Genomic DNA, 57,671 nt, shown 5'->3' on the forward strand with positions numbered 1-57,671 from the left:
CGATGTAGATGGTTCATGAGGATGGCGAGCCGGGCAGAACGCGCTGGCGGCGGGAGTGTAAGTCGGACGACTACTGGGGTTCAGCGTCAAAGTCCYGCCGGGTCGCTTCGAAGTTCAACGTCAATGTCGGAAGCATCCAGCCCAAGCGCCAATGCAACCGCATCGGGAGCGCATCGCCAGACCTCCGCCCACGCTTCCTGCTGTTCAGTTAGTGAATGGGCCTCGCCCTCTTGCTTCCAGGCAGCCTCAGCCGCCTCAAAGGGCGTGCACCCGGCTTGCTCGAAGTGCGCTCGGGCGGCCGATTCAGAGACTCGGCCTCGACGGCCATACAGCTGCTGGTCCTTGAAAGTAATGAGCAGGTTCCACATCAAAAACCAATTGCCTCTTGGTCAGCTGACTGCAGGTCGCTTTCACTTTATCGCCGTTGGCGGCGAAAGGGGGCGTCCACCGACTCCTCATTTCGGGGGAGTTCACCGTTAACTAGACGCCATGTCGGTCCACCGGTCAGCGCTGCGGCTGCAGCGGCCGAAAGAAGAACCTCACAGCCTCTGATGGCGGGAGATTCGGCGAAGCCCGCTGCAGGTCTTCCGCCAATTTCGCCGCATCGTACGGGTGGAAGTTCGGTATGTACCGGAGGATGTGCTCGGTTGCTTTGGCGACCCATTCGGTCTCTAACATGGCTTCCCTCTCTCTTGATGGAAACCATTCTTCTCGCCACAGGCGTTCTGCAAAATCCCTCCTGAGGTGGCCGGCGAATGGGGGATGAAGGCTCCCCCGTGAGGGTGCACCCAAGCCGCCTGCTGTAGGCGTGAACCTGCAACTGAACGAGGCAAGCGCCGGTTCTCTCGTCACGCGCGTTTCCTCAACATGAGAGCTTCCAAAACTCATGGAGACAGGCATGGCAGACGACAAAGGAAACGCTGGGGGCCAGGACCGCACCCGCATCAACACCAGCCAGGACTACGAGGTCCAGGACTGGTCCAAGAAGTTCGGGGTGAGCGCCGAGCAGCTCAAGGCTGCCGTCAAGGCGGTGGGGTCCAACGCCAAGGACGTGGAAGCCCATCTGAAGGGCGGCAAGCGCTCCTGACCTCCCGAACAGCGCCGTTAGACATGGCCGACAAGCCCGCCGCCCGCGCAGGCGACCTGCCGCTTTCCCGCTACAACGCCAAGCGGGACTTCAAGGTCACCTCCGAGCCGGCGGGCGTCATCCCCAAGCGCACGTCCCGCAAGGCCAAGGCGCGCTGTTTCGTCATCCAGAAGCATTGGGCGAGCCGCCTGCACTACGACTTCCGGCTCGAGCTCGACGGGGTGATGCTGAGCTGGGCGGTGCCGAAGGGACCGTCGTTCGACCCGGCCCTTAAGCAGATGGCCATCCACGTCGAGGACCACCCGCTCAGTTACAACAGCTTCGAGGGCACCATTCCCAAAGGCCAGTACGGCGCCGGCACCGTGCTCCTGTGGGACCGCGGCACCTGGGAGCCGGTCGGCGACCCCCATGAAGGGATGAAGAACGGCAAGCTCATCTTCAAGCTGCACGGCGAAAAGCTGGCCGGTCTGTGGGAGCTGGTGCACATCCCCAAGCGGGGCGAGAAGAAGCAGGACCAGTGGCTGCTGCTGAAGAAGCGTGGTGACGCCTGGGCCCGTCCCACAGATGAGTACAACGTCATCACCGCCCTGCCCGACAGCGTCACCAAGATGCCTTTGGGACCGGTCGAGGAGCGGGAGCCGCGCGAGAGCCAGCGTGCTCCGGCATCTGCTCTGGCAGCCGACAACCGCCCCGACCTGTCGCGGGCCGTCAAGGCCGCGCTGCCCGCGAAGTTGGCGCCGCAGCTCGCCACGCTGGTCGCTTCCGCACCGACCGGCAACAACTGGCTGCTGGAGAACAAGTTCGACGGTTACCGCATGCTCGCCCGCATAGTCGACGGGAAAGTCCGGCTTATCACGCGCAACGCAAATGACTGGACCTCGAAGCTGAAGAGCCTGGCCGCCGATGTGGAGACCCTTGGCATCGACGCGGGCTGGCTCGATGGCGAAATCGTCGTCCTCAACGACGCCGGCGTGCCTGACTTCAACCGGCTGCAGAACGCCATCGACAACGCACGCAGCGACGACATCACCTACTTCCTCTTCGACTTGCCCTTCCTCGGTGACACCGACCTGAGGCAGGTGCCGCTCATCCATCGTCGTCAGGTCCTCAAAGAGCTGATGGCGGAACGTGCCACCGAACGCGTTCGCTTCAGCGAGGCCTTCGACGCCAGCCCTTCAGTGTTGCTCGAGGCGGCCTGCCAGGTTGGTCTGGAAGGCGTGATGCTGAAGCGCGCGGACGCCGCCTATGTCTCCGGTCGGACGGAGACTTGGCTGAAGCTCAAGTGCCTCCAGCGCCAGGAGTTTGTGGTCATCGGGTTCACCGACCGCACCAACTCGGCCAGAGAGGTGGGTAGTCTCCTGCTCGCCTACCACGAGGGCGGAACGCTGCGCTCGGCCGGCTCCGTTGGGACCGGCTGGGGCTCCACCACCGGGCGCGAACTGCATGAGCGCCTGGTCAAGCTGGAGGTCGACCAACCGGCCGTTGACCCGGGCACATTGAAACCCGGTCGGTGGTCCAAGCGCAAGGCGGGGTCGGAGCGCTGGGTCAAGCCCGAGATGGTCGTCGAGGTGGCATTCTCGGAGTGGACGCCGGAGGGCCACGTTCGACACCCCACGTTCCGTGGCGTGCGCCTGGACAAGTCGAGCAAGGGCATCACGCGCGAGCGTGCCGTCAGCGGCGCCGCAGATTCAGCGACCGCCGCCCAACCGCGCACGCTAAGCGTGAAGGTAACCAACCCCGACCGGGTCATTGAGCCGTCGACCGGTTTCAAGAAGGTCGACCTGGTGCGCTACTACGAGAGCATCTCCGACTGGATGCTGCCGCATCTCCAGGACCGGCCAGTGTCGCTGGTGCGTGCACCCCAGGGCATCAACGGTCAACACTTCTTCCAGAAGCACCCGGAGACGAAGATGCCGGGGTTGACCGAGCTGGACCCGGCGCTTTGGCCGGGCCACTCTGCCCTGCTCGCCATCAACAGCGCGGAGTCCTTGCTCGCCGCGGCCCAGATGAACACGGTCGAGTTCCACACCTGGAATTCGACCAGCCATCGCATCGACCAGCCCGACCGCGTCATCTTCGACCTGGACCCCGGCGAAGGGGTGAGCTGGAAGCACCTCCAAGAGGCGGCACTGCTGATGCGCACGCTGCTGACAGAGCTGGGTCAGGAGAGCTGGCTGAAGACATCCGGCGGCAAGGGCTTGCACGTGGTCGTGCCCCTGACGCCGAGGCTCGACTATGAGGTGGTGAAGGGGTTTTCGCAGACCGCGGTTCAGCACATGGCGAGGACCATCCCGGAGCGCTTCGTGGCCAAGTCGGGTGGAACGAACCGGGTGGGCAAGATATTCATCGACTACCTTCGCAACGGGCACGGGCAGACCACGGCTGCTGCGTTCTCGGCGCGGGCACGGCCGGGTCTCGGGGTTTCGATGCCAGTGGCCTGGGATGAGCTCATGAGCTTGAAAAGCGGGGCACAGTGGAACATCGCGACGGCGCGCGAGTACCYGTCCTTTCAAGCAAGCGACCCGTGGGGCGGCTATTGGAAGAAGCGGCAATCGCTCAGTCCGGCAATGAAGACACTCGGATACAAGCCGTCCGTCCAAACAAACAGGCTTACGAAGTAGCAGCCACGCGTTGCGAAGAGAAAGCCGTTCTCGGAAGCCGGTCGCCCAACCGGAAGGCCGGAGATGGTCGGCATCTCAACCTTTCTAATTCGTTCTAGGGATGTCCTTCCCGTCGAAGCCGCATAAATTTCAGCTTCCGGAAGGGTGACATGCTGAATGCTTTGGCCTATCTCCTCGTGCTCCTCTTCCTCTCCGACGCGGGCAGTTCAGGAACTCGGCAGGCGCTGCAACAGACGTGTGTTCGGCTCTGTCTCTTCAAATGGCAATTGATAGCCACACGAAGCGGCACTGGGAGGTTTCGATGGCAAATCGGGAAGCAGCAAAAGTCCAAGATGCGGAGTTAGCGAAGCCTCCTTTGTCGTGGGCAACGGCGCTTAACAACGAGCACAAGGCAATCGAGCGTGCACGCAAGAGCAGTAATGTCGTCACTAACCCACTAGACCCACTAGACCATGTTGGCCTGGCGCTCTCTGGTGGGGGTATCCGCTCGGCGACGTTCTGCCTGGGCGTCTTACAAGCATTGGCGTCATCTGAGCGCTTGAAAACGGTTGACTACCTATCAACTGTCTCGGGTGGTGGTTACGTTGGAGCTTGGCTCACCGCTTGGATTCGCAACAGCGGCACTGATGGTCTGGCGACGGTTGCGAGGAAGCTCTCTGGCGAAAGTCTAGTCAACGGCGAAGTTGAGGCCGCCGAAATCAGCTGGCTCCGAAAGTACAGCAACTACCTCGCTCCGCGGATTGGCCTTCTGTCCGCCGATTCCATGACGCTGGTCGTCACTTGGACTCGGAACGTGATGCTCAATTTGGTAGTGGTCATTTCGCTGTTGACTTGCCTTCTCCTGGTTCCTCGCCTTGCCGTATATCTCGTGGAGTTCGGGATAGCCAATCTGAGACACGAACTTTGGCTCGCGGCGGCGTTCCTTGGACTTTTCTACATTCCGCTTGCAATCTCGTTCAACATCACAGCCGAAGCCCGAAAGGAAGCGGAAGCGCCGGCGGCAGCCGGAGCACCGCAGGCTGGCGAAGCACCCGAGGAGGCCGAAAGACCGCTGCCGGTCGAAGCATCGCGAGAGGTCGAAGCGAACCGATTGAATGTCATTCCTCTACTTTTCGGCTTCTTGCGGCGCCTTGTCCTAGTACCGCGCTTTGTCCTCAGGCCGTGTTCCGTGCACCTGCATCGCTTCAGCTGCTTCCTGGGTCGCTGGTGGAGAACTACCGGGGGCGTGTTCGCTCTTGTGATTGTTCCTGGAATGCTCACCACGCTTTTCGCGAGCATCGGTCTCTTTAATTCCAAAGACCCAGTCAAGCTCGACCTGTGGACTTCCTTTCACTATGCCGGCTGCCTCGTTGTCGCGGCGGGTATTGCCTGGGCCGCCTTTCACCCGAAAGCAGTTTTCAAGAGGGACAACTGGAAAGAGCTGGGCCTCGCTGAGACCTTGATTTTTATGCTGGCCTACGCGGGCACGCTCGCAATCGGACTTGGCTTGGTGGACTACTTCACATCGGCAATTCGGCCCACCGACACGGGGAACAATTTCGAGAATGCGGCGAACCTGTTGACATTCGGCCCGCCTTCAATCTTGATTACTTTCGGAATTGCTGGCTCTATCTTTGTCGGTCTAGTTGGTACGGCCTATGAAGAGAGGACACGAGAATGGTGGGGGCGCATGAACGCTTGGTTCGTGACTGTCGGGCTAGCCTGGCTTGCGCTTTTCTCGTTGAGCTTCTACACGCCTCCAGTGCTACTTTGGGTTGAAGCCAACACCACCGCGTGGGCCGCGAGTTTGGCTGCCACCGGATGGCTGGGTAGCCTCGCCCTTGCACTCCTCGTTCCAAAGCCAAGCGAGAAGAAGTCGAGCAAGTTCAGACTTCGTGGAGCGGTCGTCGAAATCGCTGCAGCTCTGGCGGTGCTGGGCTTCGTTGTCGTTGTGGCTGAGTGCACATGGTTGTCGCTCATGGCAATCGCACGTCCCACGACGCTCAGCACTCCACCACCGGCGAATAAAAAGATTGACCTTCGTTTCAGCTCCGAAAAGCAGGGCTCGAAGCTCACTTACGAGATATCGGAGAAGTCGGCTGGCCCTCTGGAAGACTTTGTCAGGGTCAACATGAGAGACCAACAACGCGTCGCTGGAAGTTCAGTTCAGTTGCCCATATTGGGCTGGCAAGTTTGCGAGACGACTGTCTTCGCCGTTGTCTTCGTTCTTGTCTTTGTGGTGTTTGGGTTTCGAGTCGACGTCAACAAGTTCTCTTTGCACAACTTGTACAAGAATCGACTGATTCGCTGCTACTTGGGAGCAAGCCGCGGCGCAACTCGGAAGGCCCACCCGTTCACCGGCTTCGACGAAGACGACGACATCCCGTTGGATGGAAACCCGAGTGGAGGAAACGCCGAAGACGTCATTCATCGTCCACTGCACATCATCAATACTGCGCTGAACATAACTCACGGTGAAAACCTAGCTTGGCAAGAGCGAAAGGCGGCGTCGTTCACGATGACGCCTCTTCACTGCGGCTTTTCACTCGGTCCGAGCACGGGCGAAGAACCTCAAGCCGGGCAGCCAAACCATCCCAGCGCCTCAGGTTATCGCCCTTCTGCTTTTTGGGCTAAGAACGACTCACTGGGAACGAAGTTCTCGCTTGGAATGGCCATGGCCACCTCCGGTGCAGCGGTGAGCACGAACATGGGGATGAACAGCTCACCCACACTTGCGTTCCTTCTGACTGTCTTCAACGTCAGACTTGGCCGATGGTCACCCAACCCCCTTTCAAGGAAACACTGGATGTCTGCGAGCCCCGCTTTTGCTCCAGGCTGCCTTGCCCAAGAGCTGTTCGGCTACTCAAACCAAGAGCGCTCGTTCATTCATCTCTCCGACGGTGGTCACTTCGACAACACGGGCGTCTACGAACTTGTTCGGAGGAAATGTYGCACCATCATCGCTGTCGATGCTTCGGCTGACTTTGACAGAGGCCTATCAGACCTGGCGAATGCCATCAGAAAGTGTCGCGTTGACTTCGGCGCGGAAATCACTGTGCCGCTGGAGGGATTCCAGGCAGCAAAAGTCCAAGGTGAGACGCCGGGTTGTTATGCGTTCGGAACTATCAAGTACGCAGGAGTTGAGTCACCGGGTCGTTTAATCGTCATCAAGCCGACACTCGTTGCGCTTGCCAAACTCAGTGTGGACGTATTTTCATATTCGCTCACCAACGACAAGTTTCCTCATCAGAACACTGTCGACCAGTTCTTTGACGAAAGCCAGTTCGAGAGCTACCGAGCCCTCGGACAAAGTTTGGCGAAGCTGTGCTTTGAAGAGTTGAGAAAGGGCTCGTTTGAGCAAAAGCCACCGAAACCGCCACCTGCTTGGGCTGATTTTTAGGGGGTAGCGCCACGCTGGCCTCTCACCTCTCCCGGGCCTTCGTTGCGCGAGGCAACGGCGTCCCTCACACGTCGACATTCGTCCAAACTCATCAAGCCAATGTGGCAGTGAAGCCGGGGAAGTCCGGTCGCCGCAGAAAGCCAGTCGTAGGCAGCCTCTTTTGTCATCTCCCCGTCCCTCCACAACGGGTCGAACGCGGCATGGGCGGAGATGCGAGCTGACCTGAGTTCTTCGTTGGCGAGGCTTCCAAATGGCCGTTGTCCATCGCCGCCTTTGTGGCATCCGACCCAAGCATCGCAGGGCCAGCACACCCAGAAGTGGCGCTGCGCAAGGTCTTCGCGATTGGGGTACACGTCGTTCCCCAGATGAAGCTGTGCGGCGTTGCCGCAGTAGTTGCACAGCACCTGCCGGCGAGTTGCAATGGGGACCGGCTGCGGCGTCTCATGCCCGGACTTGACGCGCTCGCGTTCGAGGAACGCGAGCAGGGTTGTCATGCCAAAGCCGTCCTCTTCACATTCGAGCGCCTTCCACCTTGCAGTGCCCGGCCAAAAATCGGCCTTGTCGTCGAAGCGCAATCGCCGGCCGCCATCCAGCTTCACGATGCTGCCTTGGCTGAAGGCACTCATGGTGAGTTGGTTGCCGGAAGACTGCTTGAGTGCATTCATCGCTTGTCCACTCCGCACCTGTGCCATGGCGGCGGCTACGCGGCCAGCAGGTGCTCGTAGTAAGGCCGTTCACGGTCATCGAGGATGTCGTAAAGCGCCTTCAGGTTGTTTGGGTCGGGGTTCAACCAGGCATCGACGTTCTCGGGTCGGATGGGAATGATGCAGCGGTCATGCCCTGCTGCGGCCACCTCTTCCGGTGGTTCGTCCGTAATGGCAGCAAACGACAAGAGGTCGGGCTCCCCCTCTTTCGTCCATCGAGACCAAAGGCATGCAACGAGCATGTCCTGCGTCGGTCGCGGATTGAACTCAAGCACAACGTTCTCAGCTTCCTCGCCTGGGCGCAGCTCACGATGCTCCATCTTGTGCCTCTTCACGTTCTCGTAGAACGTGTTGACCACCATGACCCCGTGTGTGTAGCCGAACTGCCCCCTCCAGAACCTCTCGAGCTTGTCGCGACGCGCGTTGTAGGTACCCGGAAACTCGGTGTCGTAGAAGGCGGGCTTGCCAGCGGGCCGGCACTGATACCGCATCGGAAGGACGACCTTCTTGCCGTCCTGAACAACGAGGACCGGTGCGTAACCGAGAGGAAATATGCGTGAGTCGCGGTCTTCGACTTGCGTACGTTTGAGGTCCGCAATGTCAGCAAGCGCCTGAGAAATCTTCGACGGAGCAATCCGAAGGTCTTCACGCGCCTTCTTGGTTTCCTTCTCCTGCAGCTTTCGCTGCGCTTCCGCAAGTCTGGTCCGCTGCTTGAAGAGCTTCTGTTGGAGCTTCGTTTCTTGGCTCTCGTGAAAGGCGTCAATCAGCTGCTTGATTTTCGCTTCCTCCGGCGTCTGAGGCTCGGCAAAGGCCAGCTCCATCGCCTTCGGAATCTTCACCTCGCTCCCCACCTCGTTTCGGCGATAGAACAGCTCGAAGAACTCGCGGATGTTCATGGTCGCGCCGAACATGCGAACAAAGGCGCGATGGTCCGCTCGGATTTGGGCCGAATAGCACATCAGTCACTCCCTGGAAGTCGTCACCAGTCCATCAGAGTCTACGAAACCTGTTCGCCGCGCACGCACGCCTGCCACTCACCCTGGATGGGCGCTTCTAGACCCCAAAGTCGGTAGAAATTTGGGTTCCTGACATCGACATGGCTTGGGCATGATGATACTGTGTTTATAACCAGCATCAAGCCCACCATGCAGCTCGCCATTGATTGGCTGGAGGACGCTCCGGCGCCTCAGCCCTCCCCCGTTCTACCGGCACGTGTGTCCGGCGAATTGCCGCCCGCTGTCGAAGCTGCCGTTTGGCGCGGCGACTCGCTGGGCCACGCAGCGACCTCAGTGACCAGCTCGGGTTGGGACGCTCTGGATGCCGAGCTCCCAGGCGGGGGCTGGCCCCTGCGCTCGGTGACCGAGGTGCTGGCCGCACAACCGGCAGTGCTCGAGTGGCGCTTGCTGGGACCCGCGTTGCGCCGCGCTGTCGCGACCGGCGGCCAGGTGGTCGTCGTCGGCCCGCCGCGCGAGCCCTACCTGCCGGGTCTCCTTCACGAGGGCCTGGACGAGCGGCAACTCGTCTGGGTGCAGGCAGAAGCCCCTGCGGAGCGTCTGTGGGTGACGGAGCAGCTCATCCGCTCCAACGCAGCGGGAGCCGTCGTCTCCTGGCTGCCACAGGCACGTCAGGAACAGCTGCGCCGCCTGCAGGTGAGTGCCCAGGCGTGCGAGGGGCTGGTCTTCCTGTGCCGCCCCGAAGCCTCGCGCCATGAGGCGTCTGCGGCCCCTCTTCGGGTGCATGCCTCGGCGGGGCTTGACTGGGAGCTGCACGTGAACGTCTTCAAGCGCCGCGGCCCGGCGCTGGACCGCCCTCTTGTGCTGCCCTCCATTCCCGGCGGACTGGCTTCCGTCTTGACGCCGCGCTTGCGCATGCCAAGCCGACTCATTTCTTCCCGCGAGGCCGCCAATGTTGTGGGCAGCCCTTCTGTTACCGCTCGGCCCCGACAACACACCACCGTCCAGTGATGCCCTTCTTGGACTCGCAACCTGGGCGCTTCAGTTCACCCCACGTGTTGCCACCGTCTGCGAAGCCGTCGTCATGGAAGTGGAGTCCAGCACCCGGCTGTTCGGCGGCAAGCGGGCCCTTCGGGACCGGGTCGTTCAGGAATCCAAAGACCTTGATGTAGTCGGCGTCGCATGGTCGCCCACGAGCTTGGGTGCCGTGGCGTTGGCCCGGGCCGGCAAGGAGAACGGCATCCGGCGCCCCATTGCCGAGTTGCTCGATGAACTGCCGATGCAAACGCTGACGGCGGTCGAGCGCCATGAAACCACGCTGACGCAGCTGGGTTGCAAAACACTGGGCGACATCCGCAAGTTGCCACGCGGCGGCATTAGCCGGCGGTTTGACAAAGAGCTGCTCAATGCGCTCGACCAGGCCTACGGCCTCAGGCCCGAAGCGCACAGTTGGGTCACCTTGCCCGAGACCTTCAAGGTACGGCAGGAATTGATGGCGCGCGTCGAGTTGGCACCGGCCCTGTTGTTTGGCGCCCGCCGGTTGCTCGTGCAGATGTGTGGGTGGCTTGCAGCGCGCCATGCGGGGGCTACCGCATTTGCGCTTCGCTGGGCGCACGACACGATGCGCAGCAAGAGTGCGGGTGATGGCGGCGAGCTGGTGGTTCGAACGGCCGCGCCGATGCGCGACATCGAGCACTTCTGCCGCCTGCTGGCCGAACACCTGGCCAAGGTGGAGCTGCTGGCGCCGGCCGGCGACCTGGAACTCGAAGCACTCGACGTCCACGCACTGGAAGAACAGAGCGCGTCCTTGCTGCCCGACACCGTGAAGAGTGGCGAAACGCTCGCCCTGGTGCTCGAGCGGGTGGCCGCGCGTTTGGGGCCTGGGCGGGTTCTGCGCCCTGTGCTCGTCGAGGACCACCGACTGGAATGGATGCAGCACTGGCAACCCGCCCCATTGCCGCTGGCAAAGAAGCGCACGCGGCGCAGCCGCATGCCGCAGCCCAATTTTGTGTTGCCGCAACCGTTGCGCCTGGCCATGCGCGGCAACCGGCCGATGTACCAGGGGCCACTGCACATGCTGACCGGACCGCACCGTGTCGAGGGTGGCTGGTGGCACCGCGTCAGCGAGGACGGGACATCTTGCACGCGCAACGTCGTTCGCGACTACTGGGTCGCGCTAAGCGACCACTGCGGCGTCTTGTGGGTGTTCCAGGAGCGCCTCGCCAAAGATGAGACAGCCTGGTATCTGCACGGCTCGTTTGCGTGATGAAGCCACTTCAGACCGTCATCCCCGCATATGCAGAACTGCGCTGCGTATCGAACTTCAGCTTCCTGCGGGGTGCGAGCTGGCCGGAGGAGCTGGTCGAACGAGCCAAGCAACTCGGCTACACCGCACTGGCCATCACCGATGAGTGCTCCATGGCGGGCGTGGTCAGGGCGCACGTGGCTGCCAAGGAGCAGCAGCTCAAGCTCCTCATCGGCAGCCAGTTCGCCGTCCAGTGCGACTCGCCGTTCACGCTGACCGTGCTGGCCTGCAATCTGAACGGATACGGCAACCTGTGCGAGTTCATCACCAAGCTGCGACGCTCGTCGACGAAAGGCAGCTACCGGCTCACGCTCGACCACATCGACCCGGCCGAGCTGGAGGATTGCGTGGTGCTGGCGTCTCCGGACCGTGACGGCAACACCGAGCAGGTGACCACCATGGCCCGGTGGCTGCTGACGAACTTCATCGGCAGGTGTTGGCTGGCGGTCGAGCTGTACCGCGTGCTCGACGATGAGATGTGGTTGCACCGGCTGCGCGAGGTCAGCGAGCTCACCGCCATCCCGCTCGTGGCCTCGGGCGACGTGCTCATGCACGTGCGTTCGCGCAAACCGCTGCAAGACGTCATGACGGCCACGCGTGTTCGCAAGCCACTGACGGAATGCGGGCTCGAGCTCCAGACGAATTCGGAGCAACACCTGCGCACGCGGCTTCGCTTGTCGCAGCGGTTCCCTGCTGATTTGCTGGCGGAAACACTGCACGTCGCGGACCGGTGCAACTTCTCTCTCGATGAGCTGCGCTACGAGTACCCCGACGAGGTGGTCCCCGAGGGAGAGACGCCGACGACCTACCTGCGCCGACTCACCTACGAGGGCGCCGGTCGCCGGTGGCCCCAGGGCATGCCCGCCAAAATCCAGACGCAGATTGAACATGAGCTCGAGCTCATCCGCGACCTGCGCTACGAGCACTATTTCTTGACGGTGGCGGACATCGTTCGCTTCGCTCAGTCACAGCACATTCTTTGCCAAGGGCGTGGCAGCGCCGCCAACTCCGTGGTCTGCTACTGCATCGGCGTCACTGAGGTGGACCCGGCTCGGATGTCGGTCCTGTTCGAGCGCTTCATCAGCCGCGAGCGCAACGAACCGCCGGACATCGACATCGACTTCGAACACCAGCGGCGCGAGGAGGTCATCCAGTACCTCTATCGGAAGTACGGCCGCCATCGGGCGGCGCTGACCGCCGTCGTCATCTCGTATCGAGCCAAGTCCGCCTTCAAGGACGTCGGCAAGGCGCTGGGGTTCGAACCGGAGCAGCTCGAGGCGCTCTCCGCCAACCTGATGTGGTGGGACGGTTCCGATGAGATGACCGAGCGAGTTGAAGAGGTCGGCCTCGACGTGAACGACCTGGCGGTGCAGCAGTTGATGGCACTCACCGGCCAGCTCATCGGCATGCCGCGGCACATGTCACAGCACCCCGGTGGTTTTGTGCTCACGCGCGGACCGCTGACCCGCATCGTTCCGGTCGAGAACGCAGCGATGGAAGACCGCACCATCTGCGAGTGGGACAAGGACGACCTGGACGCACTCGGACTGCTGAAGGTCGATGTGCTGGCGCTGGGCATGCTGTCCGCCATCCGCCGTGCGCTGGAGTTCGTCAGCGTCCGCAAGGGGCACGTGTTCGAGGTGCAGGACATCCCGCCGGAAGACACGGTCACCTACGACATGATTTGCAAGGCGGACACCGTCGGCGTCTTCCAGATTGAAAGTCGCGCGCAGATGTCGATGCTGCCGCGACTGCGGCCACGCTGCTTTTACGACCTGGTGGTCGAGGTCGCCATCGTCCGACCCGGTCCCATCCAGGGGCAGATGGTTCATCCGTACTTGAACCGGCGTCAAGGCAAGGAAGCCGTGGTCTATCCGAGCGAGGCCCTGAAGGAAGCCTTGGGTCGCACGCTCGGCGTGCCCATCTTCCAGGAGCAGGTCATGCAGGTCGCCATCCTGGCGGCGGGCTTCACGCCGGGTGAGGCCGACCAGCTGCGGCGCTCAATGGCAGCCTGGAAAAGAAAAGGTGGCCTGCAGCAGTACTACGACAAGATAGTCAACGGCATGACATCGCGCGGCTACGAAGAGGCTTTCGCCAAGCAAATCTTCGAGCAAATCAAGGGGTTCAGCGAGTACGGCTTCCCCGAGTCACATGCAGCTTCGTTTGCTCTGTTGGTCTACGCGTCATGCTGGCTCAAGTGCCACTACCCCGCCGAGTTCCTGGCGGCGATGCTGAACGCACAGCGCCTGGGTTTCTATTCCCCGTCACAGCTGGTGCAGGACGCGCGTCGACACGATGTTGTCGTTAGGCCGGTGGACGTCATGCACAGCGACTGGGATAGCACGCTGGAAGAACTGCCCAATGCGTCCGAGGTACCTGCGGTTCGCCTGGGCCTGCGGCTAATTGCTGGCTTCAAGAAGGCATCGGCCGAACGCCTCGTGGACGCGCGCGCCCAGGCGCCGTTCGACAGTGCGGAGGACCTGGCTCGTCGTGCCGAACTGGAGCAACACGAGATGCGCCTCCTCGCCGGAGCGGACGCGTTGATGAGCTTGTCGGGTCACCGCCGGCAGCAGGTCTGGGAGGCATCGGCACTGAAGCGGCCGCCGAAGCTTCTGCAGGACGCATCTGTCGACGAAGAATTCCTGGAGCTGAAGCCCGCTCTCGAGGGGGAAGAGGTCGTGCATGACTACGCGACGGTCGGGCTGACGCTGCGAAGTCATCCCTTGGCCTTGCTCCGCCCTCACCTCGCCAAGCGTCGCCTACTGACAGCAGAGGAACTCGAGAAGTTGCCGAACGGGCGCATGGTGCGCTACGCCGGCATCGTCACTGTCCGTCAGCAACCTGAGACGGCAAACGGAACAATCTTCATCAGTTTGGAGGATGAAACGGGCAACGTCCAAGTCATTGTGTGGAGGTCGTTGAGGGAAAAGCAACGCCCGGAGGTCTTACGAGCGAGGTTGATGGCTGTCTATGGCACGTGGCAACGTGAAGGGGATGCCAAGAGCTTGATTGCGGGGCGGCTTGTGGACCTGACGCCGTTGCTCGGTGAGCTATCGACGTCATCGCGAGACTTCCACTGAACAAGTGGACCTCCAGGGACTGTCCCTCCCTTGACATTGCAGGCTGCGGGCATCACTATTTCCGCGTGGCCAAAACACTGGTCACGGGCCTGTGAGCTACTCCAGGCACCGTAGGTCGCTTCAAGCGCCTGCAGCGAGCGTTCGTGGTTCAGCCCGGCATTCGCACCAGACCCCGGGAGTGTTGAAGCGGGGCTTGCAGCGAACTGCCCTACGCCCATGCTCACTTGCTTCATCGACGAATCTGGCTGCCCAGGCCAGCTCCCCATCGTCACTTCCCAAGTGCAACCTATCCTTGTCATTGCTGGCATAGCTCTCGACACAAGCGCCATTGCGACCGTCACCCGCCAGTTCGCCCGCATCACGCAGCGCTATCACCACGGACAATCGAGGCCCAATGACATCTGCGCTGACCTGCAGAGCGAGCTCATCAAGGGTGCGGAAGTCAGGCGCGCATTTCGAGCAAACCCCGCGGCATCTGAGCAGAAGGAGCATTCACTGCTGGACTCGGTGCTCGACCTCCTGCGCAGTCACGATGCCAAGCTGTATGGGATGGTCGTGGTCAAGTCGCCCGGGGAAGAGTTCGATGGACGCAGGGTCTACGGCCAAGGCCTATCCGCCGTAGCGCGTGCGTTTCATCGCACGCTGGAAGTAGGAATGTCTCAAGGTACGGTCATCGCAGACTTCCGCGAGGCCAAGCTCAACGGGCGGGTCAGCACCGACCTGATGGAAGCGAAGCTTGGCCCGGCTGGCGACCAGCTTCCTCGACTGCTCTACGCACCGACGTTCGGCAACAGCGAGGTTCACGCCCCGCTTCAGCTCGTCGACCTTGTTTGCTCAGCAATGCTCTGGCCAATAGCAGCATGGCGGTTCCGTGCGGAGCTTAAGGGCAACCCTCACATTGCACCGGTGGCGGACGCCTGCATTCGCCGGCGGTACAGGCGACGCCTGTTGGAGCTACTAGCGTCGGAGGATGAGCAGTCTGCGCCTCAGGTGACTGGAAACCATCGCATCACACAGCTTCGTTATGTGCTGTAGCCGACACGGCGAAAGCCGGCCAGAATATGCCCCAATAACGAAGGGGTAGGAGATGAACCAGCACGTCACGCCCTCTGGCGTTCCCAGCAATCGCTACACGGCATCCGGTCTCGTCTGAGATGCAAATCGACCGTCGATATCACTTGCGTGCCTTGCGCCTCGGCCAGCGTGTTGAAGTGTCCAAGTATGCTGAGCGGGAGTCCGAAAGCAGAAGTTTGGTGGGCGAGGCTGCGTTCGATGATTGGCTCGCGGTGGGCCCCAAGGGTACCGACCAAATCGTGCCGCTGGTGCAGCTTAGCCTGAGCCCCCAGGAGCAAGAAGCGACCGAGGCAAACCGACAAGCCCCGTACACAGGAGCCTTGTCGGTCTCGCGCCACGACGAGGTGGCAACCATCATCCTAGGATTCGTAAGTGTCATCCTGCCGCATGCGCTGTTCGAACAGGCCTGGGAGATGTCGGCTCGGGGCGCAGAGGTGTGGCTACATCTTCAGACTACCGGCCACGACAAGGCTCCTGAGCTCAAGTTCGAGGAAGGCGACAGCTACGCTGGGCTGTACATAGTGGCTAGTGAGGTTGGTTTCTATTCGGCGGGCGCCACTCCTACGGGCTGGCTGGAACAGCGCCGCGTATGGCAGTTGAACAGCACCCTGCGGCAGCTGTACATCGAGAAGACTGGATACAGCCAGGTGGCTCGTGTTTGCAAGGAGCTCGCGACGGGCTTGGCACGCATTGAGAACTTTGCGCAGCGCGTATCTAAGCTGCAAACCGTCGTGGAACTCATTGCCGACGCCAGAACTGCATTTCGTGAGCCACTGGCGGGTACAGGCGAGAAGTATCTCGACAACGCGTTTACGTTGAACAAGCCAACGTTTGAAGCTTTCATGCTGAAGTTCGACAAGAAGCGCCAGGACGAGCTCAGAGTCAACTACGACCACCTGTGGCAACACTTCAACTTGAGCGCAACCGTCCGGAGTGGCGAGGATGCCGCCGGGCCAGCGAAATATGGGCTTCGCTGCTCGCCTAGCGACCTCGACGAAGTTGCGGTGAAGTACTTTGGATTGGGTGCTATTCGGTCTCCGACCCTCGAGTGGGCCTTGCTCTCAGCGCTGACGTACTCCGAGTGTCTCGGCTTCGCACAACTCCTACACTCGGACACTGTCCTCTTTGGCGGGACGATACCTGTGCCCCTCAAGCCCATGAGCACGTGGGAGAAGTTTCGAAAAGACTTCAAGACTTGGGTGGGTGAGTCTCTACTTGAACTTCTCAAGCTTGGCCTGTCCTTCGCGGTTGCATGGACCATCACACTGGGTGAACCCACCGCGGCATGGGTTGTGATGACCGGCTACACATCTTGGAGGTGGTTGCGCAAAGTCATCTTTTGGCGAGAGCTGACTCCGAAGCTGAAGCCCCTCAACCTGCTCAGCAGGATGGAATGGGTTTCGGAATCCTTCAAGCGTTTGGACTACAACCCGGAAGCTGCCCGACAAAGCATTCACGCCCTGATGCGCGAGGGTGCCTCGTTCAGCCCTTGGGTGCTGAACCTACTCGACCGCCAGGTAAAAGGTTGAAGATGGCTGGGAATCTGAATCCTGGCCTACAACCAGGTTCGGGATATCCTGGCTCATGTCGCTCTGTTGTTTCATTAGACTGAAACATCAAGAAGACGAACCGGGGAGCACAGTCATGGATTCCGACCTTCGGCCCTACTTCCGCTTCACCGGCAAAGGCCGCCTAGACAAATCTATCAACTCCCTGATTGGCCTCCTCGAAGGCATCGCGATTGATGGACAAGTGACTCCCGGCGAAGTCGCAATGCTTGGGATGTGGCTCGCTGACCATCGCGACGTTGCAACGCGGCATCCTTTCTCCGAGTTGGTTCCTGCGGTCGCAGGAGCAGTCGCGGACGGCATCCTGGACCCGGAAGAACGCGAGGACCTTCTTTGGCTCTGTCGTCGCCTTCGAAGCACGGAGTTCTATGACACCGTTACTGCCGACCTCCAGCGATTGCACGCAGTGGTCGGTGGAATTGCAGCAGACGGCGTCATCACTACTGATGAGATGCGAGGCCTGTCGGATTGGTTAGCTGAGCACGAACATTTGAAGACCTGCTGGCCCTACGACGAAATTGAAACCCTGACGACGAAGGCTCTGGGCGACGGCCATATTGACGAAGCCGAACACAAGATGCTGCTTGAATTCTTCACCGAATTTCTTGCAGTGCTCGACGAGAGAACTGTTGTGCGACCAGTCGCCTTCGATGGTCCAGAGATGACCATCGGAGCACTCTGCTCAGTAGCACCGGAAGTGACGTTTACGGCGAGGTCCTTCTGCTTCACGGGTGCGTCGTCGAGATTCAAACGCGCTGAGTTTGAAGACCTCGTGCACCGTCTCGGCGGGGAGCCGCTCGCAAGCGTGACCGCGAAGCTCCACTACCTGGTCATCGGTGCGGAAGGAAATCCGTGCTGGGCATTCGCCTGCTACGGACGAAAAGTAGAGAAGGCGGTTGCTTTACGCCGAAAAGGCGTTCGCGTGGTCATCCTGCACGAAAACGACTTTCATGACGCGGTGCAGGACGCAGCTTGACCTCTACCATCCCTGAAAACGCGATGTGGAGTCTCGGTTAGCCTAGCGCTACGGTTCGCAGGCGTCTGGAGTCCTGTCCAGGCCAATACCAACCAAAGCAAGGGGAGCCCGGAGATGTCAGAGGGATTGGCGGCGGGAGCGCTACAGGTGCTCGACTTGCTCAGCTACATCGAGCAGGTGGAAAAGCTAAAAGTTAAACCGGCCTTCTCGGTCCCGAGCGAGTTCTTCGTGGCCTATCAGCACGAGCTCAAGGGCTTGCCTGAACTGCAGTTCAACTTGCAGGTCGAAGGCGATGACGTTTGGCTTCGACTTCCCAGACTTCAAGAGATTGCCGCGCCGGAGCCCGATGACGTTCTCAGACCTTGGATAACGCTGCCGAAAAGCCCCGAGAAGACGCCGGAACTCAGGGACGAACTGGTCATCTTCGAAGCCAAGCGCGAAGTTGGACGCGAACGTATTGAGGACCATCCGGAAGTTCGCGAACTCTTCGACTGGTATGGAGAGTTCCAATGGTCACCCTGGGCTGCAGCCGAGCGCCCTCGGCGCAAGACCATCAGCCGCTACAACCAACTCTTCTCCCTGCAGCAGGCCATCTCGTCAGAAGGCGCCGAGACTCCGCTTGAGTTGGCTTGGGGCATCGGTTACGCGGCCTGGAAGAAAGAAGGCTTTGCCACACCGGTCAAGCACCCCCTGCTGGTCCAGCCATGCGAAATCACGCTCAACGAGAAGACATTTGACCTCGAGGTTCGGCCACGCGATGTTGAGCCTCGGCTGGAAGCTGACTGCTACTCCGAGATGGAGCTATCGGGCGTACGCCAACTCGAGGCGTTCTGGCGCAGCGCATTGGCCACCGGTGCCAACCGGGTCAACCCTTTCGAGGCATCGACCTTCGATGGCACCTTGAAGTCCGCCGTCGGGCACCTGGACCCATCGGGCGCCTACGAAGTCCGCACAGACGACGTTTCGCTGCCGGTGCCAAGCGACAAGCTCAAGATTACAGACACTTGGGTGCTTTTCGGACGCAAGCGTTCAGGCGACATCTTCTTGGAGGACATTCGACGTCTTAAGAAGAAGGTCGAGGAAGCGACTTCACTGCCGAGCGTCATTCGCAGCTTCGTCGAGCACGGCGACTCGACCGTCCGAGTGCGGCCTGAGCAGCCGTTTCGCGGGCTGTCGACCAGCGATGGCGGGACGAACGCGATGGAGCTCTTCTTCCCGATGGCCTACAACGATGAGCAGGTCTCCATCATCCAGAAACTGCACGCCAACGACGGTGTGGTCGTGCAAGGCCCCCCTGGCACGGGCAAGACCCACACGATTGCCAACGTCATCTGTCATTACCTCGCCCAGGGCAAGCGCGTGCTGGTCACGGCCAAGGGTGAGTCTGCGCTGGCGGTACTTCAGGAGAAACTGCCCGAGGGCGTTCGCCCCCTGAGCGTTGCGCTGCTGTCCGACGAGCGCGATGGCATGAAGCAGTTCGAGCACTCCATCCAGACCATCGCATCGAGCGTTGCCTCCATCAACCCGACGCGGGCTGCAGCCAACATTGCCGCAGCGGAGCAGAAACTCAACCAGCTACACGCCCAGATTTCTCACGTCGACCGCACTGTCGCGACCTACGCCAGCAAGCACATGCAGCGTTGCCAGTTCCAAGGCCGCGAGGTGATGCCCGAGGAGATGGCGAAGCTTGTGCTTCAGGACGCGCAGGCCTACGAGTGGTTCGATGACGAACCGCCTGCCACCAAGGATGGTGTGCTCCCATTCGACGACGCTGCAGTGGCCGCACTGAGGCGTGCTCGCATGGCCGTGAGCTCGGACCTGGCGTACCTGGGCTCCTCATTGCCAGCACCAGAGGCCTTTCCAATATGGGCTGACCTGCTGGGCCTGCACCGCGACCTCGTCAAAGCGAAATCCATCGACGCCAGCGTCACCCAGGGTGACATCCTCGCGCTTGTCGACTCCAGGCTGGAAACCTTCGAGAAAGCACAGGCGCTGGTGAAGTTCCTCGAGGACCGCATAGCGTTGAAAGCCAAGCTTGCGGGCGCGCGCCAGCCCTGGCTGGACACCCTTGCAAAGCGGCTTGCCGACATGCAGCCTGGCGACCCGGTGCTGCAGGCTCTGTTGGCCGTTGTTGCCGATGTGCGCAAGCTGGAACGTCAGCGGCGAGAACTGGTTGCCAAGGCCGTGGACGTCCCTGCAGATACCGAACTCGACGAGGACTTCACAGACGCCCTGACCCGTTTGGTCGGTGGCAAGAGTGCATTCGCGCTTCCATTCGGCAAAGGCGATGCCCGCAAGCTCATTGCCGCGGTCACCGTGACAGGTGCCGCACCCTCGTCAAAAGGTGAGTGGGAACTCGTGCGAGAGACCCTCGCCTGGCGCACCGAGGCCCGAAGGGTCCTGGCTCGCTGGAACTCGCTGTCAGCTGAGTTCAGTCTGGCTGCACCGGACCCCGGCATTGATGCCGGCTTCAAGAAGGTCGCAATGTGGCAGTCCGGCATCGAGGACGTCAGGCTGCTGACCTTCGACTTTGATGCGAAGCTCTACTCCCGCCTAGAGGAAGTCTTCGGCAAGCGCACCGCCGACCGCATGTGGGACGGCGGCGAGACGTTCGTGGCCGGCGCCTACTCCAGCCTGCAGGCGCATGTCGACAAAGGTCGCCTCGCATACGCGATGAAACGGGTCCAAGAACTGGTCCGAAAGCTCGAAGGCCATAGGGGGGCCATCGTGGGCCAGCTACAAGCCTTCCTGACTGAGTCGCTCGGTCGGCCCGCGGCTGACGAAGCTGAGTTGCAGGCAACCTGGCCGGCCCTGCAGGCGGAACTGTCGCGCCTCACGGCATTGCTCCCGTCTCTTCAGGAAATCTCCCGAGTGACCGCAGCAATCGAAGCGTCTGGGGCTTCGAAGTGGGCCAAGCGTCTGCGCACTCAGGAGGCGTCTGGGGATACGGACGCCATCACGCCGGCGAACTGGTTGGATGCCTGGAATTGGCGGCAGGCCGTCATGTTCCTGGATGCCATCGACGGACACCACAGGGTGCGTGAGCTGTTCGAGGAGCGCAAGGCGTTGACGACGGCGTTGGCTCGCACCTATCAAGAGCTCGTTGCCGAGAAGACGTGGCTCGGGGTGTTCCACAACTCCCCGGACTCTGTGCGCCAGGCACTGCAGGCCTACCTGAACGCCGTGCAAGCGATGGGCGCAGGGACTGGCGTACGCGCCGTTCGCCATCGCAAGAGTGCACGCGACGCGATGGTGCGTGCCTACCAGGCGGTGCCCTGCTGGGTGCTGCCGCAGTGGCGAGTCTCCGAGACCATCCCACCGGATGTCGGTCTGTTCGACCTGGTCGTCATCGACGAAGCATCTCAGTCGGATATCTGGGCGCTTCCAGCCTTGCTGCGCGGCAAAAAGGTCCTTGTAGTCGGTGACCACAAGCAGGTGTCTCCGTCTGCGGTGGGCACCGCGGAAGAAAAAATCAAGGAGCTCGTCAGTCGATTCCTCGGCAATCAGCCGCACGGTTCTGAGATGACACCTGACAAGTCCATCTACGACTTGGCCCGGGTCGTCTTCGCCGGCAACTCGGTGATGCTCAAGGAGCACTTCCGCTGCGTGCCAGCCATCATCGAGTTCTCCAACCGAGAGTTCTACCAGGGGGACATCCGACCCCTACGCGTGCCAAAGGCCAACGAGCGCCTGGACCCACCGCTGGTCGACGTGTTCGTCAAAGGCGGGTACCGCAGGGGCGATGTCAACGACCCAGAGGCGAAGGCCATCGTCGACGAAATAGAGAGCATCCTTGCCGACCCGCTATTCGAAGGGCGGAGCATCGGCGTAGTAACCCTGCTCGGCACCTCCCAGGCAGCGCTCATCCACGAGATGGTGAGTGCGCGGATTTCGCCAATCGACATCGTGGCCCGCAAGATTGCCATTGGCCCGCCGCCGGTCTTCCAGGGCCGAGAGCGCGACATCATGTTGGTGTCGATGGTTCTGGGACCTGGCGACCGAGCGGCCGCGAACCGTGCCGACATGCACCAGCGCTTCAACGTCGCGCTGTCGCGCGCTCGCGACCGCATGTACCTGTTCCGCTCCGTCGGGGAAGCGGAGTTCAAGGAGGACTCGCTCAATGGCAAAGTCCTCAGTCACTTCAAGCAGCCGTTCCGAAAAGATGCCAAGAAGGTGCAGGCACTGCGCGAGAGATGCGAGTCTGGCTTCGAGTTCGAGATGTTCGACGAGCTGGTCAAGCGCGGATTCCGCGTCGAGCCGCAAGTCGCGTGCGGCGGCTACCGCATCGACTTCGTCATTGAAGGCAATGAAGGGCGGCGCCTGGCCATCGAGTGTGACGGCGACCGCTTCCATGGGCCTGGTCAATGGCAGGACGACATGGTGCGCCAGAGAGTGCTCGAGCGGGCTGGCTGGACGTTCTGGCGCTGTTTCGCGTCGAGCTTCGTCCGCCGCCGAGAGGAAGTAGTGGCCGACCTCATGCAAACGCTGCAGAGGCTAGGCATCGAGCCCTTAGGCGCCGAGTCGGTCGACAACACTGTTTGGGTGCATTGCAAGGAAGTCGACCCCTACAGCGTGGAAGAGGCCGACGACGAGCAGGTGGCAGCGTAGCCATGGCACGTCCTCTGATGCAACACGGGGTTGGACAGCTTGAGGAAATGTTCGCCAAAGCGAAGGCTGACCCGAAGGTGCTCAAGCAATTGGAAAACGAACTCCAATACCGCCAAGTTCCGCGAGCCGTAGCGCTCCTCGCCGAAGTTCAGGCCGCTATGTACAGCGCGCCTCTCGCGACGTCCCCAGTCGTGCCGGCCCCGCTGCCGAAGTCGCCAGCGGCACCGATAGACGTTCCACCTGTCGTTGTGCCTGTGCGGCCACCTGCCGTGCCAACGATACCCGTCACAGCGGTCACCCCGCCCAAGCAACAGCCAACGACTCCAAACATCCCACTCGAGCTTGCCTACAAGCTGCTCAGGGCCACGCCGGCCTCTACGTGGGAGTCGGTTGAGCAAACACGGCGACAGCTTGTGCAGCAATCTCACCCTGCCCGGATGATGCTCTTAAGCCAGGAGCAGTGCATCCATGCCCTGGCGGAGGCCAAGCGCGTGAATGGCGCGTACCTGGCACTGTCTCATTCGCGCTGCTGGGGACGCTAGACGGCCGACTCGCCTGCTAGCTGCCGCGAGCTCTTCGCCACAAAACTGACTCCAGAGATGCCGTACTTCGACCGTCTTGTCACTCGTGAAGCCATGGGGCAAGATAAGCAAGCAGACGAAATTCGTCCTCGCTGATGGGAGATGCTTWTGACACCCTTCCTTGTCTCTCCGGACATCACCCTTTTCATCGGYGYRCGCCGCGGAAAWGGGTTCTTCGAAGGCTATGTGAATCTGCTTCGAGGGTTGAAGGCKTCACGCMTCCARCACATTTGCATTCGCAGGCGTGACACCAGRGAYGARGCCTTACAAGACGCWCAGAACGAYGYGAAKGCRCTCATCGAAATGTTGAAACAGAAGTACGTTCTTCGCTGASAAGAAWTGCGAGGAGGCCAAGCTGCCCGCACCTTGCCGGCTTGTGGACTTCAGGTCCGCAAGCCTCGAGTTGGGCCTCAATTCACGCTCTCGTAGGCGCGCTGACTCAAGCTTGATTCGGAGAGCCTGTAGCTGAGCCTTTCGACAACTCGCTCAGCACCGAGGCTCTCGTAGACGAAATCCCCCTGACGTTCGATGCTTTGACGGGCCAGTCAATGCGGCGGCAACCACATACGGAGCAATCGCACTGCGTCAAGCGCGCCGCTCGCGAGCTGGGGTCGGCTGAACCGGTCCATAGACCGGCAGCCCCACACTTAGAAGCGATTCGAATGTGCCGAACTCGTCAGCATACGGTGCGAGCACATCTAGACCGTTTTCGAGGCGGCAGAGGAATCCATGCGGATGAAGATTGACGGCCGAGACCACTTTTGACCGCTGCGTGCATCCTCCCTCATGCCTAGAAAGGAGATAGATGGCGTCATGGGACCAACCTGAATCGCACGAGACATCCGACGTAGCAAGGGCCTCACCGAATGAGTCCACATAGAAATGCAGAGACTGCTGTCCCGCCGTTCCAACCACCACCCGCTGCTCCACGAGGAAGCATCGCCGCTCCCCTTGAAAGCCATCTGCGGCTCTCCAAAGCGACTCATTGGACGCACCAGCGCACGACGAAATGTGGGGTGTCTTCATTGAAATCCTCAGCAGCATTCGGCGAGCCGCTCTTCTCTAACCTCTGACGCAAGAAATTGGCGCCGCACACAGTATATTGTGTCTAGAAAGAAGGTCGCCCGGGACACTTTCAGCAATTGACAAGCTGAAAGCTTAATGAACCGGATACAGGCCTTTGGCAAAGCAGTGAAAGCACGGCGGCTTGAACTTCTACTCAAGCAGAGAGACCTCGCGGAGCGAACTGGCCTCCACGTGAACTTCATTTCGTTTGTCGAACGCGGAGTTCACCCAGCAGCAATAGATTCCGTGTTCGCCTTGGCCGACGCCCTCGAAACAACGGCTAGTGAGCTTTTTGCCCTCGCTGAAGCATCGGCGACACGGACCGGTAAGTCGTAGGGGAGCGACCGTGGGCACCACCGGGGACAAGCCATCTGCCCACAGGACAAGCCTGTGGACAGCCCTGCGGGTGCATGACTTGACCCCTCCCCGCGCAGTTCACAAGCGGACAAGTCACCTGCCCACAGGACGGAGCCTGTGGACAGCCCTTCGGGTTCGTGACTTGACCGCTCGACGCCACCACAAGTAGAAACCCCTAAACTCCAGCAAACAGGCTAGGTACAGCTGAGCTTCCTATGCAGACAGAATCGCTTGCTTCTGGGAATGTGACCAAACCCTTCAACATCGCCAGCTATGCACTGCTCACGCACATGCTCGCGCAGCAATGCGACCTTCAGGTGGGTGACTTCATCTGGACCGGTGGCGACTGCCACATCTACAGCAACCACACCGAACAGGTGAAGCTGCAGCTCTCACGCCAGCCGCACCCGTTCCCCACGCTGCGCATCAAGCGCCGGCCGGATTCCATCTTCGACTACCAACTCGAAGACTTCGAGGTGGTGGACTACGTGCACCACGAGGCGATCAAGGCACCGGTGGCTGTCTAGCCGCAAAAGCTGAAGGGCCTCCGCCGTATCACAAGGACAGCTCATGCCAAAAGGCTACTGGATCGCGCGCATCGAGGTCACCGACCCCGAGCAGTACAAGTTGTATGTGGCCGCCAATGCCGTACCGTTCGCCAAGTTCGGCGCCCGCATCCTGGTACGCGCCGGCCAGTTTGAGACCATGGAAGGGACCAGCCGCAGCCGCAATGTGGTGATCGAGTTCCCGAGCTACCAGGCCGCGCTGGACTGCTGGAAGTCGCCTGAGTACCAGGCCGTGCTGCCGCTGCGCCAACCGGCGTCGACCGCCGACCTCATCATCATCGAAGGCTACGACGCGCCACCTGCCGGCTGAGCCGTTCAACTGAGCGCGTGCGATGCGAGCGTCGCCTCGTAGGTACCAATACACCAGCTCTCCCTGGCGCAGTTGAAGCCGGACAAGGCTGCCTTAGTTAAGGGAGGCGCTCATCGCTGCCCCTTGTGAGAAGGCTCAAACGTGGCAGACCTCTAGTTCAGCCGACCCAATGAACGCCTTGGCTGATCCAACAGCCGGTGGCGCGCCGATGGGCATTGCCGGCGTGTATGCACGCTGGAAGAAGCCGGGCGGCGGTGACTTCTTCAGCTTCGCGATGCTCACCGTGAACGCCGACAATCACCCGTTCATGAAGCCATTCCACAAACCCGGCGAAGAGAAGCGCGTGGTGGTCATCCTTGATCCCAAGGACTACTACGCTTGGCTCTCCGTACCTGTCGACCAGGCGAAGGGCTACTTCAGGCAGTGGCAGGGTGCTTTGGATGAGTATCCGGCGCCACTGGCGCGTGCGCCCAAGTCGGTACCACTGCCCCCCCGCAAGACGAGTTGTTCTGACGAGCCCCGGCTATTGGACCGCCTTTCCCTTGAGCGCAGCCAGTTCGGCTTCGAGTGCATCTGCCTCGGCCGTGCGCGCAGCCACTGCGGCTTCGAGAGCATCTGCCTCAGCTTTGCGCACAGCCACTTCAGCTTTGATGGCCTCAGTCTCAGCGCCGACCTTGACGACCTCATCGCGGAGCTTGAGGATCTCATCGTTGAGCGCAGTGAAGTTGGCGAGCTTTTTGTCGATCTCCAGTTCGGCTGCGGCATATTGAGCCATCCGGGCCGCAACTAGCTCGTCGCCGGCTCTGGCTAACACCGCAAGTTCCGCTACGTTGACCGAGTGCTGGCGTTCAAGTTGCTCGAGGATTCGTGCGTTTTGGGTTGGCAGGCCTAGGTCTTTTCGTATCCTGGAGAGCAACGCGACAGTAGGCTCACGAGTCGCGAGCAATTTATCAGACACCATCGCGTGGTACTGGCGAAGGAGTTCACGACGTTCCGTCGTGAGTTGAAGGTGCACGGATGTATATGATCTCAGAAGGTCGCGAGTCGAGCGTAGCTTGGCTACTGCCGCCTGAGTCCGTGTGATGTCATCAGCGTTGGATGCGATGGTCATTTCGACTAAAGCCACTCCCCAGTTTTCTTTGGCCGTAGCATGGCGTTCAGCTGCCTTGGTGATATCCATCTCAAGTACAGCCAACTTTAAAGATGCTGTCAGGGCTGTCGAAAATGCTGATGAAAAGGCGCTCAGCGTCTCTCCCGCTTGAAAGGCAGTCTCCGGTTCTGCGACGACGCTCAGCTTGTTGAGTGACTCCATGAAAGCATCATATTCGTCGTGGTTCCGGAACTGGTTTGAGGACACCAGCGATTGCACGCGAACAATGTATCCACCCATTTGTCCACTTCGCGCAGCAGCGTCGAGATAGACCTCAGTCCGCAGCTCTGTCATGCGTTCGATTGACTTTTGCTCCTTGTCAAACACGAGCTGCCGCTCAAACCTCCGCTGGGCGAATAGATGGGTGATGAACACGCCAGCCAAAGTGGCCACCGCCCCGAATACCGCAGCGCCGATATTGTTTTCCATCCGTTGCCTCCTCTCCAGAGCATAGCCTGGACTAACGGGAAAGTGGCCCGGGGAGTGGCTTCGATCCTGCTCGTGCCTTGGCGAGGGGTGTCCTGTATCAAGGCACAGCGGTGGTCGCAAGCAGCAGGGTTGTGGCCTCGGCATCGATACGCACAGCGTAGTCATGCCCACCCCGCGGCCGCAGCCGTCGACGCAGCCCGGTCGGGATACTGGATATTCGGCAAACCTAATACGTGCCAAATATCCGCAGCCAAGAAAAAGGGCCCTGCATCGCTGCAGGGCCCGTCGTTCTTGGCTCCTCGACCTTGACTCGAACCAGGAACCTACGGATTAACAGCCCGGCGCTCAGACGCCGAGCGCCGCGACGATCTCAGGCGGTGCCTGCACCAGCTCGATCAGCACGCCCTCGCCCGCCACCGGGAACTCGTCGTTACTCTTCGGGTGCACGAAGCAGATGTCGTAACCCGCGGCGCCCTTGCGGATGCCGCCTGGCGCGAAGCGAACGCCGTTTGCTGTCAGCCACTCCACCGCCTTGGGCAGGTCGTCGATCCACAAGCCGACGTGGTTGAGCGGCGTCGTGTGCACTGCAGGTTTCTTGTCGGGGTCGAGCGGCTGCATCAAATCGACTTCGACCTTAAAAGCGCCCTTGCCCATCGCGCAGATGTCTTCATCGACGTTCTCGCGTTCGCTGACGAAGTTGCCGGTGACCTCAAGCCCGAGCTTGTCGACCCACAGCGTGCGCAGCCTCTCCTTGCTCGGGCCGCCGATGGCGACTTGCTGGATGCCAAGAACCTTGAACGGTCGTGTGCTCATGTGTCACTCGAATCTGATGATGATTTGATCGACGGACAGGCTTTCGCCTTTTGCGGCGGAAACCTCCGCGACAACGCCGTCTTGCGTGGCAAGCAGGATGTTCTCCATCTTCATCGCCTCGATGACGGCCAGCTTCTCGCCGGCAAGCACCTTCTGGCCCGGCGTCACGGTCACATCGACCAGCAAACCCGGCATCGGCGAGAGCAGGAACTTCGAGAGGTCCGGCGGCGCCTTGAAGGGCATCAGTTCGTTGAGCTGAGCCATGCGCGGTGGCAGCACCTTGGCCTCGATCTGCGTGCCGTTGTGCGACACGCGGTAGGCCAGGCCCACGCGCTCGATCTGGGCGCAGAACGGCGCGCCATCGACCGTGCCGCGGATCACGATGTCGCGCAGGTTCGAATGCAACTCGATGCAGTAAGCCTTGTCGCTCAGCACCACGTCGTAGCCTGACCCCTGCGGTGTGACGCTGACGGGCAATTGCTCGAACTCGCCTGCGCCCAGCGTGGTGGCGACCACGAACTCGGTGCCCACCTGAAACTCGTGCCCCGGCATCTGCCCGCTGATGCGCGTGGCGCGCTCCTGGTGCTTGCGGTTGGCCACGGCGGCCAGCGCGCGCAAGAACTTCGGGTCGTCGTGCGGCACATGCTCGGCCGAAAATCCCTTGCTGTAGTGCTCGGCGATGAAGCCGGTGTTGAAGTCACCGGCCACGAACTTCGGGTGCGCGAGCAGTGCCGACTGGAACGGGATGTTGGAGCTGATGCCACGGATCGCGAACGCGTTGAGCGCCCCGCGCATCTTGGTGATGGCGTCCAGCCTATCCTTACCGTGCACGACGAGCTTGGCGATCATCGAGTCGTAGTACATCGGGATCTCGCCGCCCTCATACACACCGGTGTCCACACGCACGCCGTCCACCTCAGGTGGCGGTGCGTACTTCACCAGGCGCCCGGTCGACGGCAGGAAGTTGCGGAACGGGTCTTCCGCATTGATGCGGCACTCCATCGCCCAGCCTTCGCGCTTGATCTCGTTCTGTTTGAACGGCAGCTCCTCGCCGGCCGCCACGCGGATCATCAGCTCCACCAGATCGAGCCCGGTGATGCCTTCGGTCACCGGGTGCTCCACTTGCAGACGCGTGTTCATCTCGAGAAAGTAGAAGCTCTTGTCCTTGCCGACGACGAACTCCACGGTGCCGGCCGACTGGTAGTTCACCGCCTTCGCCAGCGCTACCGCCTGCTCGCCCATCGCCTTGCGCGTCTTGTCGTCGAGGAAGGGGCTCGGCGCTTCCTCGATCACCTTCTGGTGACGGCGCTGGATGGAGCACTCGCGCTCCCACAAATACACCGTGTTGCCGTGCGCATCGCCCAGCACCTGGATCTCGATGTGGCGCGGCTCCTCGACGAACTTCTCGATGAACACACGGTCATCACCGAAGCTGTTGCGCGCCTCGTTCTGGCACGCGGTGAAGCCCTCGAAGGTTTCCTTGTCGTTGAAGGCCACGCGCAAGCCCTTGCCGCCGCCCCCCGCACTGGCCTTGATCATCACCGGGTAACCCACGCCCTTGGCAATCTCGACCGCCTGCGCCGCCGTCCCGATGGCCGCGTTGTGCCCAGGGATCGTGCTCACCTTGGCCTCGGCCGCCAGCTTCTTCGACGCGATCTTGTCGCCCATCGCGGCGATGGACGCGTGCTTCGGCCCGATGAAGACGATGCCCTCTTCTTCGACCCGCCGCGCGAACTCTTCGTTCTCACTGAGGAAGCCATAGCCCGGGTGCACCGCTTGCGCGCCCGTCTGCTTGCAAGCCGCGATGATCTTGTCCATCACGAGGTACGACTCACGCGATGGCGGCGCGCCGATGTGCACCGACTCGTCGGCCAGCTCCACGTGGCGCGCATCGCGGTCGGCATCGGAGTAGACAGCGACGGTCTTGATACCCATCTTCTTGGCTGTCTTGATGACGCGGCAGGCGATTTCGCCGCGGTTGGCAATCAGGATTTTTTCAAACATGTCGTACACCGATAGGTAGTCGGGCCGGCGAAGCAAGGCCCACGTCAAGCAACGCCCGTGGAGCCGGCTTTGCCGGTCCACCAGGCGGCGCCCCTTGGGGGCAGAGCCTGGACATGAAAGGTCCAGTGGACCATTCATGCCTGGCGAGGAGTTGGGCCGCTGGCCCAACGCGGCCTGCAAGGCGGCAGCGAAGCGACTGGGGGGCCAACATCACAGAGGAATGTTCCCGTGTTTTCTCCACGGGTTCTCTACCTTCTTGTTGCGCAGCATTACCAAGGATCGGCAGATGCGCTTGCGCGTCTCATGGGGCTGGATCACGTCGTCGACGAAACCGCGGGCACTCGCCACGAAAGGGTTGGCGAACTTGGCCTTGTACTCGGCCTCGCGCGCAGCCAGCTTGGCCGGGTCGCTCTTCTCTTCGCGGAAGATGATCTCCACCGCGCCCTTCGCGCCCATCACGGCAATCTCAGCATTCGGCCAGGCGAAGTTGACGTCACCGCGCAAGTGCTTGGAGCTCATCACGTCGTACGCCCCACCGTAGGCCTTGCGTGTAATGACCGTGATCTTGGGCACYGTGCATTCGGCGTAGGCGTACAGCAGCTTGGCACCGTGCTTGATGATGCCGCCGTACTCCTGCGAGGTGCCCGGCATGAAGCCCGGCACGTCGACGTAGGTGACGACCGGGATGTTGAACGCATCGCAGAAGCGCACGAAGCGTGCGGCCTTGGTGCTGCTCTTGATGTCCAGGCAACCCGCCAGCACCAGCGGCTGGTTGGCCACGATGCCCACCGTCTGCCCTTCCATGCGGCAGAAGCCGATCACGATGTTCTTCGCGTACTCGGGCTGCAGTTCGAAGAACTCGCCGTCGTCGGCGGTCTTCACGATCAGCTCCTTGATGTCGTAGGGCTTGTTCGGGTTGTCGGGCACCAGCGTGTCGAGCGACATGTCGATGCGGTCGGCCGGGTCGTTGCTCAAGCGCACCGGTGCCTTCTCGCGGTTGTTGAGCGGCAGGTAGTTGTAGAGGCGGCGCAGCATCAGCAGGGCCTCCACGTCGTTCTCGAACGCGAGGTCGGCCACGCCGCTCTTGGTGGTGTGCGTGCTGGCGCCGCCGAGTTCTTCGGACGTCACCTCCTCATGCGTGACGGTCTTCACCACCTCGGGACCGGTGACGAACATGTAGCTGCTGTCCTTCACCATGAAGATGAAGTCGGTCATTGCCGGCGAGTAGACGGCGCCGCCGGCGCACGGGCCCATGATCATGCTGATCTGCGGCACCACGCCCGAGGCCATCACGTTGCGCTGGAAGACTTCGGCATAACCGCCGAGCGAGGCCACGCCTTCCTGGATGCGCGCGCCGCCCGAATCGTTGAGGCCGATCACCGGTGCGCCGACCTTCATCGCCTGGTCCATCACCTTGCAGATCTTCTCGGCGTGCGCTTCGCTGAGCGCGCCGCCAAAGACGGTGAAGTCCTGGCTGTAGACGAACACCAGGCGGCCGTTGATCATGCCGTAGCCGGTGACGACGCCGTCGCCGGGGATCTTGTTGTCGTCCATGCCGAAGTCGTGGCAACGGTGCTCGACGAACATGTCCCACTCTTCGAAGGTGCCTTCGTCGAGCAGCAGCTCGAGCCGCTCGCGCGCGGTGAGCTTCCCCCTGCCGTGTTGCGCGGCGATGCGTTTCTCGCCGCCGCCGAGCCGCGCCAGCGCGCGCTTGGCTTCGAGTTGTTCAATGATGTCGTGCATGGCTGCTCGCAGTTTGTTGTCTTGGTCTACGACCGGGTGAAGAGCTTGAGCAGCGTACGCGCTGCCGATGAAGGTGCAATGCGCGCGTCGTTGACGCTGCGCACGATGTCGGGCAGCGCTTCTCGCACCGCGGGGTGGCGGCGAAAGTCCGTCTGCAAGGTCGATTGAATGATGTCCCACATCCACGCCATGCCTTGCTGCTGGCGGCGGGTGTCGAACTCGCCGCTCGTGCGGCGCAACTGAACGAAGCGCTCGACGTTCTGCCAGAACACGTCGATGCCCTGCGACTTGAGGGCGCTGAGCTGCAGCACGCGGGCGCTCCAGCGGTCGTCGGATGGGTGCTCGCCCAGCAGCCGCAGGGCACCGGTGATCTGCGCTTCGGCCCGCGCCGCGGCGTTCGCGTCGAGATCGGCCTTGTTGATCAGCACCAGGTCGGCCAGCTCCATCACGCCCCGCTTGATGGCCTGTAGATCGTCGCCGGCATTGGGCAGCTGCATCAGCACGAACATGTCGGTCATGCTCGCCACCGCGATCTCGCTCTGGCCGACGCCGACAGTCTCGACGATCACCACGCTGTAGCCGGCCGCCTCGAACACCAGCATCGCCTCGCGGGTCTTCTCGGCCACGCCACCCAACGTGCCGGACGAAGGGCTGGGGCGGATGTATGCGGCCTCGTGCGTGGACAGCTGTTCCATGCGCGTCTTGTCGCCGAGGATGGAGCCACCGGATACGCTGGACGAAGGGTCGATGGTCAGCACCGCCACGCGGTGACCGCGCTCGATCAGCATCAGGCCGAGCGCTTCGATGAAGGTCGACTTGCCCACACCGGGCACGCCCGAGATGCCGAGGCGCAGCGCCTTGCCGGTCTCGGGCAGAAGCGCATTGAGCAACCCGTCCGCCTGCTCGCGGTGGTCGGCGCGGGTCGATTCGAACAGCGTGATGGCCTTGGCCAGCATGCGGCGGTTGCCGCAGCGCACGCCCGTCAGCAGCTCTTGGTCGGTGAACACGCGATCCACGAACGATCAGGCCTTGGCCAGGTTGGCCCTGATCTGCTCGAGCACGTCCTTCGCACTGGCCGGGATGGGAGTGCCGGGCCCGTAGATGCCCTTCACGCCGGCTTCGTAGAGGAAGTCGTAGTCCTGCCGTGGGATCACGCCGCCGACGAAGACGATGATGTCGTCGGCGCCCTGCGCCTTGAGTGCCTGCACGATGGCCGGCACCAGTGTCTTGTGGCCGGCTGCCAGCGTGCTCACGCCCACGGCATGCACGTCGTTTTCGATGGCCTGGCGCGCGCATTCTTCGGCGGTCTGGAACAGCGGGCCCATGTCGACGTCGAAGCCGAGGTCGGCGAAAGCGCTGGCCACAACCTTGGCGCCGCGGTCGTGGCCGTCCTGGCCGAGCTTCGCGATCATCACGCGCGGGCGGCGGCCTTGCTCGTCGGCGAAGGCGGCGATCTCGGTTTGGAGCTTTTCCCAACCCTCGGCACTGTCGTAAGCAGCTGCGTACACACCGGTCACCTTTTGCGTATCGGCGCGGTGGCGCCCCCAGACTTTTTCGAGTGCATCGCTGACCTCGCCCACCGTGGCACGCACGCGCATGGCCTGGATGGAGAGGTCGAGCAGATTGCCTTCGCGACTCTCGGCACATTGCGTCAGCGCGTCAAGCGCGGCCTGCACCGCTTGGGCGTCGCGTGTCGCGCGCACCTGCTTCAGCCGCTTCACCTGGTTGTCGCGCACGGCATGGTTGTCGATGTCGAGCGTCTCGATCGGATCTTCCTTCGCGAGCTTGTACTTGTTGACGCCGACGATCACGTCCTTGCCGGAGTCGATGCGAGCCTGCTTCTCGGCGGCACTCGCCTCGATCTTGAGCTTGGCCCAGCCGCTCTGCACGGCCTTCGTCATGCCGCCCATCGCGTCGACTTCTTCGATGATGGTCCAGGCCGCGTCGGCCATGTCCTGCGTGAGCTTCTCCATCATGTAGCTGCCGGCCCAGGGGTCGACCACATGGGTGATGTGCGTCTCTTCCTGGATGATGAGCTGCGTGTTGCGCGCGATGCGCGAGCTGAACTCACTGGGCAGCGCGATGGCTTCGTCGAGCGCGTTGGTGTGCAGGCTTTGCGTGCCGCCGAACACGGCAGCCATGGCCTCGATGGTGGTGCGCACGACGTTGTTGTACGGGTCTTGCTCGGTGAGGCTCCAGCCGGAGGTCTGGCAGTGCGTGCGCAGCATCAGGCTCTTGGCGTTCTTCGGCTTGAACTCGTTCATGATCTTCCACCACAGCAGCCGCGCCGCGCGCATCTTGGCCACCTCGAGGTAGAAGTTCATGCCGATGGCCCAGAAGAACGAGAGCCGCCCGGCGAACTCGTCGACGTCGAGTCCCTTGGCCAACGCCGTCTTCACGTACTCCTTGCCGTCGGCCAGCGTGAAGGCGAGCTCCAGCGCCTGGTTGGCACCGGCCTCCTGCATGTGATAACCCGAGATCGAGATCGAGTTGAACTTCGGCATCTTCTTCGCCGTGTATTCGATGATGTCGCCGACGGCGCGCATGCTCGGCTCGGGCGGAAAGATGTAGGTGTTGCGGACCATGAACTCCTTGAGGATGTCGTTCTGGATGGTCCCGCTCAACTGGTCTTGCGCCACGCCCTGCTCTTCGGCCGCGACCACATAGCCGGCTAGCACCGGCAGCACGGCGCCGTTCATCGTCATCGACACCGACACCTTGTCGAGCGGGATGCCGTTGAACAGTATCTTCATGTCCTCGACGCTGTCGATCGCCACGCCCGCCTTGCCGACGTCGCCGGTCACACGCGGGTGGTCGCTGTCGTAGCCGCGGTGAGTGGCCAGGTCGAAGGCCACGCTCACGCCCTGCCCGCCAGCCGCCAGCGCATTGCGATAGAACTCGTTCGACGCTTCGGCGGTAGAGAAGCCCGCGTACTGGCGGATGGTCCAGGGTCGCACCGCGTACATCGTGGCCTGCGGGCCGCGCACGAACGGCGCAAAGCCGGGCAGCGTGTCGGCGTACGGCAGGCTCTGCACATCGGCCGCGGTGTAGAGCGGCTTGACGACGATGCCTTCGGGCGTCACCCAGTTCAGCGCATCCACCCGCCCGCCGGGCGCGGACTTGGCAGCGGCCTTCTGCCAGGCAGCAAGGGCTTCGGGGGTGAGCTTGGCGTCGTTGGACATGAGGTGTTTTCTTTGGGGCAATCAGGGTGCGCGATCCGGGACGACGATGTCAATGGCGGGGTCGGCCACTGGCCATGGCCCCACCAATCAACGCCGACCCAGCGCCACGCGCCTGAGGAAATGCGCTGGAACTTGACTGGACGCCGCTTGCGCCTTCGCCCATAATTCAAAATTGAATTATGTACATCAGCTGCACTTTCAGCAAGCGCAACGCCCAATGACCGGCCCCACTCTCGCTTCATCGCTCGCGAGCGCGTCACCGCGCCTTCGTGAAAGCGCGCTGTACGAGCAGGTGGCCGAGCGGCTGCGCGGCCGCATCCTCGCGCACACCCTCGCCCCGGGAAGCTGGATCGACGAGCAGGCCCTGGCCACCGAGTACGGCATCAGCCGCACGCCCCTGCGCGAGGCGCTCAAGGTGCTGGCCGCCGAAGGCCTGGTCACGATGAAGTTGCGCCGTGGTGCCTACGTCACCGAGGTCTCGGAGCGCGACCTGGCCGAGGTCTTCCACCTGCTCGCCCTGCTGGAGAGCGACGCAGCCACTACCGTGGCCACAAGCGCCACCGACGCCGAGCTGGCAGAGCTGCAAGCACTGCACGAGCACTTGGAAAGCACGGTCAATGACCGCGACGCCTTCTTCCGCGCCAACGAGCAGTTCCACATCCGCCTGCTGCAGATTGCCGACAACCGCTGGCGACTGCAGCTGGTGAACGACCTGCGCAAGGTGATGAAGCTCAACCGCCACCACTCGCTGTTCAAGCAAGGCCGGCTCGAAGCCTCACTCGCCGAGCACCGCCAGATCATGGCCGCCCTCATGGCGCGCAACGCGGCCAAGGTGCAAAAGCTGATGCAGCAGCACATCGACCACGGCCGAGAGGCTGCCACCTTGTCGTGACGGTTGCCGGCGCGTCATACGGCGCTGCCACAATCTCGCCGATGAACCGCCCCACGCTCAGCCTGGTCGCCGCCGTCTCACGCAACGGGGTGATCGGACACGACAACCATCTGCTCTGGCACCTGCCCGAAGACCTGCAACACTTCAGGCGCGTGACGCTGGGCTGCCCGGTCATCATGGGCCGCAAGACCTGGGACTCGCTGCCCGATCGTTTTCGCCCGCTGCCCGGGCGAACCAACATCGTCGTGACCCGCACCGCGCAATGGCAGGCGACTGGCGCGCGGGTCGCCGGCTCGATGGCACAGGCGCTTGCGCTGGCGGCTGACGCACACAAGGTCTTCGTGATCGGCGGAGCCGAGCTGTATGCCGCGGCGTTGCCACTGGTCGATGAACTCGTGCTCACCGAAATCGACCGCGACTTCACCGGCGACGTGAGCTTCCCTTCATGGGAGCGTGCGCAGTTCAAAGAGGTCCAAAGAGAGTCACACCACGCGGGCGAGCCGAACGACTTCGACTACGCCTTCGTCACTTACCAACGAAAAGACTGAGGAGAACACCATGTCCGAAGGTGGATTTCACGTTCACGGCCCGCACGACCACGCGCTGGAGCACGCCGCTCAGCACGAGCCCGCCGGCATGGCCGGCCAGCTCGCAGTGATCACCGCGATTCTCGCAACGGTGGGCGCCATGTTTGCCTACATGGGCGGCGCCACGCAGGCCAACGCCGGCCTGTACAAGAACACCGCGGCCATCAAGAAGACCGAGGCCTCGAACCAGTGGAATTACTACCAGGCGAAGAGCGGCAAGCAGAACCTCAGCGAGCTGGCCGTCGAGCTGGCGCCCGAGGCGCGCAAATCGTTCTACCAGGACGAGGTCAAGCGCTACAAGACCGAGAAGGCCGAGGTGATGACTGAGGCGCAGAAGCTCGACAAGGAATCGACCGAGTGGGACAAGAAGAGCGATGAGCAGATGCACCAGCATCACCGCTGGGCCCAGGCAACCACCGCGCTTCAGATCGCCATTGCGATGGCGGCCATCGCCTTGCTGACCCGCAAGCGCTGGCTTGAGTACGCGGTGTTCGGCGTCAGCGCCGTGGGCATGGCGCTCGGCGCTGCCGCCTGGTTCCACTACTGAGATCGCTGAGATCGCTCAGGTCGGCAAGCACCGCCGTCAGGCGACCTCCAACGGTGCCACGGTTGCTGCTTCACCGGCCCGAATGGACCCATCGGGCCGCTGATAAGTGCCGATGAGGTAGCCGCTGGCGAGCGTGCGTTCCCGCAACGCATCGACCACCGCCGCACGGCCCGGCGCTTCGGCGAAGGCCTCGCCGGGGCCCAGCGCGAAGATCTGGAACACGTAGCGGTGCGTGCCGTGGCCAGGCGGCGGATCGGGCGGCAGCCAGGCTGCGCGCAGGTACGAATTGCGCCCAGCGTTCACATCCGCCGTTCCGTCGTGATCGGGGCTTTGCAGCGCCCCGCTCGCGAGCGCGCCGTCGGCCGCTTCAAGGTCGACCGCGATCGCGTGGACCAGGGGCTGCGGCGTCGGCGCGTCGGCGTCTTCCACGATCAGCACCACCGAAGCCGTGCCTAGCGGCACGCCGCTCCATTGCAGCGGCGGCGACATGCCCGAGCCATCGGCGGTGTATTCGGCCGGGATCGGTGCGTGGTCGGCAAACGCCAGGCTCGTCACCTTCAGCGTGCCGGTGCCGGCGTTGGGATCGATCTGGTTGAATGCGATCTTCTCCAGGCCGGCCCGCTGCTCGCGCAAGACGTGGCCGAGGACATCGGGCAGTTTCTCCAGCATGGTGTGACCTCGACGAGAGTCAGCCGGCATCGCCAGCGGTAGGCACGCCGCGCTGCACCGGGACGGCACTCAGCGCGATCCGCTCGCGGCGATTCGTGACATGGCGAGGCGTCGGCATGCTGCCCGCGTGGCGCGCCTTGTACAGCTGATAGCCCTTCTTCGCGAGACCGGAGGTGATGGCCAGCAGGATGAATTTGCGCAACATGGAAAGCTCCTTGGGGATGGACGATGCCCCCACGATAGCCAGCACGTGGCGACAGAGGAAGAAGCCGAGGGCGCACGCGCGAGTCGGCACAGGCCTACACGCTCCGCGGCGCGTCCGACGCCGCAATGAAAAAGCGCGCCGCCTACTGCGCCATGGCTTGAACTCCTACACACAAGGTCTTTGTGTTTCGCAACCATGAAGGCTTCAAATTTTCGTCACCGGAGTCACCCATGTCACACCTCTCGTCCGCCAGTCACTCGGCCCACGAACTCAGCGCGCGCCGCGCCATGCGAAGCGGCGGCCGCCACGAAGTCCTGCGCAGCGCCCTGCTGTCGACCGTCGACCTGCTGAACCAGCGTCGCGCCCATCAGATCGATGAAAGCTACATCGACAACTATGTGGCGCTGGGTTGGCTCGAATGGCACGGCGGCTCGCTGCGCCTCACCGCCATCGGCAGCAATGTCTGCGCGCAGATGAGCGACAGCCTGGCTCCGATGGAGGCGGCCAACTGAGCACCTCGCCCAGGCCCTGCGCCACCAAGAAAAACGGCCTGCTTTCGCAGGCCGTTTTCATGTCAACACTTAAGCCGAGTCAGATCAGGACTTGCCGTACTTGGCCTTGGCCGCAGCCACACAGCTGCTCTTGGCATCGCCAGCCAGTGCATCGCACTTCTCTGCGGCGACCTTGTAGTCGGCGTCACGCTTCTCGTCGACGGCATCCGACTTCGCATCGCCTACTTGCTTGACCATCTTGGCATCGGCCAGGGCCTTGTCCTTCGCGGCCTTGGCTTCCTTGACGCAGACGTCCTTGTTGTTGCCCCCCTGGTCATCGCACTTTTCCTTGGCGATGTCGTAGGTGGATTCGGCCTTGGCCTTCTGCACCTTGGTCTGGTCCTTGGCCTTGCCGGTGTAGCTGTACTCGAGCTCGGCCTTGGCGACCTTCTCCTTGCCCTTGGCTTCCTGGACGCACACGTCCTTGGCGTTGCCGGACAGCGAGTCGCACGCGGCCTTGTCGGCCTTGTACTCGGCGCTGATGCGCTCCTTGTTGGCCTTGTAATCGGCCTTTGCCATGGTGGCAGCCTGAGCCATGGGGAGTGCCAGCATGGCAGCAACGAAAAGCGAGGTCTTGAGGGTGATGGTCTTGTTCATGTGTTGTCCTTTGAGTCGTGAAGCCAATCAGTGGCTAGATGAAAAAAGGCAAGGCGTGCGCCCCACCCAGCGTGTTCATGTGCAAGCCTCCTTTCGAATTGGGTTGAAAGTCGGGCCGGTGTGTCATCGCTTGCCTGCTTCGTGTGGCGTGATGCGCCTGCACTTGCGGAGAACGTGGCACCAGCGTCAGTGCGTCGGCAGTATCCAAAGCACGAACCAACGCGCCCAGCGGACGGTGCCGCCACCGGCTGTAGTGCAACGCCTACGCGCTTGAGTTTTCAGCAGGGCAAAATGGAAGGCCGCTTGTAGGCTTCTTCTGACAACGCGTCGGGCGTCCCACAGATGGCGGCGGCACTGATTTGCAGCGACACTCCGCTGCACGTTCCAGTGCCGATCTGTAGTCGATCATTCACCGCAATGGCCTCGATCAAGAGGCAACTGGGCGACGCCGAAGCTTCGGGCTCTTGAGCCCAACGAAGGAAACGTTGTTCATGCAGCCGCTCAGGACCTACATCGTCGAAGACAGTCAGGTCATCCGGGAAAATCTCATCGCCACGCTCGAAGAGCTGGTGCCGATCGAGGTAGTGGGCACCGCCGAAGACGAAAGCAGCGCCGTGCAATGGCTGTCGCGGCCGGGTACCGATGTCGATCTCGTGATCGTCGACATCTTCCTCAAAGGCGGGTCAGGCCTGGGCGTGCTGAAGGTCGCGAGCAAGCTGCCGCAAAAGCACAACCTGGTCGTGCTGAGCAACTACGCCACGCCCGACATTCGCACGAAGTGCCTGGAGTTGGGCGCCGACAAGGTGTTCGACAAATCCAACGAGATCGATGCGCTGATCCAGTACTGCGGGCGCCTCGCGACCGGCGAAACCGGCCACGGCATGCTCAGCTGAGCACGCCGATGGCGCCCGGCAACCCTTACTGGATGAGGCCGTTCTTCAGCGCGTAGTAGGTGAGGTCGCTGTTGGATTCGAGCTTCATCTTTTCCATCACCCGCGTCCGGTACGTGCTGACCGTCTTCACGCTGAGCGACATGCTGTCGGCCATGTGGCTGATGGTTTCGCCCTTGGCCAAACGCAGGAAGACCTGGAGTTCGCGCTCGGAGAGCTGCTCGTGAAGCGGTTTGTCGCCGCCACCGCCCAGGCCATCGGCCAGCCGCTCGGCCACGCCGGCGGTGATGTACTTGCGGCCGCGGGCCACCGTGCGGATCGCCTTGACGATCTCTTCGGGGTCGCAGTCCTTGTTGAGGTAGCCACTCGCCCCCTGGCGCAACAGCGTGGTGGCGTAGTGCTCCTCCGGGAAGCCGCTCAGGATGAGCACCGGCAAGTCGGGCGCACGGGCCTTGATGCCGGCCAGCGCGTCAACGCCGCTCTGGTCGGGCATGGAGATGTCGAGAACAATGACGTCGACCTCCCCGCCGCGCACGATGTCAAGGGCATCGCGCCCATTGGAGGCCTCCGCCACAACCGTCAGATCGGGCTGGTCCGCAAAGAACTGCCGCAATCCTGCGCGAATCATGGCGTGATCATCAACGATGGCAATTCGAATCATGGTGTGCCTCAAACAATGCAATTCATCGCATGATCCCATGTTATCGGACCAATCCGGAGCATGAGCATTTTCCACCTAATCAAGCGAAACCCGATTGTCTTTCCACTTGCCTGTGCTGCGGTGGTCGCGATCGTGGTCATCAGCGAAGCGACCTACTGGCGCTCGGTCGCCACCCTCAGCAAACTGGCCGAGATCAGCGCCGCCCGCACAGACATCCAGATTTTGGCGCAAAGCATCGTCGATGCGGAGACCGGCCAGCGGGGGTATCTGCTGACGAACCGCCGGGAGTACCTCCAGCCCTACGACAAGGCGCTCAAGCGCATCACCGAGTCGTTCAGCTCCCTCGACCGGTACTACGGCAAGGACCCTCATTCTGCGGCGGTGCTGGCCAAGTTGCACACCCTGATCGACGCCAAACTGTCCGAGCTGTCCGAGACGATGCGCCTGCACGATGAAGGCAAGGACGACGCTGCAACCCAGCTGATGCTGAGCGACATCGGCAAGGAAAAGATGGAGGCCGTGCGCGATCTCACCGCCGAGCTGGTGGCCCAGGAAACCTCGAACGTCTCGGCGGGCCGGGACGACCTGAACCGCACGTTGCAGCTGAGCCGCGTGGGCGTGGTCCTGCTGAGCGTGCTGGGCTTGTTTGCCCTGTTCCTCTACCTGCGGCAGACCTCGGCGCTTGAGCGGCAGCGTGAAGAGCAGCAGCGGCTGGTGCAAGCCGAACGCGACCGGCTGGAGCTCGAGGTGAGCGAGCGCACCACCCAGCTCACCGAGTTGACCGATCACCTGCAGACCGCGCGCGAAGACGAACGCCACCGTCTGGCGCGCAACCTGCACGACGAGTTGGGCGCGCTGCTCACCTCGGCCAAGCTCGACGCGGCGCGCATTCGTTCGCGCCTGGTCGGAACGGCGCCCGAGGCGCTGGAGCGCCTGACCCACCTGGTCGGCACGCTCAACAGCAGCATCGCGCTCGGCCGGCGCATCATCGAAGACCTGCGTCCGTCGACGTTGAGCAACCTGGGCCTGGTGGCCACGCTCGAGATCCTGGCGCGCGAGTACGCGGCGACCTCGGGCGTGAAGGTGCATTGCGACTTCGAGCCGGTCAAGCTCGAAGCCAATGCCGAGCTGGTGATCTACCGCCTGGTGCAGGAGGCCCTCACCAACATCACCAAGTACGCGAGCGCCAAGCAGGTGTGGATTGGGCTCAAGCCGCACGACGGCAAGGTGAAGATCTCGGTTCGCGACGATGGCGTGGGCTTCGACGCCAGCTTGAAACCGCGCTCGGCCTACGGCCTGGTCGGCATGCGCTACCGCGTTGAAGCCGAAGGTGGCACGATGCACTTGCAGTCCAGGCCCGGCGAGGGCACGCTGATCGAAGTTTCCCTGCCGCAACCGACCCCCGAAGCCGCGTACGAGACGAGTCACAGCAAATAGCGCTCCGCCTGTCGGCGCCGTCCTACGCGGGCTCGCTCGCTCCCCCGACAGGGCCTTGGCTGTGTGACCTATCGCTACTGAAAAGAAGCGCAACGACACTTCATCCCATCGCAGCAGACAGTCTGCGAAACTCAGACAACTTCATCAAGGAGCCAGACATGCTGCATTACGCTGTTGTTTTCTTCATCATCGCCCTGATCGCCGCGCTGTTCGGCTTCGGTGGCATCGCCGCCGGCGCTGTCGGCATCGCCAAGATTCTCTTCATCGTGTTCGCCGTGCTGGCAGTTGCCAGCTTCTTGTTCGGCCTCATCCGCAGAGGCTGAAGCCACTCACCCACCGGAGCAACCACCATGAACCCCAACAAGTTAGTCGAACACAACGCACTCGCAGACCAAGCCGCACTGAAGGCCGACCAAGCCATCCGCGCCACGCAGCGAGTCGCTAACGAAACGCTGGACAGCCTGTCCGACTCGCTCGTGGATACCCACCAGCGTGTTGCTCCTGTCCTGAACCGGGTGAGCGAGCAGGCCAGCGCTTTGGCGCAGCGCAGCATGGAAGCCATGCGCGACCGTTCGCAGCAGATCCGCACCAAGGCCGTCCAGGCCACCGACGTCACCGCCGGCTACATCAAGAACGACCCGATCAAGGCCGTCCTGATCGCTGCCGCCACCGGCGCTGCGGTGATGGCGCTCTACAGCCTGTTCAGCCGCTCGCGCGACCGCGTCTGACTCCGTAACCTCTCGGCGAGATCATGATGCACCCGCTGCTTCACCTGATTGCAACGCAGCCGCATCTGCTCGCCGAACATGCGGTGGCTTATGCCGACCTGCTCGGCGAAGAACTCGGCTCGGCTTCGGCGCAATGGAAGCGCCGCGCCGCGCTGGGTGCCTTGGCGCTTTGCCTCCTCGGCGTGGGTGTCGTGCTCGGCGGTGTGGCGATCATGTTGTGGGCCGTCGTCCCGACGGAAAACATGCGCGCACCCTGGGCGCTGATCCTCGTACCGCTGGTGCCGCTCGCCGGTTCCATCGCGTGCATGGTGGCCGCCCGGGCCGATGCGAAGGCCAACCCGTTTGAAACCGTGCGCATGCAGGTGAAGGCCGATGTGGCCATGCTGCGTGAAGTGAGTTCACCATGAGCACCGACAACGACTCGCAGCCTACGGCGCTGGAGCGCCTGGCCATCTCGCGACAACGGCTGCGCGAGTCGATGCGCCCTGATCCCCAGAGCCCGGACCAGCAAGGTTCCGATGAACCGCCTGCTTGGCTGAACGCCCTCAAGGGCATTCCCGGCATCGCGGTGGTTGTCGAGGCGGTGCAGAGCTGGTGGAACCAGCACCCGATGCGCGTGGCCAGCCTGGTGGCGGCCGACGCGTCCAAGACTTTTCTACGCCCGATCATTCAGCGCAACCCGATCGCCTTGGTCGTGGGAGCGGTGGTGGTTGGCGGGCTGCTCGCCTGGATGCGCCCATGGCGCGGTTTGCTCAAGCCGGCCATCTTTGCCGGGCTGGTGCCGCATCTCGTCTCACGGCTGGTTGCCAACGTGCCGACGGAATCATGGATGTCGGCCTTCGCCACGTTCACCCGCCCGAACCCGCGCCACGCCTCTGAGCAAGCCGCCGCCCCAGAAGCAGCCGCTACGGCATCGCCGCAGCCAACCGCGGCTCAGCGGTCCGCCGAAGCCCAGCCGTCGCCGGAAAGACAGCCAGCCGCCGCATCAACGGTGCAACCGGCTGCGGCTCAGCGGCCCGATCAGCGCCCGGACACGTCCACCGTCACCAGTCCCGCGCATTGAACTGGTTGGCGCCAAACCGGCGCCAACGCCCTGGGCATCGACCGCCTCCGGTCAGAGCCAGTACTCCCAGATCCCCGACAGCACTTCCTTCAGCCGCATACTGAGCGCACGGCGTTCCCACTTTTCCAGCGTGACCACGTCGGATTCGGCCAGGTCTTTATCGAACATGGCCTGCACCTGCTTGCCGAACTCGGGGCCCAGCACCACGGCATTCAGCTCGTCGTTGTGGAGGAAGCTGCGCCAATCGAGGTTGGTGGACCCGACCGTCGCCCACACGCCGTCGATCAGTGCCGTCTTGGAATGCAGGATGGCGCTGCGCCGTTCGTAGATCTTCACGCCCGCCTTCAGCAGCCGCTCGTACTGGCGCCGCCCGGCGTGGAAGACCACCCACGAATCCGTCTCGCTGGGCAGGATCAGTTTCACGTCGACACCGCGTGCCGCCGCCGCCTCGAGGGCGGTCAGCAGTTGCGGGTCGGGAGCGAAATAGGCGTTCGTCAAATGCACCGTCGTCTCGGCATTGCCGATGGCCGAGAGCAGCGTCGCGTAGATCAGGCTGTAAGGCTCGTCGGGCGTGCTGCCGATGGCGCGCACCACCTGCTTGCCAACGCGCTCGGGCGGCGGGAAGTAGTTTTTTGCAGCGAGCGGCGGCCCCTTCTGCTTCTCCCAGGTGGAGATGAAGAGTTTCTGGAATTCGGCGACAACCGGGCCGCGCAGCTGCAGGTCGGTGTCGCGCCACGCCAGGCCGCCATCCTCGCGCTCCTTGGAGCCGCGGCTGAGCGAGCCGCTGGAATACACGCTGCTGATGTTGATGCCACCGAGAAAGGCAACGCGCCCGTCGACGACGAGCAGCTTGCGGTGATCGCGCTGGTTCAGCTCCCAGCCCTTCTTCGCGTGAATCGGGTTGACCGGGTTGAACTCGACGATCTTGATGCCGGCATCGCTGAGCCGCTTGAAGAAGGCCGATGGCGTGCGCAGCGTGCCGACGCTGTCGCGTATCAGGTTGACCTGCACGCCCTTGGCCTGCTTGTCGATCAGAATCTGCGCAAAGCGCTGGCCCACCTCGTCATCCTCGAGGATGTAGGTCTCCATGTTGATGTGGTCACGCGCCGCTTCGATCGCCGCGTACATCGCCCGGTAGGTGGCCGGCCCGTCCTGCAGCAGCGTGACTTCGTTGCCGACGGTCAAGGGGCTGCCGACGATGGCTTCTTCGAGCGCCAGATGGCGGTCGAAAATGCCGGTGTCCTGCTTGCTGCTCTTCAGCCGCTCGAGGATGGCCTTGCTCTGGTCCGCAGACAGCGGCCCGCGGGACCCCACCACTTGAACCGGCGCGCCCTTCGCCGGCACGACCAGGTCGGGCTGGATGACGGGCAGGCTGCTGCAGCCGAGCGTTGCGGCAACGAGAAGGGCCGAGGCGAGACTGATGGCAGAACGTGGATGGGCCGGTGACATACGTCAGGGCTGCGCGCTGACGCGCCACACCACATTGCCAACGTCGTCGGCCACCAGCAAAGCGCCCTGCTTGTCGAGCGCCACGCCAACGGGCCGCCCGCGGGCCTTGCCATCTTCAGAGAGAAATCCCGTCAATACATCCACGGGCGCACCCGCGGGCTTGCCGTTGTCGAAGGGCACGTAGATCACCTTGTAGCCGCTGTGGGGCTTGCGGTTCCACGAGCCGTGCTGGCCGATGAACATGCCATGCGTGAACGGCGCGGGCAGGCTGGCTCCGGCCGATGTGGTGAGGCCGAGCGATGCGGTGTGCGGACCCAGCGCGTAATCGGGCGGGATGGCTCTGGCCACCAGCTCCGGGTTCTGCGGCTTCACGCGCTCGTCGACGTGCTGGCCGTAATAGCTGTAGGGCCAGCCGTAGAAGGCGCCGTCTTTCACCGAGGTCATGTAGTCGGGCACGAGGTCGCTGCCGATCTCGTCGCGCTCGTTCACCACCGTCCAAAGCGCGCCGGTGACCGGCTCCCAGGCCATGCCGTTCGGGTTTCGCAGGCCCGACGCGAAGATGCGGTGGGCGCCGGTTCGCGTGTCCACTTCCCAGATGGCAGCACGCCCCTCTTCTGCCGGCATGCCGCGTTCGCCGACGTTGCTGTTGGAGCCGGTGGTCACGTAGAGCTTGCTGCCATCGGTGTTGGCAATCAGGTTCTTGGTCCAGTGGTGGTTGATCGGCCCCCCGGGCAGTTCGACGAGCACCGAGCCGGCCGCCGTGATGCGCGTATCGCCGACGTTGAAGGGAAACTTCATCACCGCATCGGTGTCGGCCACGTAAAGCGTGTTGCCGACCAGCGCCATGCCGAAAGGCGAGTTCAGGCCGGACAGCAACACGCTGCGCTCATCGGCCACGCCATCGTTGTTCGTGTCGCGCAACAGCGTGATGCGGTTGGCCGACGGGACCGCGGCGCCGGCGCGCTTCATGACCTTGCCCATCACCCAGCCCTTGATGCCCTTGCCATCTTCTGGCTTGGGCGGCGCATTGGTCTCGGCCACCAGCACGTCGCCATTGGGCAAGGTGTAGAGCCAGCGCGGGTGGTCGAGATCACGTGCGAACGCCGCCACGCGCGTGCCCGGCGCAGGCTGCGGCGAGGTGCCGGCAGGCCAGGCATCGGCCGGCGCGATGTTGAGCGTCGGGATGAGGGACTTGTGAGGTTCAGGCAGCGTGGGCCGCGGCCCGATTCCCGCGTTGAGCGGCACGGTGGCCGTGTCGCCGCAGCCACCGAGTGCAATTGCTGTCGCGCTCAACAGCACGGCCCATGCTGCCATGCGCATCGTCAGATCCGTCCCATCAACACGAGGATTAGCACGACCACGACGACGAGACCCAGGCCACCGCTGGGCCCATAACCCCAGCTGCGGCTGTGCGGCCAACTCGGAATGGCGCCGATCAGCAGAAGGATGAGAACGATCAACAGAATTGTTCCGAGGCCCATGGGATGTCTCCTTGATGGTTATAGGTAAGAGGTAAGCTGAGCTGACTCAGTCGAGCCGCATGGTCCCCGCGGTCGCCCTCGCATGCCATCAGCGCTCAACGGTTTGCGCTGTGGGCCGGCGCCTACACGACCCGTTGCTTCCACGTTGTCTCAAGCGTGGTCTTAAGCGCCGTGGCCTCAACCATGCCCTTAAAGCAGTGCGGTATGTCTTTTGCCGTAGGGCATGTCCCACAGGGAATGCAGCGGGTGTCCGATGTACTGCGGCACGCCAACCGGCGAGCATCGGTTTTCCCTGCAGCGCGGCACAGACATCACGCTCTCCACCGCAGACCCACGGCCTCACCGGTGAGCGCGCGCGGCGCCGCAGGCATCGTCAACGCCTTCAGCCGGAGCTCCACCATGAACCGCAAAACCGCCGCAAACCCGTTCTGGAGCACCGCATCGTTTGGCGACACCGCGGACACCTCGCCGATGGAGCTTTCGGCTCTCGGTGAACATCTCGATCTCTGCAAGGAGTCTCAAGGCCGCTGGTTCGCAGTTCAATGCGCAGCAGAAAGAGTCAACGGCTTTCTCGCGGCACGCGTCGTGACGACGCTGGTGGTGGCGGCTCTCGTGATCGGTGTGACCTCTTTGGTGTTGTAGGTGATGGCACAAGCCGCGCTGGCACGTCTGGTGCCCGAGGCGAGCGGTGCATTGCTGCGCATACTCGACGGCACACGCGGGCCCGCGCAAGCGCCGGTTCGCTCGGAGATCTTCGGCCCGGAACGCTTTGCACAGCACGGCCGCAGCCTCGGTGAGACCCACCGTGCCGAACGCGGCGGCTGGCGTTCGGCCACCTTCTTCCCGCGCTTGCGAAACAACATCCGCGCGCTTCGCGAAGCCCATCTGTACATCGGCCAGCAGGCGAGCAGCGGCTACGACATCAGCCCTGCGGCCGAATGGCTGCTCGACAACTTCCACCTGATCGAGGCGCAGCTCAAGGAGATCCACGAAGGCCTGCCGCGCAGCTACTTCCGCACGCTGCCGTTGCTGCGTGACGAACCGCTGGCCGGCCTGCCGCGCGTCTACGGCGTCGCCTGGGCGTTCGTCGCCCACACCGACGGCGCGTTCGACGAAGAACTGGCGCAGCGTTTCCTCGGCGCGTACCAGGAGACACGCGAACTCAACCTCGCCGAGATGTGGGCGCTGCCCACCACCTTGCGCGTGGTGCTCATCGAGAGCCTGCGCCGGCTCGCTGAGCGCGTGGCAGCGAACAAGGCGGCACGCGAGCTGGCCAACCTGTGCAGCGACCGCATCGACAGCTTCAGCACCGAGTCGCTCGACGAATTGCTGGCCCTGCTCGAGCAGCGCGGGGTCGGCCCGGCCTTCCTCGGCCAAATGGCGCTGCGGCTGCAAGACAGCCGCACCACGCCCGAATCCGATGACCGGGCGCGCTACCTCAGCTGGCTGCAGGCCAAGCTGCCCGACGTGGCGACACTGCGCGCGCAGCAGGCCGCCGACCAGGCCGCAGACAACCTGAGCGTCAGCAACGCGGTCACTTCGTTGCGCACCATTGGCGACGCCGACTGGCCCGACATCGTGGCCCACACCAGCCCGCTGATGCGCCTGATGCTGACCTCGGCGGTGTTCGCTTCGGAGGACGCCTCCACGCGCGACCAGACGCTGCATGGCATCGAGCTGCTCGCGCGCCGCTGCAGCCGCAGCGAGGTGGCGGTCGCGCAGTCGCTGCTCGACCTGATGCACGGTGCCGAAGCCGATGAGCCAGCCGCCGCGGTCGCCAGCCATTGGCTGGAAGGCCCGGGCCGCCCCGCCTTGTTGAATGCACTTGACCTGCACGAGGCGGCCACCAGCAAGTGCCTCGGCACGGCACGCCGCTTCGCGCTGCCGCTCTACCTCGGCTCACTGCTGATCGCACTCGGCGTCGTGGCGTGGCTGATGTTGAGCCACGCGCCAACGCTCAGCTCCCAACTGCCGCTTTGGCTGAGCCTGCTGGGAGCCGCCTTGATGGTGTTCCCTGCGTCGGAGGCGGTGGTCGCGGTGATCAACCGGCTGATCAGCGAATCGGTGCGGCCCGGCCACCTGCCACGCCTGTCGCTGAGCGAGGGCATTCCGGTCGAGCACCGCGTGATGGTGGTGATCCCGACCATGCTGACGAGCGACGCGGCCATCCGCGAAATGTCGCACCGCCTGCTGCTGCATTACCTCGCCAACCCGGAGCGCCATGCCCAGTTCGCCTTGCTGAGCGACTGGGCCGATGCCGACGCACCGCGTGTCTCGCTCGATGACGCCTTGCTCGCAACGGCCGTCGCACAGATCCGCGCACTCAACACCCGCTACCCGGCCGGCCCGGGCGAAACGCCACGCTTCATCCTGCTGCACCGCGAGCGCCGCTTCAGCGACACCGAGCAACGCTGGATCGGCTGGGAGCGCAAGCGCGGCAAGATCGAGCAACTGGTGGCCGTGCTGGCCACCGGCAAGACGGGTTTGTTTCTCGACCTCGGCCTCGAGTCGCAGATCGCCGAGCACACGCCCTACATCGTCACGCTCGACAGCGACACGCAGCTGCCGCCCGGCCGATTGCGCGAGCTGGTGGGCGTGGCCGCCCACCCGCACAACCGGCCGCTGGTCGACGCCGAGGCGCGCCGCGTCGTCAGCGGCTACGGCATCCTGCAGCCGCGCATCGCAACGCCCTTGCCGGCTCCGCGCGACTTCACGCTCTTTCACTGGCTGTTCGCCGGCCAGCCCGGCATCGACCCCTACAGCACGCCGAGCTCCGAGGTCTACCAAGACGTCTTCGGCGAAGGCACCTACACCGGCAAGGGCCTGCTCGACGTGCAGGCCATGCATGCGGTACTCGATGCACGCCTGCCCGAAGGCCTGGTGCTGAGCCACGACCTGCTCGAAGGCTCGATGGCGCGCTGCGCCGCCGTCACCGACATCACGCTGATCGAAGACGCACCTTTCCATGCCGACGTGGCCGCCTCGCGCGTTCACCGCTGGATGCGCGGCGACTGGCAGTTGCTGCCGGTCTTCCTGCAGCCGCGGCAGTACCCGCTGAGCGCGATCAACCGCTGGAAGATTTTCGACAACCTGCGCCGCTCGCTGGTGGCGCCCGCGTCGCTGGCCTTGCTGGTGTTGACGCTGTGCAGCAGCGTGATGTCGCCCTGGGGCGCGCTGGTACTCGTGCTGGCGGCGTTCACGGCCGGGCCGCTGATGGGCGCCGTCGCCGGTTTCTCTCCAAGCCGAGACGACGTGGCCAAGCGCCACTTCTACTGGCAGGCGGTGGGCGATTTTTCGAGAACGGTGTTGTCCGGGTTGTGGCACCTGGCGCAGCTGCTGCAGCACACGTTGATGGCGGCCGACGCCATCGGCCGCTCGCTCTACCGCATGGCCGTGAGCCGGCGCAACCTGCTGCAGTGGACGACCGCCGCAAGTGCGCAGGCCATGGCCAAGGTAGATCTTGCTGCGCTGGTCCGCGCGCACTGGGCGACTCCGATCACAGCGCTGGTGCTGCTCGCCGCCATGCTGGGTGCGGGCACGCCCTACCCCGCACTGACGATCACGCTGTGCCTGCTGTGGGCGGCTTCGCCGGTGTGGATCAGCTGGGTCAGCCGGCCCCATCCGCCGCGTGAAGACGCCGGCCTGTCGACTGACGAGCAGGCCCGCCTCGAAGGCATTGCGCGCGACACCTGGCGTCTGTTCGAGCGCTGCGTGAATGCCGACGAACGCCACCTGCCGCCCGACAACCTGCAGACGCTGCCGAGCGACATGGTGGCGCACCGCACCTCGCCGACCAACATCGGCCTCTACCTGCTGAGCACAGCCTGTGCACGCGCCTTCGGCTGGATCGGCACGCAAGACCTGCTGACGCGACTGGAAGCCACGCACGGCACGCTGCGCACGCTGCAGCGCCACCGAGGCCACTTCCTCAACTGGTACGACACGCAGACCGGCGCAGCGCTGTTGCCGATGTACGTGTCGACGGTGGACAGCGGCAACCTGAGCGGCCACCTGTTGGCCGTGGCCCAGGCCTGCCTGGAGCTGGCAGACGCGCCGCACGACACGGCTTCGGCCGAACGCGCGTTGAGCGCCTCGCGGCAGCGGCTCGCACCGCTGCTGGCCAAGGTGCCCGAGCTGTTCTCGTCTCCGCCTGCCGGCGCGGCGCTGTCGCGCCTGCTGGCCCTGCCCGACCCGCTGGCCGAAGCGCAACGCGAGGGTGGCGATTTCGAGCTGCTGCTGCGCCAGGCGTCGGACGAACTCGTGTCGCTGCTGCCTGAAACCGCGGCCACGCCGTCCGCGCTGCCCTCGCCCAACTGGCGCGACGAACTCGCGTGGCGGCTGGCCGATCACCTGGCAACGCTGCGCTCGGCGTTGTGGGACTTGCAAGCCGCGGCGACGCCGGAGCACACCGTGCATCGCCTGCAGGCCATCGCATCAGCTTTCGAAGAGCTGGCCTGGAGCGCGGACTACAGCTTCCTGTACCACCGCAAGCGCCATCTCTTCCACATCGGCTACCGCGTCGCCGAGCAGGAGCTCGACGCCGGCTTCTACGACCTCCTGGCTTCCGAGTCGCGCCTGACCAGCCTGCTGGCCATTGCCAAGGGCGACGTGCCGGTGCGGCACTGGGCCTCGCTCGGCCGGCCGTTCTATGCCGTTGGTACCGAAGCCGGCCTGCGCTCGTGGTCGGGCTCGATGTTCGAGTACCTGATGCCCACGCTGGTACTGCACGAGCCGCACGGCAGTGTGCTGCGCAACGCCGGCCACGCATCCATCCGCGAGCAGATCTCGTTTGCCAGGGCCCACGCCGTGCCCTGGGGCATCTCGGAGTCGGCCTACGCCGGACGCGACCACACGCTCGCCTACCAGTATTCGCCGCAGGGCGTGCCCCGGCTCGCCTTGCGCCGCACGCCGCCCGACGAGCTAGTGATCGCGCCCTACGCCACCGCGTTGGCGGCACAGATCGCACCGCACAGCGCTGCGGCCAACTTCGCCGTCATGCAATCGATGGCGGCGCGTGCACGCTACGGCTTCATCGAAGCGCTCGACTTCACGCCGGCCCGCTTGGCGAGCGGCGAAGCGTACGCGCCGGTCAGCACCTTCATGGCCCACCACCAGGGCATGAGCATCGTCTCGCTGGCCAACGTGCTGTTGAAGGGCCAGGCGCAGTGCTGGGGCATGGCCAATCCGCACGTCGAGGCCGTGGCTTCGCTGCTGCACGAGCGGGCGCCGCGCGAGGTGTCGATGCTCTATGCGCCGCCTGCCGGCCCGCCACCGCAAGCCATGCAGCGCCGCGGGCCGGCGCTGCTGCGCGACATCGATCCGGGCGTGTCGGCCACCGAGCCGACGCATGTGCTGTCGAACGGCCGCTACAGCGTCACGCTGCGATCCAACGGTGCCGGCTGGAGCCGCCGCGGCGCCACCGGCATCACGCGCTCGCGCGACGATGCGTTGCGCGATGCTCAAGGCAGCTTCTTCTACGTGCGCTGGGACCGCGGCGGCGAGCGAGGCAGCGCCGTGCAGCAGCCGGTGTCGATCACCCAGCACCCGGCGCCCGATGCGGCCGCCACGTACAGGAGCATCTTCCACGCCGACCGGGTGTGCTTCGACGCGGCCTGGCCAGGTCTGCAGGCGCACACCACGGTGTGGGTCAGCCCGGAAGACGACATCGAATTCCGCCAGATCGAGCTGCGCAACCTCAGCGACGAATCGATCGAGATCGAGCTGATCTCGGCCTTCGAGGTAACGCTCGCAGACCCACGCGCCGACGAGGCCCACCCGGCCTTCTCGAACCTCTTCATCCGCGCGGAATGGCTGGCCGCGCAGCAAGCGTTGCTGTTCGAGCGCAAGCCGCGCCTGGCCACCGAGCAAGGTCTGCAGGCGGCGCATTTTCTTGCGGAGACCGACCCGCAGGTCACCGGCATTCGCGTGCAGACGGACCGCCTGCGCTGGTGGGGCCGCAACCAGGGCGCGACACGGCCGATGGCTTCGTTCGACGAACCACCCGCCCCGTCGGCCGACGGCAGCGCGACGCTCGACACCGGGCTCGACCCCATCTGCGCGATGTCGGTGACGCTGCGCATCGCCGGCAACGCCAAGGCGCAGCTGACCTTTGCGACCACCGCCTCCGACTCCGGCGCCACGCTGCGCGCGGTGATCGACAAGTACCGCCAGGCGAGCCACATCCACCGCGCCTCGTTGATGTCGGCCACCTTGACGGGCATTCGCCTGCGCACGCTGGCACTCAGCGCAGAGAACTTCGCGGCGACGCAGACGCTGACCACCGCGCTGGTGCAGTGCCTCACGCGGCCGCAAACCGGCTCGCCGCGGCCCGAGGGCGCAGCGCCCGAGGTGTGTGATCGGCGTCTGCTGTGGCGCTTCGGCATCTCGGGCGACAAGCCGATCGTGCTGGTCTCGGCCGGCGTGGCGCAATCGCTCGGCTTGCTGCGCTCGCTGTCGCAGGCGCTGCGGGTGTGGTCGTGGGGCAGCATCGGCTGCGACCTGGTCGTCATCAATTCGGAGCCGGCCTCGTACCTGATGGCGCTGCAGCGCGAGATCGCCGCGCTGCGCGAGCGCTACCTGGCCGAGAGCGGCGGGCAATCGGGCCCGTCCAGTGCAGGCTTCCACCTGCTGCGCGCCGATGAGGTATCGGCCGAAGAGCTGAGCACCCTGCGTTGCCTCGCCCGCATTCGCCTTCGCGCCGACGGCCGGCCGCTGGTGCACCACGTGCAGGAATGGAGCACGCTGCACGAGCAGGCCTTCGAGGAACGGCACGCCACCTCGACCACCACCGTGCCGATGGCGCCCGCGCTCTCGGCGCCCGTTCCAGCGGCCACGGGCGAGTTCTCGCCGGCGTCGGGCGAGTTCCGTTTCGACACCGGCGGCCATGTGCGGCCACCACGGCCGTGGATCAACGTGCTGTCGAACCCGCGTTTCGGTGGGCAGATTTCGGAAGCGGGCGGGGGCTACACCTGGGCCGTGAACAGCCGCCTGAACCAGCTCACCGCGTGGTCGAACGACCCGGTGGCCGACCCGCCGTCCGAGTGGTTCCTGCTGCAGGACCGCAAGACGCTGGAGGTGTGGAGCGTGACGCCTTCGGCCTGGGGCGATACGCGCGCAAGCTACCGCATCTCGCACGGCCAGGGCTACAGCGTCATACGCCATCGCCACGGCGACGTGGAAGTCACCGCGTCGTGGTGCGTCGACACGCAGACTTCGGTCAAGCAGGTGCGTCTGCATCTCGTCAACCGGGGGCACCGCACGCTGCAGCTGCGCGCCGTCGGCATCGCCGAATGGATGATGGGCGCCAACCGCGCCGACCGCAGCACCGTGCACACCGCGCTCTACCGCCAGCGCCTGCCCGACCGGAAGCTCACTGCGCTGCTCAGCACGCAGTGCGACCGCGCGGCGGGCTATGGCGACGGCACGGCGTTTCTCGGCCTGGCCGGCGCCGCCGACGAAGCCGAAGACTGGACCTGCGACCGCCGCGAGTGCTTCGACGCACGCGGCCGGCTGGTGCTGCCCGATCACTTCGGCAAACAGCAGGGCGCGGGGCTGGACCCCTGCGCTGCGCTGTCGACCCGCATCACGCTGGAGGCCGGCGAGTCGGTGGAGCGCGTGTTCCTGCTGGGTTATGCCGACACGCCCGACGCCGCACGGCAACTCGCGGCGCTGGCGGCCACCACGCCCGCGGTGAAACGCATCGAGCAAGCGCGCGAGCGCTGGGACGAGCTGCTCGATGCCACCACGGTGGAGACACCCGACCCCTTGTTCGACGCGATGGTGAACCGCTGGCTGCTGTACCAGACGGTCACCTGCCGCATGTGGGCCAAGGCCGGCTTCTACCAGGCCGGCGGTGCCACGGGTTTCCGCGATCAGCTGCAAGACGCGATGGCGCTCGCCTGGGCCGCGCCTCAGATGCTGCGCGAGCAGATCGTGCTCGGCGCGTCGCGGCAGTTCGCTGAAGGCGACGTGCAGCACTGGTGGCATGCGCCCACCGGCGCTGGTGTGCGCACGCATTTCTCCGACGACCTTCTGTGGCTGGCGCACGCCTGCGTGCACTACCTGCGCGCGACAGACGACACCACACTGCTCGACGAGCGTGTGCCCTTCCTCGAAGGCGCCGGCATTCCCGAAGGGGCCGAAGACGCGTACTACACGCCCAGCGTCAGCGTGCGCGACGCGACCGTCTACGAGCACGCCGCGCGTGCCATCGACCGCAGCCTGCGCGTGGGCGCCCACGGCCTGCCGCTGATGGGCACCGGCGACTGGAACGACGGCATGAACCGCGTCGGCCACGAAGGCCGTGGCGAATCGGTGTGGCTGGGCTGGTTCTTGTGCCAGCTGGCAGCCGACTTCGCACCGATCGCACGGGCCCGTGGCGACGAGCCGCGTGCCTCGCGCTGGGAAGATGCCGCCGCCGGTTGGCGCGCAGCACTCAACGGCAGCGCATGGGACGGCCAATGGTTCAAGCGCGCCTTCTTCGATGGTGGGGAACCGCTTGGCTCGCACGTCAACCCCGAGGGTCGCATCGACCTGATCGCGCAAGCGTGGAGCGTGCTGTCGAAGAGCACACCGATCGCGATGCAGCGCATGGCGATGAGCGCCGTCGAAGAGCACCTGGTGGACCACGACGCTGGCCTGATCAAGCTGCTCGACCCGCCGCTCGCGCATGCCGAGCCGAGCGCGGGCTACATCCAGGCTTACCCGCCAGGCGTGCGTGAGAACGGTGGCCAGTACTCGCACGCCGGCGTGTGGGCGCTGATGGCGCAGGCCGAGCTGGCTTCTTCGCCCAACGCCCAGATCAGCCCGCGCGAGGCGGGCGATTTGGCGTACCGCTACTTCACCTACCTGAGCCCGGCGCACCGCAGCAAGCACCCGACGCGCGGCCCGGCTTACGCCATCGAACCGTATGTGATGGCGGGTGACGTGTACACGCAGGCGCCCTACGTCGGCCGCGGCGGCTGGAGCTGGTACACCGGGGCGGCGGCGTGGCTGCACCGGGCAGCGATCGGCTCCATCCTCGGGCTGCGCCAGGGCGCGCACGAACTGAGCTTCTCGCCTTGCCTGCCGTCACACTGGCCGCAGGCCGAGCTCACGCTGCGGCGCGATGGGCGCACGATGCGCTTCATCCTGATCCGTGCCACTGCGCGGGCAGCACTCGAAGCCACTGCCTCTCTGCAAGCACGGCTGCTGCAACCCGGCGAAGCGCTCGCATGGCGCGAACTTGCGGGCGACACCTGCTTCGTCGTGCCGCTGATCGGCGAACCCGCCGCAGCCCCGACCCCGCAGGCGGCGTTGCACACCTGAAGCTCACAGCAGGCTGCGGTGCCGTCCTACACGTTCAGGGGCCAGGCGCCGATGGCCCGCGAGGTGAGGGATTCATAAAGTCTCGGTATCGAATACCAGACGCCTTTCAAGCGGTCCTGAGCCACTCACAGCCAAGGAAATCCAATCATGGGCAACCAAGAAGAAAGCAACGTGAAACAGATGTCGATCGCCGGCCATGCGCCGATGCAACTCGATGAAGCTGCCCTCGACGCAGCCAAGCACAGCCTCGACAACGCAGCACTCACGCCGAGCTACGGCCCATGGCGCGCAGACATCGTGAAGCTGCTGAACGATTCGCTTGCGACCGAGCTGGTGTGCGTGCTGCGCTACAAGCGCCATCACTTCACCGCGGTGGGTCTGTCGTCGCCGAAGATCGCCGACGAATTTCTGGTGCATGCCAACGAAGAAGCGGCACACGCCGATCGGCTGGCCAAGCGCATCGTGCAGCTGGGCGGCAAGCCCGACTTCACACCCGACACGCTGACCCAGCGCAGCCATGCCGACTACGACGAGTCGGAAGACCTGACGGCCATGATCAAGGCCAACCTGATCGCCGAGCGTGTGGCCATCGAGGCCTACAGCCAGATCATCGCGATGATCGGCGACAAGGACAGCACGACCCGCCGCTTGCTCGAAGACATCCTCAGCCAGGAGCAGGAGCACGCCGAAGAACTTTCGGACTGGCTGGGCTGAAGCGACAACGATTCTTGAGCCCATCGGGTGGTGGGCAGCACGGAACCACCCGCACGTACAACAACTTCGCAACCCGATAGGAGCACACCATGATCATCCGCAACACACTCATCGCCGCCGTGACGGCCGCCGCCCTGCTCGCCACCACCGGCTGCGCCGTGACGCGCAAGCAGGAAACCGTGGGCGCCTATGTCGATGACGCCGCGATCACCACCGCCGTGAAGGCGCGCTACGTCGACAACAAGCAAGTCGATGCCAGCAGCATCCGCGTCGAAACGCTGAACGGCACCGTGATGCTGTCGGGCTTTGCCAAGAACGGCACCGAAAAGACCACGGCCGAAGAACTGGCCTGGAAGGTCAACGGCGTGAAGGCGGTGAAGAACGAGATCGCTGTCCGCCAGTAACTGGCGATTCGGCGAAGCTAAAGGGAAAGGAGCGGCGACCATGCACTGGGATCGCATTCAAAGTCGGTGGAGGCAGATTGCCTCCCACGTCAGGGATAAGTGGGATCTTCTGACGACCGATGACTGCCACAGCGTGAACGGCCACCGCGAACGGCTCGCCAGCAAAATCCAGGAACGCTACGGCGTGACCCGGGAAGAAGCTGAACGACAGGTCGTCGAATGGCAACGCTCGGCAAGCGAGTCCTGGTTCAAGAAAGACAAGCACCACGCTTGAGCCGCGCCTTACCATCCAGACCCCGGGTTCGCATGCGAACGCCGGGGTTTTTTACGACCGCTTCATGACCGCACCAGACGACGACAACAGCAGCAGCACCGAAGAACCCGGCATCCCGCCGGTACTGGAGGACCCTTTACCGCCCAGGGAGCGTGCCAGCGCAGCCACCAACCTCATGGCCACGATGGCGATCATCGCCATGCTGTGGTGGGGGCAGCGTTTCCTGATTCCGCTGACCGCGGGCTTGATGCTGGTGATGCTGGTAACGCCCTTGTCGGTGTGGCTCGAACACAAGCTGCACAGCCGAGCGGCCGCCACGGTACTGACCCTCACGCTGGTGATGGGCACGCTGGTGGCCGGCGCCGCGGCCTTTGGCGGTCAGCTGATCCGCGTGGCCGAGCGAACGCCCGAGATGATCAGCATGGCGGCACAGCAGCTGGCCGACCGCGACCCCGCCACCGATTCGGTGCTGATGCGTGCACGCGATGCGTTGCAGGAACTCGACCGAGCCGCCGACCGCGTGATGGCTGCCAAGCCGCCCACGACACGGCGCCGGGCAGCGCCGGTCGCTGCGGCCGCATCGAGCGCGGCCCCCAACAACAACATCACCGCCGGTGCAACAGTAGCGCTGCGCGAAACGGCGGTCACAGGCTCGAGCGCG

General features: G+C 63.6%; 43 protein-coding genes and 2 pseudogenes (1 of these 45 running past the window's edge). 30 read left to right on the forward strand and 15 right to left on the reverse strand.

Annotated features, from left to right (window positions below; translation table 11 throughout):
- Window positions 1-898 precede the first annotated feature (898 nt).
- The 3 genes from AC1DYS_RS28405 (at window position 899) to AC1DYS_RS28415 (ending at window position 7,087) form a co-directional block, all read left to right on the forward strand.
- Window positions 899-1,087 (forward strand): DUF3606 domain-containing protein, encoded by a 189-nt coding sequence (locus AC1DYS_RS28405; protein ID WP_477904901.1) that lies wholly within the window; start codon window positions 899-901, stop codon window positions 1,085-1,087.
- Window positions 1,088-1,110: 23 nt separating this feature from the next.
- Complete coding sequence (gene ligD, locus AC1DYS_RS28410) at window positions 1,111-3,708, forward strand: DNA ligase D (protein WP_477904902.1); 2,598 nt, start codon at window positions 1,111-1,113, stop codon at window positions 3,706-3,708.
- Between the two features lie 301 nt (window positions 3,709-4,009).
- Window positions 4,010-7,087 carry a patatin-like phospholipase family protein gene (locus AC1DYS_RS28415; protein WP_477904903.1) on the forward strand — a complete coding sequence of 1,026 codons (3,078 nt, stop codon included), beginning with the start codon at window positions 4,010-4,012 and terminating at the stop codon, window positions 7,085-7,087.
- On the opposite strand, the gene AC1DYS_RS28420 is transcribed toward AC1DYS_RS28415, so the two are convergent.
- Window positions 7,084-7,752, reverse strand: coding sequence for a zinc-finger-containing protein (locus AC1DYS_RS28420; protein ID WP_477904904.1), 669 nt, complete (start codon window positions 7,750-7,752; stop codon window positions 7,084-7,086). The two genes, AC1DYS_RS28415 and AC1DYS_RS28420, sit on opposite strands and share 4 nt — an antisense overlap.
- 35 nt (window positions 7,753-7,787) lie before the next feature.
- A complete protein-coding gene (locus tag AC1DYS_RS28425; RefSeq protein WP_477904905.1) occupies window positions 7,788-8,750 on the reverse strand; it encodes an SOS response-associated peptidase family protein in 963 nt (320 codons plus the stop codon).
- A 186-nt stretch (window positions 8,751-8,936) separates the two neighbouring features.
- Between AC1DYS_RS28425 and imuA the strand changes: the two genes are divergently transcribed.
- From imuA to AC1DYS_RS28480, 11 genes and pseudogenes are all read left to right on the forward strand, one after another.
- Window positions 8,937-9,755: a translesion DNA synthesis-associated protein ImuA gene (imuA, locus tag AC1DYS_RS28430; RefSeq protein WP_477904906.1), complete on the forward strand. Its 819-nt coding sequence runs from the start codon at window positions 8,937-8,939 to the stop codon at window positions 9,753-9,755.
- Complete coding sequence (locus AC1DYS_RS28435) at window positions 9,697-11,010, forward strand: Y-family DNA polymerase (RefSeq protein WP_477904907.1); 1,314 nt, start codon at window positions 9,697-9,699, stop codon at window positions 11,008-11,010. The genes imuA and AC1DYS_RS28435 overlap by 59 nt, the downstream gene beginning before the upstream one ends.
- Window positions 11,010-14,129, forward strand: coding sequence for an error-prone DNA polymerase (locus AC1DYS_RS28440; protein ID WP_477904908.1), 3,120 nt, complete (start codon window positions 11,010-11,012; stop codon window positions 14,127-14,129). Before AC1DYS_RS28435 ends, AC1DYS_RS28440 begins: the two co-directional genes overlap by 1 nt.
- Window positions 14,130-14,345: 216 nt before the next feature.
- Window positions 14,346-15,164: a DUF3800 domain-containing protein gene (locus AC1DYS_RS28445; protein WP_477904909.1), complete on the forward strand. Its 819-nt coding sequence runs from the start codon at window positions 14,346-14,348 to the stop codon at window positions 15,162-15,164.
- Window positions 15,165-15,283: 119 nt separating this feature from the next.
- Window positions 15,284-16,732, forward strand: a complete 1,449-nt coding sequence (locus AC1DYS_RS28450; protein ID WP_477904910.1) for a hypothetical protein — start codon at window positions 15,284-15,286, stop codon at window positions 16,730-16,732.
- Window positions 16,733-16,847: 115 nt separating this feature from the next.
- Window positions 16,848-17,747 carry a BRCT domain-containing protein gene (locus AC1DYS_RS28455; RefSeq protein ID WP_477904911.1) on the forward strand — a complete coding sequence of 300 codons (900 nt, stop codon included), beginning with the start codon at window positions 16,848-16,850 and terminating at the stop codon, window positions 17,745-17,747.
- 156 nt (window positions 17,748-17,903) lie between these two features.
- The gene (locus tag AC1DYS_RS28460) at window positions 17,904-22,355 is read left to right on the forward strand and encodes an AAA domain-containing protein (RefSeq protein WP_477904912.1); all 4,452 of its coding nucleotides are present in this window, start codon (window positions 17,904-17,906) and stop codon (window positions 22,353-22,355) included.
- Window positions 22,356-24,097: 1,742 nt separating this feature from the next.
- Window positions 24,098-24,337 carry a helix-turn-helix domain-containing protein gene (locus AC1DYS_RS28465; protein WP_477904913.1) on the forward strand — a complete coding sequence of 80 codons (240 nt, stop codon included), beginning with the start codon at window positions 24,098-24,100 and terminating at the stop codon, window positions 24,335-24,337.
- Window positions 24,338-24,612: 275 nt separating this feature from the next.
- Window positions 24,613-24,885 (forward strand): annotated as a pseudogene (gene thyA, locus AC1DYS_RS28470) (thymidylate synthase); the annotation flags it as partial.
- Window positions 24,886-24,928: 43 nt separating this feature from the next.
- Window positions 24,929-25,234 (forward strand): DUF1330 domain-containing protein, encoded by a 306-nt coding sequence (locus AC1DYS_RS28475; protein WP_477904914.1) that lies wholly within the window; start codon window positions 24,929-24,931, stop codon window positions 25,232-25,234.
- Window positions 25,235-25,403: 169 nt separating this feature from the next.
- A pseudogene (locus tag AC1DYS_RS28480) lies at window positions 25,404-25,616 on the forward strand (hypothetical protein); the annotation flags it as partial.
- A gap of 141 nt (window positions 25,617-25,757) precedes the next feature.
- Here AC1DYS_RS28480 and AC1DYS_RS28485 read toward each other — a convergent pair.
- The 6 genes from AC1DYS_RS28485 to scpA form a co-directional block, all read right to left on the reverse strand.
- Window positions 25,758-26,813 carry a hypothetical protein gene (locus AC1DYS_RS28485; protein ID WP_477905007.1) on the reverse strand — a complete coding sequence of 352 codons (1,056 nt, stop codon included), beginning with the start codon at window positions 26,811-26,813 and terminating at the stop codon, window positions 25,758-25,760.
- Window positions 26,814-27,158: 345 nt separating this feature from the next.
- On the reverse strand, window positions 27,159-27,626 hold the full coding sequence (locus AC1DYS_RS28490; RefSeq protein WP_477904915.1) for a VOC family protein: 468 nt from the start codon (window positions 27,624-27,626) through the stop codon (window positions 27,159-27,161).
- Between the two features lie 3 nt (window positions 27,627-27,629).
- Window positions 27,630-29,630: an acetyl-CoA carboxylase biotin carboxylase subunit gene (accC, locus tag AC1DYS_RS28495; protein WP_477904916.1), complete on the reverse strand. Its 2,001-nt coding sequence runs from the start codon at window positions 29,628-29,630 to the stop codon at window positions 27,630-27,632.
- A 210-nt stretch (window positions 29,631-29,840) separates the two neighbouring features.
- Complete coding sequence (locus AC1DYS_RS28500) at window positions 29,841-31,373, reverse strand: acyl-CoA carboxylase subunit beta (protein WP_477904917.1); 1,533 nt, start codon at window positions 31,371-31,373, stop codon at window positions 29,841-29,843.
- A gap of 26 nt (window positions 31,374-31,399) precedes the next feature.
- A complete protein-coding gene (gene meaB / locus AC1DYS_RS28505) occupies window positions 31,400-32,380 on the reverse strand; it encodes a methylmalonyl Co-A mutase-associated GTPase MeaB (protein ID WP_477904918.1) in 981 nt (326 codons plus the stop codon).
- Window positions 32,381-32,395: 15 nt separating this feature from the next.
- Window positions 32,396-34,555, reverse strand: a complete 2,160-nt coding sequence (scpA, locus tag AC1DYS_RS28510; protein ID WP_477904919.1) for a methylmalonyl-CoA mutase — start codon at window positions 34,553-34,555, stop codon at window positions 32,396-32,398.
- Window positions 34,556-34,772: 217 nt separating this feature from the next.
- Between scpA and AC1DYS_RS28515 the strand changes: the two genes are divergently transcribed.
- From AC1DYS_RS28515 to AC1DYS_RS28525, 3 genes are read left to right on the forward strand one after another with little or no spacing between them, the layout of a single operon-like run.
- Window positions 34,773-35,447, forward strand: a complete 675-nt coding sequence (locus AC1DYS_RS28515) for a GntR family transcriptional regulator (protein WP_477904920.1) — start codon at window positions 34,773-34,775, stop codon at window positions 35,445-35,447.
- Between the two features lie 41 nt (window positions 35,448-35,488).
- Window positions 35,489-35,995: a dihydrofolate reductase gene (locus tag AC1DYS_RS28520; RefSeq protein ID WP_477904921.1), complete on the forward strand. Its 507-nt coding sequence runs from the start codon at window positions 35,489-35,491 to the stop codon at window positions 35,993-35,995.
- 10 nt (window positions 35,996-36,005) lie between these two features.
- Window positions 36,006-36,581: a DUF4337 domain-containing protein gene (locus AC1DYS_RS28525; RefSeq protein WP_477904922.1), complete on the forward strand. Its 576-nt coding sequence runs from the start codon at window positions 36,006-36,008 to the stop codon at window positions 36,579-36,581.
- A gap of 36 nt (window positions 36,582-36,617) precedes the next feature.
- Here AC1DYS_RS28525 and AC1DYS_RS28530 read toward each other — a convergent pair whose 3' ends face one another.
- Both AC1DYS_RS28530 and AC1DYS_RS28535 read right to left on the reverse strand, forming a co-directional pair.
- Window positions 36,618-37,250 carry a YbhB/YbcL family Raf kinase inhibitor-like protein gene (locus AC1DYS_RS28530; protein WP_477904923.1) on the reverse strand — a complete coding sequence of 211 codons (633 nt, stop codon included), beginning with the start codon at window positions 37,248-37,250 and terminating at the stop codon, window positions 36,618-36,620.
- A gap of 19 nt (window positions 37,251-37,269) precedes the next feature.
- Window positions 37,270-37,455 (reverse strand): hypothetical protein, encoded by a 186-nt coding sequence (locus AC1DYS_RS28535; RefSeq protein WP_477904924.1) that lies wholly within the window; start codon window positions 37,453-37,455, stop codon window positions 37,270-37,272.
- 230 nt (window positions 37,456-37,685) lie between these two features.
- Between AC1DYS_RS28535 and AC1DYS_RS28540 the strand changes: the two genes are divergently transcribed.
- Complete coding sequence (locus tag AC1DYS_RS28540; RefSeq protein ID WP_477904925.1) at window positions 37,686-37,967, forward strand: hypothetical protein; 282 nt, start codon at window positions 37,686-37,688, stop codon at window positions 37,965-37,967.
- 84 nt (window positions 37,968-38,051) lie between these two features.
- Here AC1DYS_RS28540 and AC1DYS_RS28545 read toward each other — a convergent pair whose 3' ends face one another.
- Window positions 38,052-38,603, reverse strand: coding sequence for a hypothetical protein (locus tag AC1DYS_RS28545; protein WP_477904926.1), 552 nt, complete (start codon window positions 38,601-38,603; stop codon window positions 38,052-38,054).
- Window positions 38,604-39,094: 491 nt separating this feature from the next.
- Here AC1DYS_RS28545 and AC1DYS_RS28550 point away from each other — a divergent pair, with 491 nt between their 5' ends.
- On the forward strand, window positions 39,095-39,496 hold the full coding sequence (locus AC1DYS_RS28550; protein WP_477904927.1) for a response regulator transcription factor: 402 nt from the start codon (window positions 39,095-39,097) through the stop codon (window positions 39,494-39,496).
- Window positions 39,497-39,521: 25 nt separating this feature from the next.
- Here AC1DYS_RS28550 and AC1DYS_RS28555 read toward each other — a convergent pair whose 3' ends face one another.
- Entirely contained in the window at window positions 39,522-40,154 is a 633-nt protein-coding gene (locus AC1DYS_RS28555; protein WP_047483862.1) for a response regulator, read from the reverse strand.
- Between the two features lie 60 nt (window positions 40,155-40,214).
- On the opposite strand from AC1DYS_RS28555, the gene AC1DYS_RS28560 reads away from it, so the two are divergent.
- From AC1DYS_RS28560 to AC1DYS_RS28580, 5 genes are all read left to right on the forward strand, one after another.
- Window positions 40,215-41,591, forward strand: coding sequence for a CHASE3 domain-containing protein (locus AC1DYS_RS28560; RefSeq protein WP_477904928.1), 1,377 nt, complete (start codon window positions 40,215-40,217; stop codon window positions 41,589-41,591).
- 158 nt (window positions 41,592-41,749) lie between these two features.
- Complete coding sequence (locus tag AC1DYS_RS28565; RefSeq protein WP_047483857.1) at window positions 41,750-41,914, forward strand: DUF1328 domain-containing protein; 165 nt, start codon at window positions 41,750-41,752, stop codon at window positions 41,912-41,914.
- A gap of 27 nt (window positions 41,915-41,941) precedes the next feature.
- Entirely contained in the window at window positions 41,942-42,319 is a 378-nt protein-coding gene (locus AC1DYS_RS28570; RefSeq protein ID WP_477904929.1) for a hypothetical protein, read from the forward strand.
- Between the two features lie 23 nt (window positions 42,320-42,342).
- Window positions 42,343-42,726, forward strand: a complete 384-nt coding sequence (locus AC1DYS_RS28575; RefSeq protein WP_477904930.1) for a hypothetical protein — start codon at window positions 42,343-42,345, stop codon at window positions 42,724-42,726.
- Window positions 42,723-43,382, forward strand: a complete 660-nt coding sequence (locus tag AC1DYS_RS28580) for a hypothetical protein (protein WP_477904931.1) — start codon at window positions 42,723-42,725, stop codon at window positions 43,380-43,382. The genes AC1DYS_RS28575 and AC1DYS_RS28580 overlap by 4 nt, the downstream gene beginning before the upstream one ends.
- 51 nt (window positions 43,383-43,433) lie before the next feature.
- Here the strand turns inward: AC1DYS_RS28580 and AC1DYS_RS28585 are convergent, their stop codons facing one another.
- The 3 genes from AC1DYS_RS28585 to AC1DYS_RS28595 are packed head-to-tail and all read right to left on the reverse strand — an operon-like array spanning window position 43,434 to window position 46,312.
- Window positions 43,434-44,831 (reverse strand): phospholipase D-like domain-containing protein, encoded by a 1,398-nt coding sequence (locus tag AC1DYS_RS28585; RefSeq protein WP_477904932.1) that lies wholly within the window; start codon window positions 44,829-44,831, stop codon window positions 43,434-43,436.
- 3 nt (window positions 44,832-44,834) lie between these two features.
- A complete protein-coding gene (locus tag AC1DYS_RS28590; protein ID WP_477904933.1) occupies window positions 44,835-46,145 on the reverse strand; it encodes a PQQ-dependent sugar dehydrogenase in 1,311 nt (436 codons plus the stop codon).
- An 8-nt stretch (window positions 46,146-46,153) separates the two neighbouring features.
- Window positions 46,154-46,312: a DUF3309 family protein gene (locus tag AC1DYS_RS28595; protein WP_047483845.1), complete on the reverse strand. Its 159-nt coding sequence runs from the start codon at window positions 46,310-46,312 to the stop codon at window positions 46,154-46,156.
- Window positions 46,313-46,711: 399 nt separating this feature from the next.
- Here AC1DYS_RS28595 and AC1DYS_RS28600 point away from each other — a divergent pair, with 399 nt between their 5' ends.
- The 6 genes from AC1DYS_RS28600 to AC1DYS_RS28625 all read left to right on the forward strand — a co-directional run.
- Complete coding sequence (locus tag AC1DYS_RS28600) at window positions 46,712-46,954, forward strand: hypothetical protein (protein ID WP_477904934.1); 243 nt, start codon at window positions 46,712-46,714, stop codon at window positions 46,952-46,954.
- Window positions 46,955-46,957: 3 nt separating this feature from the next.
- On the forward strand, window positions 46,958-55,618 hold the full coding sequence (locus AC1DYS_RS28605; RefSeq protein WP_477904935.1) for a glycoside hydrolase family 94 protein: 8,661 nt from the start codon (window positions 46,958-46,960) through the stop codon (window positions 55,616-55,618).
- A gap of 180 nt (window positions 55,619-55,798) precedes the next feature.
- Entirely contained in the window at window positions 55,799-56,332 is a 534-nt protein-coding gene (locus tag AC1DYS_RS28610) for a ferritin-like domain-containing protein (RefSeq protein ID WP_477905004.1), read from the forward strand.
- A gap of 89 nt (window positions 56,333-56,421) precedes the next feature.
- On the forward strand, window positions 56,422-56,736 hold the full coding sequence (locus tag AC1DYS_RS28615; protein ID WP_477904936.1) for a BON domain-containing protein: 315 nt from the start codon (window positions 56,422-56,424) through the stop codon (window positions 56,734-56,736).
- A gap of 40 nt (window positions 56,737-56,776) precedes the next feature.
- Complete coding sequence (locus AC1DYS_RS28620) at window positions 56,777-57,010, forward strand: CsbD family protein (RefSeq protein ID WP_477904937.1); 234 nt, start codon at window positions 56,777-56,779, stop codon at window positions 57,008-57,010.
- A 64-nt stretch (window positions 57,011-57,074) separates the two neighbouring features.
- Window positions 57,075-57,671, forward strand: the start of a protein-coding gene (locus tag AC1DYS_RS28625; protein ID WP_477904938.1) for an AI-2E family transporter. It continues 609 nt past the right edge of the window; the window shows 597 of its 1,206 coding nt (coding positions 1-597); its start codon is at window positions 57,075-57,077; its stop codon lies off the right edge, out of view.

This window comes from Rhizobacter sp. P2_G4 (assembly GCF_056403575.1).

Excerpts from the sequence above, each read along its gene's own strand:
- AC1DYS_RS28405 (WP_477904901.1), top strand. The coding sequence starts at position 899 with ATGGCAGACGACAAAGGAAACGCTGGGGGCCAGGACCGCACCCGCATC.
- AC1DYS_RS28420 (WP_477904904.1), bottom strand. The coding sequence starts at position 7,752 with ATGAATGCACTCAAGCAGTCTTCCGGCAACCAACTCACCATGAGTGCC.
- AC1DYS_RS28425 (WP_477904905.1), bottom strand. The coding sequence starts at position 8,750 with ATGTGCTATTCGGCCCAAATCCGAGCGGACCATCGCGCCTTTGTTCGC.
- imuA (WP_477904906.1), top strand. The coding sequence starts at position 8,937 with ATGCAGCTCGCCATTGATTGGCTGGAGGACGCTCCGGCGCCTCAGCCC.
- AC1DYS_RS28435 (WP_477904907.1), top strand. The coding sequence starts at position 9,697 with ATGTTGTGGGCAGCCCTTCTGTTACCGCTCGGCCCCGACAACACACCA.
- AC1DYS_RS28440 (WP_477904908.1), top strand. The coding sequence starts at position 11,010 with ATGAAGCCACTTCAGACCGTCATCCCCGCATATGCAGAACTGCGCTGC.
- AC1DYS_RS28445 (WP_477904909.1), top strand. The coding sequence starts at position 14,346 with ATGCTCACTTGCTTCATCGACGAATCTGGCTGCCCAGGCCAGCTCCCC.
- AC1DYS_RS28450 (WP_477904910.1), top strand. The coding sequence starts at position 15,284 with ATGCAAATCGACCGTCGATATCACTTGCGTGCCTTGCGCCTCGGCCAG.
- AC1DYS_RS28455 (WP_477904911.1), top strand. The coding sequence starts at position 16,848 with ATGGATTCCGACCTTCGGCCCTACTTCCGCTTCACCGGCAAAGGCCGC.
- AC1DYS_RS28465 (WP_477904913.1), top strand. The coding sequence starts at position 24,098 with ATGAACCGGATACAGGCCTTTGGCAAAGCAGTGAAAGCACGGCGGCTT.
- AC1DYS_RS28475 (WP_477904914.1), top strand. The coding sequence starts at position 24,929 with ATGCCAAAAGGCTACTGGATCGCGCGCATCGAGGTCACCGACCCCGAG.
- AC1DYS_RS28485 (WP_477905007.1), bottom strand. The coding sequence starts at position 26,813 with ATGGAAAACAATATCGGCGCTGCGGTATTCGGGGCGGTGGCCACTTTG.
- AC1DYS_RS28490 (WP_477904915.1), bottom strand. The coding sequence starts at position 27,626 with ATGAGCACACGACCGTTCAAGGTTCTTGGCATCCAGCAAGTCGCCATC.
- accC (WP_477904916.1), bottom strand. The coding sequence starts at position 29,630 with ATGTTTGAAAAAATCCTGATTGCCAACCGCGGCGAAATCGCCTGCCGC.
- scpA (WP_477904919.1), bottom strand. The coding sequence starts at position 34,555 with ATGTCCAACGACGCCAAGCTCACCCCCGAAGCCCTTGCTGCCTGGCAG.
- AC1DYS_RS28515 (WP_477904920.1), top strand. The coding sequence starts at position 34,773 with ATGACCGGCCCCACTCTCGCTTCATCGCTCGCGAGCGCGTCACCGCGC.
- AC1DYS_RS28520 (WP_477904921.1), top strand. The coding sequence starts at position 35,489 with ATGAACCGCCCCACGCTCAGCCTGGTCGCCGCCGTCTCACGCAACGGG.
- AC1DYS_RS28525 (WP_477904922.1), top strand. The coding sequence starts at position 36,006 with ATGTCCGAAGGTGGATTTCACGTTCACGGCCCGCACGACCACGCGCTG.
- AC1DYS_RS28530 (WP_477904923.1), bottom strand. The coding sequence starts at position 37,250 with ATGCTGGAGAAACTGCCCGATGTCCTCGGCCACGTCTTGCGCGAGCAG.
- AC1DYS_RS28535 (WP_477904924.1), bottom strand. The coding sequence starts at position 37,455 with ATGTTGCGCAAATTCATCCTGCTGGCCATCACCTCCGGTCTCGCGAAG.
- AC1DYS_RS28540 (WP_477904925.1), top strand. The coding sequence starts at position 37,686 with ATGTCACACCTCTCGTCCGCCAGTCACTCGGCCCACGAACTCAGCGCG.
- AC1DYS_RS28545 (WP_477904926.1), bottom strand. The coding sequence starts at position 38,603 with ATGAACAAGACCATCACCCTCAAGACCTCGCTTTTCGTTGCTGCCATG.
- AC1DYS_RS28550 (WP_477904927.1), top strand. The coding sequence starts at position 39,095 with ATGCAGCCGCTCAGGACCTACATCGTCGAAGACAGTCAGGTCATCCGG.
- AC1DYS_RS28555 (WP_047483862.1), bottom strand. The coding sequence starts at position 40,154 with ATGATTCGAATTGCCATCGTTGATGATCACGCCATGATTCGCGCAGGA.
- AC1DYS_RS28560 (WP_477904928.1), top strand. The coding sequence starts at position 40,215 with ATGAGCATTTTCCACCTAATCAAGCGAAACCCGATTGTCTTTCCACTT.
- AC1DYS_RS28565 (WP_047483857.1), top strand. The coding sequence starts at position 41,750 with ATGCTGCATTACGCTGTTGTTTTCTTCATCATCGCCCTGATCGCCGCG.
- AC1DYS_RS28570 (WP_477904929.1), top strand. The coding sequence starts at position 41,942 with ATGAACCCCAACAAGTTAGTCGAACACAACGCACTCGCAGACCAAGCC.
- AC1DYS_RS28575 (WP_477904930.1), top strand. The coding sequence starts at position 42,343 with ATGATGCACCCGCTGCTTCACCTGATTGCAACGCAGCCGCATCTGCTC.
- AC1DYS_RS28580 (WP_477904931.1), top strand. The coding sequence starts at position 42,723 with ATGAGCACCGACAACGACTCGCAGCCTACGGCGCTGGAGCGCCTGGCC.
- AC1DYS_RS28585 (WP_477904932.1), bottom strand. The coding sequence starts at position 44,831 with ATGTCACCGGCCCATCCACGTTCTGCCATCAGTCTCGCCTCGGCCCTT.
- AC1DYS_RS28590 (WP_477904933.1), bottom strand. The coding sequence starts at position 46,145 with ATGGCAGCATGGGCCGTGCTGTTGAGCGCGACAGCAATTGCACTCGGT.
- AC1DYS_RS28595 (WP_047483845.1), bottom strand. The coding sequence starts at position 46,312 with ATGGGCCTCGGAACAATTCTGTTGATCGTTCTCATCCTTCTGCTGATC.
- AC1DYS_RS28600 (WP_477904934.1), top strand. The coding sequence starts at position 46,712 with ATGAACCGCAAAACCGCCGCAAACCCGTTCTGGAGCACCGCATCGTTT.
- AC1DYS_RS28605 (WP_477904935.1), top strand. The coding sequence starts at position 46,958 with ATGGCACAAGCCGCGCTGGCACGTCTGGTGCCCGAGGCGAGCGGTGCA.
- AC1DYS_RS28610 (WP_477905004.1), top strand. The coding sequence starts at position 55,799 with ATGTCGATCGCCGGCCATGCGCCGATGCAACTCGATGAAGCTGCCCTC.
- AC1DYS_RS28615 (WP_477904936.1), top strand. The coding sequence starts at position 56,422 with ATGATCATCCGCAACACACTCATCGCCGCCGTGACGGCCGCCGCCCTG.
- AC1DYS_RS28620 (WP_477904937.1), top strand. The coding sequence starts at position 56,777 with ATGCACTGGGATCGCATTCAAAGTCGGTGGAGGCAGATTGCCTCCCAC.